This window comes from Cellulophaga sp. Hel_I_12 (genome assembly GCF_000799565.1).
In the GTDB taxonomy this organism is placed as follows: domain Bacteria; phylum Bacteroidota; class Bacteroidia; order Flavobacteriales; family Flavobacteriaceae; genus Cellulophaga.
On the sequence record NZ_JUHB01000001.1, the window covers coordinates 1,908,186 to 1,965,856 of the forward strand.

The 57,671-nt window shown below is 35.0% G+C and carries 40 protein-coding genes (1 of these 40 only partly in view); 23 read left to right on the forward strand and 17 right to left on the reverse strand.

From position 1 onward, the window contains the following. The first annotated feature begins 144 nt into the window (after positions 1-144). The 10 genes from GQ45_RS08500 (at position 145) to argH (ending at position 10,381) form a co-directional block, all read left to right on the forward strand. Positions 145-777: a GNAT family N-acetyltransferase gene (locus GQ45_RS08500; protein WP_047416718.1), complete on the forward strand. Its 633-nt coding sequence runs from the start codon at positions 145-147 to the stop codon at positions 775-777. Continuing rightward, a complete protein-coding gene (gene argG / locus GQ45_RS08505; protein WP_047416720.1) occupies positions 774-1,985 on the forward strand; it encodes an argininosuccinate synthase in 1,212 nt (403 codons plus the stop codon). Before GQ45_RS08500 ends, argG begins: the two co-directional genes overlap by 4 nt. 95 nt (positions 1,986-2,080) lie before the next feature. Continuing rightward, a complete protein-coding gene (gene argC, locus GQ45_RS08510; protein WP_047416722.1) occupies positions 2,081-3,055 on the forward strand; it encodes an N-acetyl-gamma-glutamyl-phosphate reductase in 975 nt (324 codons plus the stop codon). Between the two features lie 142 nt (positions 3,056-3,197). Then, positions 3,198-3,998 (forward strand): pyrroline-5-carboxylate reductase, encoded by an 801-nt coding sequence (gene proC, locus GQ45_RS08515; RefSeq protein ID WP_047416723.1) that lies wholly within the window; start codon positions 3,198-3,200, stop codon positions 3,996-3,998. A gap of 20 nt (positions 3,999-4,018) precedes the next feature. Further along, the gene (locus GQ45_RS08520) at positions 4,019-5,149 is read left to right on the forward strand and encodes an aspartate aminotransferase family protein (protein ID WP_047416724.1); all 1,131 of its coding nucleotides are present in this window, start codon (positions 4,019-4,021) and stop codon (positions 5,147-5,149) included. A 102-nt stretch (positions 5,150-5,251) separates the two neighbouring features. Beyond that, a complete protein-coding gene (proB, locus tag GQ45_RS08525; RefSeq protein ID WP_047416726.1) occupies positions 5,252-6,013 on the forward strand; it encodes a glutamate 5-kinase in 762 nt (253 codons plus the stop codon). A gap of 1 nt (position 6,014) precedes the next feature. Next, positions 6,015-6,959: an acetylornithine carbamoyltransferase gene (locus GQ45_RS08530; RefSeq protein ID WP_197056934.1), complete on the forward strand. Its 945-nt coding sequence runs from the start codon at positions 6,015-6,017 to the stop codon at positions 6,957-6,959. A gap of 102 nt (positions 6,960-7,061) precedes the next feature. Further along, on the forward strand, positions 7,062-7,856 hold the full coding sequence (gene argB, locus GQ45_RS08535) for an acetylglutamate kinase (protein ID WP_047416728.1): 795 nt from the start codon (positions 7,062-7,064) through the stop codon (positions 7,854-7,856). Position 7,857: 1 nt separating this feature from the next. Continuing rightward, positions 7,858-8,925 (forward strand): M20 family metallo-hydrolase, encoded by a 1,068-nt coding sequence (locus GQ45_RS08540; RefSeq protein WP_047420215.1) that lies wholly within the window; start codon positions 7,858-7,860, stop codon positions 8,923-8,925. A gap of 175 nt (positions 8,926-9,100) precedes the next feature. After that, on the forward strand, positions 9,101-10,381 hold the full coding sequence (argH, locus tag GQ45_RS08545) for an argininosuccinate lyase (RefSeq protein ID WP_047416730.1): 1,281 nt from the start codon (positions 9,101-9,103) through the stop codon (positions 10,379-10,381). A 132-nt stretch (positions 10,382-10,513) separates the two neighbouring features. Here the strand turns inward: argH and GQ45_RS08550 are convergent, their stop codons facing one another. The 6 genes from GQ45_RS08550 to mvaD all read right to left on the reverse strand — a co-directional run bounded on the left by GQ45_RS08550 (position 10,514) and on the right by mvaD (position 16,053). Then, entirely contained in the window at positions 10,514-10,936 is a 423-nt protein-coding gene (locus GQ45_RS08550; RefSeq protein WP_047416732.1) for a hypothetical protein, read from the reverse strand. 5 nt (positions 10,937-10,941) lie between these two features. Continuing rightward, positions 10,942-11,784, reverse strand: coding sequence for a pseudouridine synthase (locus GQ45_RS08555; RefSeq protein WP_047416734.1), 843 nt, complete (start codon positions 11,782-11,784; stop codon positions 10,942-10,944). Between the two features lie 207 nt (positions 11,785-11,991). Beyond that, complete coding sequence (locus GQ45_RS08560) at positions 11,992-12,942, reverse strand: carbon-nitrogen hydrolase family protein (RefSeq protein WP_047416736.1); 951 nt, start codon at positions 12,940-12,942, stop codon at positions 11,992-11,994. Continuing rightward, positions 12,943-13,848, reverse strand: a complete 906-nt coding sequence (locus tag GQ45_RS08565) for a geranylgeranylglycerol-phosphate geranylgeranyltransferase (protein WP_047416738.1) — start codon at positions 13,846-13,848, stop codon at positions 12,943-12,945. A 10-nt stretch (positions 13,849-13,858) separates the two neighbouring features. Then, on the reverse strand, positions 13,859-14,797 hold the full coding sequence (locus GQ45_RS08570; protein WP_047416740.1) for a mevalonate kinase: 939 nt from the start codon (positions 14,795-14,797) through the stop codon (positions 13,859-13,861). A gap of 158 nt (positions 14,798-14,955) precedes the next feature. Then, complete coding sequence (gene mvaD, locus GQ45_RS08575; protein WP_047416743.1) at positions 14,956-16,053, reverse strand: diphosphomevalonate decarboxylase; 1,098 nt, start codon at positions 16,051-16,053, stop codon at positions 14,956-14,958. A gap of 99 nt (positions 16,054-16,152) precedes the next feature. On the opposite strand from mvaD, the gene GQ45_RS08580 reads away from it, so the two are divergent. Beyond that, positions 16,153-16,626: a TspO/MBR family protein gene (locus GQ45_RS08580; protein ID WP_047420217.1), complete on the forward strand. Its 474-nt coding sequence runs from the start codon at positions 16,153-16,155 to the stop codon at positions 16,624-16,626. Positions 16,627-16,738: 112 nt separating this feature from the next. Here GQ45_RS08580 and GQ45_RS08585 read toward each other — a convergent pair whose 3' ends face one another. The 7 genes from GQ45_RS08585 to GQ45_RS08615 form a co-directional block, all read right to left on the reverse strand. Continuing rightward, entirely contained in the window at positions 16,739-17,284 is a 546-nt protein-coding gene (locus GQ45_RS08585; protein WP_047416746.1) for a DUF1697 domain-containing protein, read from the reverse strand. Positions 17,285-17,289: 5 nt separating this feature from the next. Continuing rightward, entirely contained in the window at positions 17,290-18,576 is a 1,287-nt protein-coding gene (locus GQ45_RS08590; RefSeq protein WP_047416748.1) for an NAD(P)/FAD-dependent oxidoreductase, read from the reverse strand. After that, entirely contained in the window at positions 18,576-19,325 is a 750-nt protein-coding gene (locus tag GQ45_RS08595) for a glycerophosphodiester phosphodiesterase family protein (RefSeq protein WP_047416750.1), read from the reverse strand. The genes GQ45_RS08590 and GQ45_RS08595 overlap by 1 nt, the downstream gene beginning before the upstream one ends. A gap of 647 nt (positions 19,326-19,972) precedes the next feature. Continuing rightward, the gene (locus GQ45_RS08600) at positions 19,973-21,844 is read right to left on the reverse strand and encodes an alpha-amylase family glycosyl hydrolase (RefSeq protein WP_047416752.1); all 1,872 of its coding nucleotides are present in this window, start codon (positions 21,842-21,844) and stop codon (positions 19,973-19,975) included. 207 nt (positions 21,845-22,051) lie between these two features. Next, on the reverse strand, positions 22,052-24,370 hold the full coding sequence (locus tag GQ45_RS08605) for a glycoside hydrolase family 65 protein (protein WP_047416755.1): 2,319 nt from the start codon (positions 24,368-24,370) through the stop codon (positions 22,052-22,054). Positions 24,371-24,431: 61 nt separating this feature from the next. Then, positions 24,432-25,085: a beta-phosphoglucomutase gene (pgmB, locus tag GQ45_RS08610; RefSeq protein WP_047420218.1), complete on the reverse strand. Its 654-nt coding sequence runs from the start codon at positions 25,083-25,085 to the stop codon at positions 24,432-24,434. A 25-nt stretch (positions 25,086-25,110) separates the two neighbouring features. Then, entirely contained in the window at positions 25,111-26,133 is a 1,023-nt protein-coding gene (locus tag GQ45_RS08615; RefSeq protein WP_047416758.1) for a LacI family DNA-binding transcriptional regulator, read from the reverse strand. 415 nt (positions 26,134-26,548) lie between these two features. On the opposite strand from GQ45_RS08615, the gene GQ45_RS08620 reads away from it, so the two are divergent. The 7 genes from GQ45_RS08620 to GQ45_RS08650 all read left to right on the forward strand — a co-directional run bounded on the left by GQ45_RS08620 (position 26,549) and on the right by GQ45_RS08650 (position 43,035). Then, on the forward strand, positions 26,549-29,542 hold the full coding sequence (locus GQ45_RS08620; protein WP_047416759.1) for a SusC/RagA family TonB-linked outer membrane protein: 2,994 nt from the start codon (positions 26,549-26,551) through the stop codon (positions 29,540-29,542). An 11-nt stretch (positions 29,543-29,553) separates the two neighbouring features. After that, positions 29,554-31,167 carry a RagB/SusD family nutrient uptake outer membrane protein gene (locus GQ45_RS08625; protein WP_047416760.1) on the forward strand — a complete coding sequence of 538 codons (1,614 nt, stop codon included), beginning with the start codon at positions 29,554-29,556 and terminating at the stop codon, positions 31,165-31,167. A 92-nt stretch (positions 31,168-31,259) separates the two neighbouring features. After that, positions 31,260-34,523, forward strand: a complete 3,264-nt coding sequence (locus GQ45_RS08630; protein WP_047416762.1) for a VCBS repeat-containing protein — start codon at positions 31,260-31,262, stop codon at positions 34,521-34,523. Next, a complete protein-coding gene (locus GQ45_RS08635) occupies positions 34,510-35,115 on the forward strand; it encodes a hypothetical protein (protein WP_047416765.1) in 606 nt (201 codons plus the stop codon). Before GQ45_RS08630 ends, GQ45_RS08635 begins: the two co-directional genes overlap by 14 nt. 1 nt (position 35,116) lies before the next feature. Next, positions 35,117-38,419 (forward strand): FG-GAP-like repeat-containing protein, encoded by a 3,303-nt coding sequence (locus GQ45_RS08640; protein WP_047416768.1) that lies wholly within the window; start codon positions 35,117-35,119, stop codon positions 38,417-38,419. Continuing rightward, on the forward strand, positions 38,409-41,687 hold the full coding sequence (locus GQ45_RS08645) for a VCBS repeat-containing protein (protein WP_047416771.1): 3,279 nt from the start codon (positions 38,409-38,411) through the stop codon (positions 41,685-41,687). The genes GQ45_RS08640 and GQ45_RS08645 overlap by 11 nt, the downstream gene beginning before the upstream one ends. A 22-nt stretch (positions 41,688-41,709) precedes the next feature. Then, on the forward strand, positions 41,710-43,035 hold the full coding sequence (locus GQ45_RS08650; RefSeq protein WP_047416774.1) for a vanadium-dependent haloperoxidase: 1,326 nt from the start codon (positions 41,710-41,712) through the stop codon (positions 43,033-43,035). 79 nt (positions 43,036-43,114) lie between these two features. On the opposite strand, the gene GQ45_RS08655 is transcribed toward GQ45_RS08650, so the two are convergent. Continuing rightward, positions 43,115-44,704: a solute:sodium symporter family transporter gene (locus GQ45_RS08655; RefSeq protein ID WP_047416777.1), complete on the reverse strand. Its 1,590-nt coding sequence runs from the start codon at positions 44,702-44,704 to the stop codon at positions 43,115-43,117. Positions 44,705-44,943: 239 nt separating this feature from the next. On the opposite strand from GQ45_RS08655, the gene GQ45_RS08660 reads away from it, so the two are divergent. Further along, positions 44,944-45,795 carry a hypothetical protein gene (locus tag GQ45_RS08660; protein ID WP_047420220.1) on the forward strand — a complete coding sequence of 284 codons (852 nt, stop codon included), beginning with the start codon at positions 44,944-44,946 and terminating at the stop codon, positions 45,793-45,795. A gap of 23 nt (positions 45,796-45,818) precedes the next feature. Here the strand turns inward: GQ45_RS08660 and GQ45_RS08665 are convergent, their stop codons facing one another. Next, on the reverse strand, positions 45,819-49,532 hold the full coding sequence (locus GQ45_RS08665; RefSeq protein WP_047416780.1) for a metallophosphoesterase: 3,714 nt from the start codon (positions 49,530-49,532) through the stop codon (positions 45,819-45,821). Between the two features lie 55 nt (positions 49,533-49,587). On the opposite strand from GQ45_RS08665, the gene GQ45_RS08670 reads away from it, so the two are divergent. After that, complete coding sequence (locus tag GQ45_RS08670) at positions 49,588-50,790, forward strand: Pycsar system effector family protein (RefSeq protein WP_047416783.1); 1,203 nt, start codon at positions 49,588-49,590, stop codon at positions 50,788-50,790. A 15-nt stretch (positions 50,791-50,805) separates the two neighbouring features. Here GQ45_RS08670 and GQ45_RS08675 read toward each other — a convergent pair whose 3' ends face one another. After that, positions 50,806-53,187, reverse strand: coding sequence for a cell surface protein (locus GQ45_RS08675; protein ID WP_047416786.1), 2,382 nt, complete (start codon positions 53,185-53,187; stop codon positions 50,806-50,808). Positions 53,188-53,300: 113 nt separating this feature from the next. Between GQ45_RS08675 and GQ45_RS08680 the strand changes: the two genes are divergently transcribed. After that, positions 53,301-54,206, forward strand: coding sequence for a metallophosphoesterase (locus GQ45_RS08680; protein ID WP_047416788.1), 906 nt, complete (start codon positions 53,301-53,303; stop codon positions 54,204-54,206). Between the two features lie 281 nt (positions 54,207-54,487). Beyond that, positions 54,488-55,144, forward strand: coding sequence for a hypothetical protein (locus GQ45_RS08685; protein ID WP_047416791.1), 657 nt, complete (start codon positions 54,488-54,490; stop codon positions 55,142-55,144). A gap of 125 nt (positions 55,145-55,269) precedes the next feature. Here GQ45_RS08685 and GQ45_RS08690 read toward each other — a convergent pair whose 3' ends face one another. After that, positions 55,270-57,465, reverse strand: coding sequence for an acylase (locus tag GQ45_RS08690; protein ID WP_047420222.1), 2,196 nt, complete (start codon positions 57,463-57,465; stop codon positions 55,270-55,272). 121 nt (positions 57,466-57,586) lie between these two features. On the opposite strand from GQ45_RS08690, the gene GQ45_RS08695 reads away from it, so the two are divergent. Further along, positions 57,587-57,671: the 5' end (the start) of an ABC transporter ATP-binding protein gene (locus GQ45_RS08695; protein WP_047416793.1), read on the forward strand. It continues 1,652 nt past the right edge of the window; 85 of the gene's 1,737 nt are visible here — the first part of the coding sequence; the start codon lies at positions 57,587-57,589; the stop codon falls past the right edge of the window.

The following is a 57,671-nucleotide window of genomic DNA, read 5'->3' on the forward strand; positions in this document are numbered from 1 at the left end:
CAGGTCTTTTGTACCTGCTCGTTCATTTACACCTACACGTCGTCGCCCGTAAGGGTGCGCTATATTTTGGAAATAGGTGAGTCCATTTCCGCTAAAACAAAAATAATTTATAATTAACTTTTACTTTAAAATATAACATTGGCAATGGAAATACTAATTGCTAACGAATCACATTTTAAATACGCTGAAATAATTTGTGATACAATTGCGGAATCTGCAAAAGTCCGAGGTACTGGAATTGCTAAACGAACTCCTGATTATATTTGTAAAAAACTTTCAAACGGTAACGCTGTTATCGCTTTAGATGAAGGCAATTTTGCTGGTTTTTGCTATATAGAAATTTGGGGGCATGAAAAATATGTAGCCAATTCTGGTCTTATCGTACATCCCGATTATAGAGATAGAGGACTAGCAAAACAAATAAAACAACGAATTTTTGAACTTTCTCGAAAAAAATTTCCGGAGGCTAAAATATTCGGAATTACGACAGGTTTAGCCGTAATGAAAATAAATTATGAGTTGGGTTATAAACCCACGACTTTTTCAGAATTAACGGATGATCCTGAGTTTTGGAAAGGATGCCAAACATGCAAAAATTTTGATATTTTAACTAGAACTGAACGCAAAATGTGTTTGTGTACTGCAATGCTCTATGATTCTGAAGCAAAAGAAAAAAATAAAACTAATGTCATTGTAAAAGAAAAATTAAATACAAAGGCTTTTAAAAGACTTAAAAGCATTAAAGAAACCCTTTTCCTAAAAAAGAAAGAGAAATGAATAAACTAGTTTTAGCGTATAGTGGCGGTTTAGACACCTCTTATTGCGCCAAATATTTATCAAAAGACCAAGGTTTTGAAGTGCATGCGGTAAGTGTAAATACAGGTGGATTTTCAAATAAAGAGATCGACAGTATAAAAGAAAAATCCTTACAATTGGGCGCAAGTACCTATACCTCAATCGATGCCGTACAAACATTTTATGAAACAGTGGTAAAATACTTAATATTTGGAAATGTTTTAAAAAACAATACCTATCCTTTATCTGTAAGTGCTGAGCGAATTGTACAGGCTATCGAAATAGTTAAACATGCCAAAAAAATAGGCGCAACTCATATTGCTCACGGAAGTACAGGTGCTGGGAATGACCAAGTACGGTTCGACATGATTTTCCAAATTATAGCTCCAGAAATTAAAATTATTACGCCTATTCGAGATCATAAATTATCTAGAGAAGCAGAAATTGCCTATTTAAAAGAAAACGGAGTGGATTACTCCTGGGAAAAGGCAAAATATTCAATAAACAGAGGTCTTTGGGGAACTTCCGTTGGAGGTGAAGAAACCCTAAGTTCTGACAAAGCATTACCCGATAGCGCCTACCCTAGTCAATTACAAGAAAAGAACCCAACAAACCTAACATTAACCTTCGAAAAAGGCGAATTAGTCGCCATTGATGGAAAAAAAGGTAGCCCAGTGCAGAATATTATGGCGCTTGAAGTCTTGGCGTCAAAGTATGCCATTGGAAGAGATATTCATGTTGGTGATACCATTATTGGCATTAAAGGAAGAGTCGGTTTTGAAGCTCCCGCGGCCTTAATCATTATAAAAGCGCATCATTTATTAGAAAAACATACGCTTAGTAAGTGGCAGCAGTTTCAAAAAGAGCAGCTAGGTAATTTTTATGGAATGTTATTGCATGAAGGAAATTATTTAGATGCAGTCATGCGAAATATCGAGACTTTTTTAACCGATACTCAAAAAAATGTTTCAGGTGATGTTTTCGTGAGCTTATACCCTTTTCAATATCGATTAAACGGGATAAAGTCTAAACACGATTTAATGAATGCGGCTTTCGGAAGCTATGGTGAAATGAATAAAGGTTGGACGGCTGATGAGGCCAAAGGGTTTATTAAAATTCTCTCAAATCCAGGTAAAATTTATAATCATGTTAATAGCCCCCTAGCCCCCAAAGACAGATCTCAAGACTAATCCACTGACGCCTCGGAAGTAGGGCTGTTAGTAGTTTGAAGAGTTGAATTTAAAAAAGCCTAAAGCCTAGAGCTTCTGGCATAAAGCAAGTTATAATGATTACAGCAGGAATTATCGGTGGTTCAGGATATACAGGTGGTGAGCTTATTCGCATATTAGTAGAACACCCGAAAGTTAAAATTGATTTTATTTATAGTACTACTAGAGCTAGTAAAAAAATTAGCACAGCACATCCAGATTTATTAGGCCTAACAGACTTACAATTTACGGATACTGTAAACCTAGCTGTTGACGTTGTTTTTTTATGCTTAGGCCATGGGAACTCTACTTCATTTTTAATGGAACACGCATTTTCATCAAACACAAAAATCATCGATTTAAGTAATGATTTCAGGTTAGCAAAAGATGCTGTTTTAAACAAAAAAAAATTCATTTACGGATTACCTGAATTACATAAAGAAGCTATTAAAAAAGCAAATTATATTGCAAATCCGGGTTGTTTTGCGACCGCTATTCAATTAGCATTATTACCTTTAGCGAAGCACAACCTACTAAATACTGCTATTCATGTCAATGCTGTAACGGGCAGTACAGGAGCAGGTATTAGTCCGTCTGACACGTCTCATTTTAGTTGGAGAAACAATAATGTGTCTTGGTATAAACCTTTTACACATCAACATCTAGATGAAATCAATGAAAGTTTACACGCTTTTAAAAATGATGTGGGCGAACTGTATTTTTTACCCAACCGAGGCAATTTTACTCGTGGTATTTTTGCCACGGCGTATGCCACGTGTGATATACGTCTAGAAGACGCAAATGCCATGTATCACAACTTTTATAAGGATGCCTTATTTACACAAATTTCAGCAACAGAAATTAGTTTAAAACAAGTCGTCAACACCAATCAATGCCACATTCATTTACACAAACACAAGGATACACTTTTAATTACTTCGGCTATAGATAACCTTTTAAAAGGAGCTTCTGGCCAAGCCGTTCAAAATATGAATTTAATGCTTGGGTTTGAGGAAGGAATGGGATTGAATTTGAAGGCTGGGGTTTATTAGCCCAAGCTAACTCCCCAACGAGGGGAGAATATGTAAATGCTTACAGTGAATTATAGCTTATTAGAAAAGCTTGTTCATAACATATATTTTAACTTAAAAAAACGCGCCATGTATTCCCTTTTGGGATTAAGGAGCTTATATTATGAAAATAGCCATCATAGGAACAGGAAATTTGGGAATTGCAATCGCCAAGGGAATTTTAAATTCGAATGGAGCCACCAGCATGTTTTTGACAAAAAGAAATACTAGAAATATCCTAAATTTTGAAAAATTCGGAAACGTTACTGTTACTTCTGACAATAGAGACGCTGTTGAAAAATCTGATATTTTAATATTCGCCGTACAACCTGCACATTTTCTGCCGATTCTTGAAGACATCAAAGATTTATTAACGGAGAAACACGTGGTCATTTCTACCGTGACCGGATTTGGAATAGCTCAAATAGAAAAGAGTATTGGAACAGACCAATATATTATTCGCAGCATGCCAAATACCGCTATTTCTGTAGGTAAATCAATGACTTGCGTTTGTAGTAATGAAAAAGGTAAAAAAAGAATTGATTTGGCAAAAGCTATTTTTAATAGAATGGGTCATTCTATGGAAATTCCAGAAAACCAAATGCAAGCAGCAACTGTAATTTGCGCGAGTGGTGTTGCCTTTTGGATGCGAATGATTCGCGCAACTACCCAAGGTGCAATTCAATTAGGCTTTGATGCCAAGGAAGCACAAGAATTAGCGATGCATACTTGTTTTGGTGCATCGAGTTTATTAATTGAGGCAGGTAGTCATCCTGAAGCTGAAATAGACCGAGTAACCACCCCCAGAGGTTGCACTATTGAAGGCCTTAACGAAATGGAACACCAAGGCTTAAGTTCTTCCTTAATACAAGGGATAATCGCTTCTTATGATAAAATATCAAGAATTAAAGAGGGTAATTTATAGACATTAAAAGATTTAAACATATGAAACTTTTTGACGTATATCCTTTATACAATGTAACACCGGTTTCCGCAAAAGGTATTGTTGTTACCGATGATAAAGGCCTGGAATATTTAGATTTTTATGGAGGTCATGCCGTAATTTCTATAGGACATACGCACCCGCATTATGTAAAAAGAATAGAAGAACAGTTGCATAAAATTGGTTTTTACAGTAACGCTATCCAAAATCCCTTACAAGAAGAATTAGCTCATAAATTAGGAAAACAATCCGCTTGTGAAAATTATAATCTGTTTATGTGCAGCTCTGGTGCCGAAGCCAATGAAAATGCCTTAAAAATGGCATCCTTTGTTACTGGAAAATCTAGAGTTATTGCGTTCCACAACAGTTTTCATGGCAGAACCTCAGCAGCCGTCGCCGCTACCGATAACGAGAAAATAAACGCACCCATTAATAAACAACAAAAGGTAACTTTTTTAGCCTTTGAAGATGTAGAAAACTTAAAAAAAGAAATTGAAAAAGGTGATGTTTGTGGCGTTATTTTAGAAGCTATTCAAGGTGTGGGTGGCTTAGATGAACCTACGACAGAATTCTACCAAAAAGTTGCAAAAATCTGTAAAAAAAATGGCGTAGTTTTAATTGCCGATGAAGTGCAATCAGGCTTTGGCAGGAGCGGAAAATTCTTTGGTTTTCAGCATCATACTATTCAACCAGATATCATCAGTATTGCTAAAGGCATGGGCAATGGTTTTCCTGTAGGCGGAATTTTAATTCATGAAAGCATCAAAGCCACCTACGGAATGTTAGGGACAACTTTTGGTGGTAATCATTTAGCTTGCGCGGCAACTTTAGCCGTTCTGGAGGTGTTAGAAAATGAGAATTTAATGGAGAATGCACATCGATTGGAACACTATTTTAGAGCTTGTGCCGCTGAAATTCCGCAGGTAAAAAAAGTAAAAGGCAGAGGCCTCATGCTAGGTTTGGAGTTCGATTTTGAAGTTGGTGATCTTCGAAAAAAACTAATTTATAATCAGCATATTTTTACGGGTGGTGCTAGTAATAAAAATTTATTAAGAATTTTACCTGCTTTAACTATAACCGAGAAAGAACTTGATCTGTTTTTTGATGCACTAAAAAAGGAGCTTGCCCTCTAAGCGTCCAAAAGGAGACCTTTATACCTTGTGGAAAAGTTCAAGTTTGGTACTATAAAATGAAAAGGACTCCCGTCATCGAGGGAAGGATAGAAATAATTTGTAATGAGGAAAAAAAGAATTTTACTTAAAATTGGCTCCACTACTTTAACCAAGGAAACTGATCATATTTCCAGAGGTAAAATTGAGGATATTGGTCGACAAATTGCGCTTTTAAAAAACGAGTACGAGTTTATCATCGTAAGTTCTGGTGCCATTGTAGCTGCCAAACAATTTGTAAAATTAGAGCACAATGGAGAAGAAATAACCATAAAACAAGCTTTAGCCTCCATAGGACAACCCCACTTAATGCGAATTTTTCAAGAGAATTTTAGAGAATTGGGTTTATTTACTTCGCAATGTTTACTATCCTATTCTGATTTTGAAAATCCGAAAGCCAAATTGAACATAAAAAATACGATTGATGTTTTAGTAGCCAATAATTTTATTCCTATAATCAATGAAAATGATACTGTAGCCACGGATGAAATACAGTTTGGTGATAATGACAAACTGGCGGCATTAACTGCTGCTTTGTTAGAGGTTGACTTACTATTAATCGCTACCAATACCGATGGTGTTTATACCAAGCATTCTTTTTTAAACGAAATACCAGAAACCATTCAAGAAGTGATTGATTTGAATGATTTAATTCAAGAAGTTGATGTTCAAAAATCAACACATGGTACCGGGGGAATGCAATCAAAAATAGAAGCTGCCACCATTGCTAAAAGTGCCAATATTGAAACTTGGATCCTCAATGGTTTAAAAGATAATTTTATAACTGATGCCTTCAACGGACGAAGCAATTTTACAAAAATTAAATAAAATGATGCATTACCTAAGCATACAAGACATAGATTCATTAGCACAATGGGTAAAAGAAGCAAAAGCTTTAAAAGAAAGTCCAAAAGCGTTTAAAAAATTAGGAAAAGGAAAAACTATCTGTTTGTTATTTTTTAATAACAGCCTTAGAACGCGTTTAAGTACTCAAAAAGCAGCTAGTAATTTGGGCTTAGAAGTTATGGTGATGAACTTCGGAAGCGAAGGTTGGGCTCTAGAATATGAGGATGGGAGCATCATGGACCAAGGCACATCAGAACATATAAAAGAAGCTGCGCAAGTGGTGGCGCAGTTTTGTGATATTGTTGCGATTCGTGCTTTTGCCTCGTTAAGTGATAAAGAGAAAGATGAAGCCGAATTAGTGATCAACGGATTTAAAAAATATGCCACTATTCCCGTCGTAAATATGGAAAGTTCTGTTGGGCATCCTTTACAAGCCTTGGCAGATGCCATCACGATGGCAGAAAACAAAACAAAAGAACGACCAAAAGTAGTACTGTCGTGGGCACCACATCCGAAGGCTTTACCCCATGCGGTAGCCAATTCTTTTACTGAAATGATGCTGAAACAAGAGGCTGATTTTGTCATTACCCACCCAAAAGGGTACGAATTAAATCCTGAAATTACAAAAGAGGCTAAAATTGAATACGATCAAAATAAAGCCCTAGAAAATGCAGACTTTGTTTATGTGAAAAATTGGAGTAGTTATGCAGACTATGGCAAGGTAGTGAACCAAGATAAAAATTGGATGATGACGAAAGAAAAACTTAGGAATGCTAAGTTTATGCACTGTCTACCGGTCCGTAGAAATGTGATCGTAGAAGATGCAGTTTTAGACAGCGACCAATCTTTAGTGATTGAACAGGCCAATAATAGAACCTATGCGGCACAGATTGTCTTAAAGAAGATACTGAACTCCCTAGGTTCCTAAGGAGAAACTCATGTTGGGACTAAAAAAACGAGCTTATTCTTTATAAAGGAAAGAGCCTAAAGAAGTGAATTAAAACAAGTAATACCTCATAAAGTAGAACTCATGCCGACTAAGAAGACTAAAAAGAGCTTATCCATTGTAAAAATTGGCGGTAATGTCATTGAAAATACGGCGGAATTAAATAGGTTTTTAACCTTGTTTTCCGCCTTAGAGGGTCCAAAAATATTAGTTCATGGTGGGGGCAAATTAGCGACTACCTTAGCTTCAAAACTAGGCATAGCATCTAAATTGGTGCATGGAAGACGTATTACTGATGCCGATAGTATTGATGTCATTACCATGGTTTATGGTGGTTTAGCCAATAAAACTATAGTGGCAAAATTACAGGCAAATACTTGTAACGCGATTGGTTTAAGCGGGGCCGACGCGAACAGCATTCAAGCACATAAACGCCCTGTAAAAGATATAGATTACGGTTTCGTGGGCGATATAGATCGTGTAAATACCAACTTCATTGATACCCTATTAAAAGCAAAACTCAGCCCTGTTTTTTGTGCTTTATCACATGACGGTAAAGGTCAAATTTTAAATACCAATGCTGATACGATTGCCTCGGAAATTGCGATTGGCCTGAGTAAAATTTACAAAACTACCTTGTATTATTGTTTTGAAAAAAAGGGTGTTTTGCTCGATATCAAAGATGAAAATTCGGTGATAAAACACATCAATACAGAACAATATCAAGACCTATTAACACAAAAAATAATAGTAGCAGGTATGCTTCCTAAATTAGAGAATTGTTTTCATGCTTTACGGCATAACGTAGATAAAGTATGTTTAGGAGATTTGGAAATGATGAAAACCGATGCTACTTTATTTACCACAATTACCTTATAAAATGACTCAAAAACAACTCACCGAAAAAGCCATTGACCTTTTAAAAGAGCTCATCAGCATTCCGTCTTTTTCTAAAGAAGAAGATAAAACAGCAGAAGCAATTCAAAACTGGTTCACTTTTTTTAGTATTCCTTTTACTAGAGAAAACAACAATGTATATGCTAAAAATAAATTTTGGAATGATGGCAAACCTACATTGCTTTTAAACTCTCATCATGATACCGTCAAACCAAATCAAGGGTATACCAAAGACCCATTTGATCCGCATATAGAGGATGGTAAATTATATGGTTTGGGGAGTAATGATGCGGGTGGCTGTTTAGTATCACTACTCGCGACGTTTACCCATTTTTATGCGAACGAAAATTTAAGTCATAATATTTTAATGGTGGCCTCAGCAGAAGAAGAAAATGCAGGAAAAAATAGTTTAAGAGGCTTATTACCCAATTTACCTAAAATTGATGTGGCTCTCGTAGGTGAACCTACTTTAATGAATTTAGCGATCGCAGAAAAAGGTTTACTAGTTTTTGATGCTGTGGTAAAAGGAACACCATCGCATGCGGCCCATCCTAATGAGGACAATGCTATCTACAATACGATTAAAGTATTAGAATGGTTTAAAAATTATACCTTTAATAAAACATCCGAAGTCCTTGGAGAGGTAAAATTAACCGTCACGCAAATCAACGCTGGAAATCAACATAATGTAGTGCCTTCACAAGTTGATTTGGTGCTAGATGTTCGCGTAAATGATAAGTATACCAATCAAGAAATTGCGACGATACTAAAATCTGAGGCACCATGTGAACTTAAAGAACGTTCCCTTAGGCTTAACTCTTCTTCGATCGATAAAAACCATGCTTTAGTGCAATCAGGAATTGCATTAGGCAGAACTACCTACGGCTCACCTACCCTTTCGGATCAGGCAGCATTAACATGCCAATCTTTGAAATTAGGGCCTGGGGATAGTACACGTTCTCATTCAGCAAATGAGTATATTTATATTCATGAAATTGAAGAAGGAATAGATTTGTATATTGAGATATTGGAAGGCTTTTTAGCCCCCTAACCCCAAAGGAGGAATTAAAATTCAAGCTCAATTTCAATTTCAATTTCAATTTTAAAAAATGGTTTAAGTTTTAAATAAAACTATCAATCAAAGGAAAGAATAAACAGTTTTTTTCATCAACAGACAACCATCAACCAACAACTAAATGAATACGAACCACTAACAACCGATTAAAATGAAACTTTGGGACAAAGGATTTAGTACAGATAAAAAAATAGATCATTTTACCGTTGGTAATGATCGAGAGTTAGACTTGCATTTGGCGAAATACGACGTAATGGCTTCAAAAGCACATGCAAAAATGTTGGGCAAAATTGGCTTATTAACGCCAGAAGAAACGCATAGGTTGGTTCAAGAATTATCGGATATTGGGGAAACAATCGACAAGGGAACCTTTACCATTGAAGATTCTTTTGAAGATATGCACTCCAAAATAGAATACCTCCTCATTCAAAAATTAGGGGATACAGGGAAAAAAATTCATACGGCGCGCTCCAGAAATGATCAAGTTTTAGTGGCGATGCATTTATATCTAAAAAATGAACTTGCAGCGATTAAATCCGAAACCAAAATATTGTTTGACTTGCTATTAGATCTCGCCGATAAACATAAAAGCATTTTATTACCCGGGTATACGCATTTACAAATTGCCATGCCTTCCTCTTTTGGTTTATGGTTTTCAGCGTATGCAGAAAGCTTAATTGATGATTTGTATTTCATTGATGCAGCGCAGAAAATAGCAGACCAAAACCCATTAGGAAGTGCGGCGGGATACGGAAGTTCGTTCCCAATCGATAGAGCTTTTACGACCCAAGAGTTGAACTTTGCTACACAAAAATTCAATGTCGTAGCGGCACAAATGAGCCGTGGAAAAGTAGAGAAAGCAGCGGCTTTTGGCATCAGTAGTATTGCAGCAACACTCTCTAAAATGGCCATGGATATTTGTTTATATATGAGTCAGAATTTTAATTTTATCTCTTTCCCTGACGAATTAACTACGGGTTCGAGTATTATGCCACACAAAAAAAATCCGGATGTTTTTGAGTTAATTCGTGGAAAATGTAATAAACTGCAAGCAGTACCTACCCAACTAAGCCTGCTACTCACCAATTTACCCAGTGGGTACCACCGAGATTTACAATTGGTAAAAGAAGTAATTGTTCCAGCTATTCAAGATCTTAGAGCTTGTATAGAAATCTTGACTTTTAGTTTAAAAGAAGTTCGCGTTAATGAAGCCATTTTAGAAGACCCGAAGTACGACTATTTGTTTAGTGTGGACACACTGAATGAATTGGTATTATCTGGAACTCCTTTTCGTGATGCCTATAAACAAATGGGCATTGAAATTTATGAAGGTAGGTTTACCCCAAAACGCGATATTAAACATACGCATCAAGGTAGTTTAGGGAATTTGTGTTTAGAGGAAATTAGGAAAAAGATGGAGGATATTGATTAAAGCTATAAAAGGTTTTTTCGTTGCTTTAAAATCAATCAGTGGTTGCCATAAGGAGCGAACGCATTCCTAAAGCCTTTTCTTTTACAAGATCTATTTGGGTTAAGTAACCCATTTAGAGGGCTTCCCGATAGCTTAAACGGTATTCTCTTGAAGGTTTAGCACCGTTGCTGCAATGATATTTATAAAATAAATAATTTGTGCTATTGGAAAAAGTAAAATAGCAACCCAAACAAGAACCGTTTCTAAACTATTATGATTTGTAAATTGATCAATTATAATGATAAAAAAGGTTAATAATGTAAAAAGGATATGCAATTTAGTCAAGGAATAAACAGGCGTTATTTTGTATCTGCCCAATACAAAATAACCAAAACCACATAACAATAGCCATAATGCAAATAGTAAAAACAATTGTGAATGGGCAACAACCACATAGACGTCACTAACGGTCAAGGAAAAGTTTGTGTCTATTTGAAAAAGATAAGAAATACCGTAAGCCATACATAAAATAGCAGCTAAAAACCATAAAAATAAATAAGGCCTTTTCCTTAACATGTACTTTACTTAATTGTTTTTAAATTTATAATCTCTTGATCTGTGAGTGGTCTCCAATTGCCACGAGGTAAATCTTTTTTTGTTAATCCTGCGTATACTACTAAATCGAGCTTTACAATTTCGTATTCTAATTGTTCAAACAGTTTACGCACAATATTATTCCTTGTACTGAAAATTTCGATGCCTACTTGATTTTTAGGTGCATTGTCAATATAACTAATATCTTGTACACGAACTAAATGTTCGTCTACCTCTAAACCATCCTTAATTCTTTTTAAATCAGCACTTTTAAATGGTTTTGTGAATTCTACATGATATATTTTTCGAACACCATTCTTGGGAGTATTCAGGGTTGCGATTAATTCTCCGTCATTGGTAAACAACAATAGACCTGTAGCAGATTTATCCATTTTACTTACCGCTAATAATTTTGCCTTGGTAGCATTAGACACCAAACCCATCGCTGTACGCTGTCCCTGACCATCTTTAGCTGATGTTGAAAAATCTTTAGGTTTATTTAATACAATATACTCTTTCTTGATAGGATTTAAAAGTCGTCCATCAAACCTTACTTCATCGGTCAATTGTACTTTATACCCCATTTCAATGACAGCCTTACCATTTACCGTTACGCTTCCAGCAGCAATAAAAATATCGGCTTCTCTCCGTGAACAAACACCAGAATTAGCTACATATCTATTTAAACGCAAAACATTTGGATTGGAAGGATTTTTTGCGACAATTTTTTTCTTGATGGGTGCGTTTCCTCTAGCGAAGCTCTTCTTTCTAAAGTTTCCTCCCTCTCTCCCTGAAGCTTTATTATCATTATTGGAATCTGACCTACTCATAACTGAAATATTTCCGCAAAGGTAGTGAGAGTCTCATTAAAAATCTATCAATTATTTTTTTATGCCTCTTTTTTTGCATTATTTCGCCAAAATCCCAAACCATAGCGATAACACGACTTAAAAAATGGAACTACAAAACAGCTCATGATCAAGTCTCAGAACAATCCTAAGGGAATTAGAATATTGTAAATGATCCTTCTGGAACTATTAATCTTTATAATCAACACTCGATTGGCGCGCTCTATTCACAGTGAGCTTGGTCACATCAGGTCTTGAATAATGCCCTACAACATCAAAATTTTGCCGCTCTTCGTAAACGCGATTAAAATCTAAAGTACAGTAAATTAATCCCTCTTTATGTAACACTGGCGGTATAATCCATTCGCCATCAGGCCCAGCAATACAAGAGCCACCATTGGCCAATATATCGGGTGATTTTTCCAGAATTTTATGGAGATGTGGTGTAGCACTCGGGAAGTCTGTTTTTGTCATTAATGAGGAGACCGAGATTACGTAACTACGGGACTCTCTTGCTATAAAACGCGTGATGTCTTTAGTATTATACTCACTACCTGGCCAAACCGCAATATGTAAATTTTCTCCTAGCCCGTAAAGTGCTGTTCTAGGTAAAGGCATCCAATTTTCCCAACAGTTTAATCCTCCAAGGGTAAAGTGTTTTAGTGGATGTACCTGTAGGCCGTTCCCATCACCTGGTGCCCAAGTGAGTCGTTCATCATAGGTGGGTTGCAGTTTGCGATGTACCGATTTTATGGCTCCAAATTCATTAATATAGACTAATGAACAATAAATACTATGTGCTCCTCTGTCTTTAGCACGTTCAATAATTCCTAAATAAATGGCAATAGTATTAGCTTTTGCAAGATCACAAATCGCATCTAATTCTCCCGATTCTATTTGAATGGCATTATGCATATAATGCGCATGCAGTTCTTTGTTTACTTTTGAATTCCAGGTGGCACCCTCTGTTAGTGCCAACCAAAATGGATAACCCGGCAATAGCGCCTCTCCAAAAACGACAAGCTCTGCTTTTTCGCTGGCTGCTTCAATTATGGAAGCCTCGATTTTTTTTATCGTTGCCCTTTTATCTAACCAAACGGGCGCTATTTGTGCTAAGGCAACTTTTAGAAAAGTATCCATCTATAAAATTCTATTTAAAACTAAATCTATGTCAATTAACAGAATACTAAAAACTCCTGAAATAATAATGAACTTCAAGATATTGTGTAACCATACATAATGCATTTTTGACTCCGACTTGAATAAAAGAATTAAAAAGAGCAATAAAAATACAACACATCCAATAAAATAAATGACCATATTTCCAACATCAAATTTAAAAATTAATAATAAAGAGGGAATTAAGGTAAACAAAATTAAAACAGCTATTAAATACTTTGAAAATTTAACGCCCAAAATAACTGGGATTGTCTTATAATTTTGAGCGATATCACCTTTTATATTTTCTAAATCTTTAATCATTTCCCGAGCTAAAATCAATAAAAACAAAAATAAGGCATGTACAAAAATGACAGCCTCGAAATTTCGATAATAGACAAAGACCACAAAAAATGGAGAAATAGCAAGCGTTGCAGAAACAAAATTACCAATAAAAGGCATTTTTTTTAATTTGTGAGAATACAGCCATATTCCAAAGATATAAGCGGAAAAAAATACAACGGCTTTAAAAGAAACATAACTGGCTACAAATACGGCCAAAAAGTTAAGCACAAAATAGGTGCTTAATTTAAACCGTTGACTCACCAGCCTATCTAACATTGTTTTATGAGGCTTGTTGATTAAGTCTTTCTCTGCGTCATAAAAATTATTAATAATATATCCTGAGGCAATCACCAAAGCAGAGGCGATGATAATAGCCAGAAGGTTTGTATCAAAAACTACTTTTCTTAAGGGTAAGTTGGGTGATAAAATATAGATAGAAGCTAAGTATTGGGCTAGAATAATAAGTAAAATATTATACCCCCGAACTACAGAAAACAAACTCAATAACTTTAAAAGTAGGAGTTTATTTTTTCTATTAAGCATGTTGAACCATTTAGAAGTTATAGACCACTTCTAATTTATGATCTTTTAAGGCTGCTTTAGCTTTTTCAAAATCTTCAGTAAAACCTAAGATATAACCACCACCCCCAGAACCACAAAGTTTTAAATAGTAATCGTTACTATCAATTCCTTGTTTCCAGAGCTTTTGAAATTCTACAGGTATCATCGGTTTAAAATTATCTAAAACCACATTTGATAATTGCTTTAAATTTCCAAAAAGAGAGGTTACATTACCACTCACAAAATCTTCAACACAAGCATCAGTATGTTTTATAAATTGTTCTTTTAACATTTTACGGAAGCCGGTATTTTTCATTTGCTCCATAAAAATCTGAACCATCGGCGCTGTTTCGCCAACGATACCGCTATCTAGTAAAAACACAGCGCCTTTACCTGCTGTATTTTGAGAAGGAATACTTGTAGATTCTATATTGTTCTTAGAATTTATTAAAATAGGCAGACTTAGGTAACTATTTAAAGGGTCTAAACCTGAAGATTTTCCGTGAAAAAAAGATTCCATTTTCCCAAAAATTAATTTTAGGCGCAATAGTTTTTCTCTCGTGAGGTTTTCTAACACCGTGATTTTATCAAAAGCGTATTTTTGATATATGGCAGCCACCAAAGCACCACTACTTCCCACGCCATAGCCTTGAGGAATAGAACTATCGAAATACATACCCTCGGCAATATCGCTTTTTAATCCCTCCATATCAAAAGTAACCAGATTCGGTTCTTTTTCCGATAAGCTTTCAAGGTAAAAACTAAACTTTTCTAGGCTCTTATTACTTTTAAGTGCCTCTTGTGAGGGATTACTATCTTTTTTTAAAGCTCCATTAAAAAAATTATAAGGTATTGAAAGTCCTTTAGAATCCTTAATAATTCCGTATTCACCGAACAATAAAATTTTTGAATAAAATAATGGTCCTTTCACGTTCTTTTAATTAAAATATATACATAAAACTAAAAAATTACTCCTTGCAATTTTATAGTTACTTATTTTTTTGCTGGTTTAAATATACTCATTTAAAATTTTGCAGCACTTATTACTGCCATTAATCACTATATATTGACAAAATTAAGTTTAATTATTTAGGGATGGTTTCCTGCTAACTGTTTCGCCCCCAACGCTATTTGATCGCAAATATACTGTTGGTTTTCGCAATATACTAGTAACTCATCCTTAATAAATTGATAAACTTTTTGTTTTTCGTTTTCTGGATATAAAACGTGCACATTAGCCCCTGCATCTAAAGTAAAGCAAACATGACTGCCTGTTTGTTCTCTAAAAGCCCAAATTTTGTTGATGATTTCTAAAGTGTTGGGTTTCATTAAAATAAAATAAGGCAGACTAGTCATCATCATGGCATGCAAGGTTAAAGCCTCACTTTCTACTATTTTTATAAATTCAACTAGATCTCCTGTTTTAAAAACTGCCATTAGTTTATCTAAGTTATCATGAGCTTGTTTAAAACGTTCCGAAGCATAAGGATGATCGTGCATTAAATTATGACCCACAGTACTGCTCACCTGCTTTTGCCCTTTATCGACCAATAAAATCGTGTCTTGAAAATTATTAAAATTAGCGTGTACTTCGTAAGGATATTTTATACCGTACAAATCAGAACTCCCTTGTGTATTTTTATGGGCTCCCCATTGCACAATAGTGCCTTCAATACTCCGGCAAGCACTGCCAGAGCCTAAACGTGCTAAAAAAGAGGCTTTTTTTATAAAAAAAGCTGCTGACATATGGCCAACTAGCTTTTTTTCAATGTCCATCAAGCATAAAGCTAAAGCAGACATACCGCTTGCTGAAGATGCAATTCCACTACTATGAGGAAATGAATTCGAGGTTTCAATTTTAAAATGATACTCCTTTAAAAAAGGCAAATATTGCTCAATTCTTGAAAAAAAAGTATTTATTTTTGGTTTAAAATCTTCTTTCTGCTGGCCTTCAAACCATAAATCAAAGGAAAAACCGACCCCTTTATGTTCTAATTTTTTAAATGAAACTTGTGTAGTTGTTGCACAAGCATCTAGCGTAAAGCTGATGGAAGGATTCTGTGGAATTTGATTTTCTTTTTTACCCCAATATTTAACTAGTGCTATATTACTTGGCGATTTATAGCTCACAGTTCCTGTTTCAACAGTCTGTAGGTAAGGCGTAGGAAGAAAGTCAATTTCGGTCATGAAATGTCAATTTTTTATGCAAAGATAGTTTTTAAGTACATTTTAGATTAAATCAATGCTATAAAATCACTATTTTAGTTGTTTACACCAATCCCTATTTTGAAAAAACGACTTTATTATAGCGCTATAGCAGTTGCCATTTGTTTGCTCATTGGCTTTTTATCCAGTACTGTTACCCAATCTTCTATAGCTACCTGGTATCCTAGCTTAAACAAACCGAGCTTTAATCCTCCAAATTGGATTTTTGCACCAGTTTGGTCTGTTTTATATATCCTAATGGGTATTGCAGCGGGTTTGGTTTGGGCGCGAGGTTTTCATCATATTTGGGTAAAAACTGCCTTATACCATTTTATTTTTCAATTGCTCTTTAATGCTTTGTGGAGTATTGTTTTTTTTGGACTACAAGAGCCCTTTTGGGCCTTACTCGTTATTTTTACTTTGTTGATATTAATTATCCTAACGATCAAATGGTTCAAAGTAGTGCATAGAACCGCGGCTTTATTAATGATACCCTATTTGCTTTGGGTTTGTTTTGCAACGGTCCTGAATTATAAAATATGGGCGTTAAATTGATGGGGGTTAATTTGGTAATTTTTTAATGTACCCATGTAACAATTGATTTGAAGATTATTGAATGTTGCCATTTACTTAGGTGAAAAATCTACTTATTTACTCAACTAAATTTCTAGTACTCTGTAGTCATTGCTACTAGTTTTGACATTGTTTTATAATTACGGGTGGTAGCTTGCACCTTTAGTTTTCTTTCAAAAAAATTAGTATTACATTTTGCATTACCATAGCCATTTTTGCAGGTCAAATAAATACAATTTTGAGTGATTTTAAATGTTTCATTTGGGTATTTTTCTTCTTCCAAGGCTTGTATCAATTGAGTTTCAGGTTTATTTTTTAACAACACAAAATACGCGTGCTTTTTCTCTAAATCATTGTACTCGCTAAAAGGTGATTGATGTACAATCTCATTAAAATTTGATAATTCTAAAACTAATACTGGAACTTCAAAACCATAATTTCTAGTAATTACCTCACTTACTTTTTTTTCTAAAATCTGCACATTTTCATCTGTGACTTTTAAAACAATATTACCACTTTGAATATAGGTTTGAACATTTTGCATGCCTATGCGCTCTAACATGTGTTTTAAATCGGTCATTTTAATTTTCTTATGACCAGAAACATTAATCCCTCTTAAAAATAGTAGGTAAGTTTTCATATCAATTATTCGTTAGCGGCAATTGCCTGCGCAGCAATAAAACCACTGGTCCACGCATTTTGAAAATTGAACCCGCCGGTAATGGCATCAATATTAACTATTTCTCCGGCGAAAAATAGGTTTTTTTGTACTTTACTCTCGAAGGTTTTAAAGTTGATTTCTTTTAAATCGATGCCACCAGCGGTCACAAATTCTTCTTTAAACGTGCTTTTACCCTCCACTTGAAATTCTCCAGCCGTAATTTGCTGTGCTAAAGATTGCAATTGACTTTTCGTTACTTCCGCCCATTTGGTAGTCTCCGAAATATCAGAAGCCTTCACCAAATTTAGCCATAATCGTTTTGGAATGTCTACTGCATTTGTTCGTAATACGGTCTTTTTAGCTTCTACCTCTTTTATTTGTAGCAATAACTGTAATAAGCCTTCTTCTTGATACTCCGGCAACCAGTTTACGCGTATTTTAAATGTATAATCCCAGTTGTTTAGCTCACGCGCGCCCCAAGCTGACAGTTTTAAAATAGCTGGTCCGCTCATACCCCAATGCGTAATTAACAATGGCCCTTCCGATGCCAAAACAGCTTTAGGGCTTACCTTGCTTTTTAATGGTATAGTTACTTTATGAGGCACACTTTTTTCAAGAACCTCAACATTAACAAACGTACTTACTCCAGGAATACCATCAATTCTAGCATCTTTTATATTAAACGTAAATAAGGAAGGAACTGGATTCACTATGCTGTGCCCTAATTTTTCGATCATCTTCCAAATTTTAGGATTGCTCCCTGTGGCCACTAAAATTTTTTTAGCATAGTATTTTTTTTGAATCGATGCAACCATCCACCCATCGCTAGGCTTGTCTTTAGACTTTTTTATGGCTTCTATGGCGATGACAGAACTGTTGCGCAATAATTGAACGCCCAGGCGTTCTGCTTCGTTTACAAAACAATCGATTATAGTTTTAGAGCTATTGCTTTCTGGGAACATTCTGCCATCTTCCTCTATTTTTAAAGGAATCCCTCTTTTCTCAAAAAAAGCGATCGTATCTCCGCTGCAATAGGTATGGAACGGGCCTTTTAGTTCTTTTTCTCCTCTTGGGTAATTTAATACCAATTCGTTAGGATCAAATTCTGCGTGCGTCACATTACAGCGACCCCCGCCTGAAACTTTAACTTTAGTGAGCACTTCTTTACCGCGTTCTAAAATAAGGATTTTTAGCTTCGGGTTTGCTTCAGCAATGTGTATGGCTGCGTAATACCCCGCAGCACCACCACCAATTATGATAACATCCTCCATTATTCTACGCGTTCTGGATAGTTTGTAAAGACACCATCAACTCCTAAGGTTTTCATTTTTAATATAGCCTGCGGTTCATTGACCGTCCATGGATATATTTTAAATCCTGCCTCTCGGATTTTTTGGGCGATTTCAGCATCTAATTTTTCGTAGTCAGGGTTGATCGCCACTGCCCCAAGCTCATGTGCAATAGCTAAAGCCTCTAGCGGGTTTGCCTCTTCGATTAAAATAGCAATAGCGACTTTATTGTTAATTTGACGCATCATTTTCAACTCATCCCAATTAAAGCTAGAGATTAAAAAATCATCAAGTGTCCAGTTCTTTTCCTTTATATATTTTTCAAGAATGACATTAACATCTTTCGCTGTTCCTGCGCCTTTTAACTCAATGTTTAGTGCAACTGTTGCATCAATATGGTCTAAAACCTCAGTTAATAAAGGGATTTTATGATTGCCTGTAATTACTAACTTTTGTAACTCAAGCCATGTGTAGTCTTCAATATTTCCTGTGCCATTCGTCAATCTTTCTAAGGTATCATCATGAAAGACAACAATTTCACCACTGGCTATTTTAAAGACATCAATCTCGATCATATCAACTTTTAGCTCCAAGGCTTTTTGTATAGATGCGATGGTGTTTTCCGTTTCATGACCCATGGCGCCTCGATGGCCAATAACTTGTAATTTATGTTGGTCCATACAGGAGGTACTGGTGGTTAGCACAATTAAAAAAAGCATGAATTTTCGCATGTTTTTTGTTTTGATGCAAGTTAGGGTTTTCTAGTTTAAATACATACTGCAATAAAGGCTGAAAGACATTTTTACCAGTCATCGTCAGGAGTTAAATTTTAAAAATACTACCAAGGTGAAATTTTTTAATTAACCAATCGAAAAATCCAATGCTAGTCTCAGCATGTCGAAGACCAAACGATAATGCTTCGACAGGCTTGTCCTGAGCTAAGTCGAAGGGCTCAGCAAGACGGTATTCCTGATAAGTGGCATTATAAATATATAAACACTAAAAGGTGAAGTTTTTTAAGTAACCAATCGAAAAAACGAATGCTAGTCTCAGCATGTCGAAGACCAAACGATAATACTTCGACAGGCTCAGCAGGACAATCTGACTTACTAATTGGCATTTCAAGATATTTAAAAATACTACTAAGATGAAATTAATTAATTAGCCAATCGAAAAAACCAATGTCAGTCTGAGCTTGTCGAAGACCCAAACGATAATGCTTCGACAGGCTTGTCCTGAGCTAAGTCGAAGGGCTCAGCAAAACAGTATTACTTGTAAGTGGCATTATCAATGTTTTAAAACACTGAAAAGATGAAATTTTTTAATTAAACAATCGAAAAAACCAATGTCAGTCTGAGCTTGTCGAAGACCCAATAGGCTATTTCAATTTAAAAATTAACGACTGCAAAGGCGCTAATGAAATTGAAAAATGCCCTACGCCATTTTCATCGAGCTTCATTTGTACTTTAATCGCCTCGTATAATTGGTCTTCTAAAGTATATGTACCTTGTTCTAATTGCCATTTTGAAGTAATTTCCTGAGGAACTTTAACCTCTAAGGTATAGTCTTTTTCACTGTCAAAATTACTCAAGATGATCAATTTTTCATTCTCTGACCATCTTACATAGGAAAAAACGCGATGATCGTAGGTTGCTGTATGTTCTTTATTGTAATAATGAATTTCTTGGTAATCGCCCATTAGGGCTTCACTCTGAATGGTAAAATTTAATAAGCGCTTATAAAAATCGCGTAGCGCTTTTTCTTCATTGGTGGATTGTCCGCCATCAAATTTTTTATGATTTACCCATCGTTGTAAAGTGGGCACCCCTATATAATCAAAAATAGATGTTCTACTAGGACTTCCAAATCCTGCTTTTTCAGCGCCAGGCTCCCCTAATTCTTGTCCGAAATAAATCATGGTTGGCGAGGTGCTGATTGTAGCAGAAATAACCATCGCTGGCATCGCTTTTTTAGGGTCTCCAGCAAACTCAGGACTTGCAATACGTTGTTCGTCGTGGTTTTCTAAAAAATGAAGCATGTGATGCTCAATATCTTTCAGGCCACGTTGCACGGTTTCAATATGATCTGTCCAACCGTGACCCGCCATGATATGTTTTATACTATCATACAATTCTACTTTATCATATAAATAGTCCATTTTCCCTTTGTGGATATACTCTCGATATAAGGCCGGATTATACACTTCCGCCAATAAAAAGGCTTCTGGATTTTTCATTTTAATGCTAGAATTCATATAACTCCAAAACTCTACAGGTACCATTTCTGCCATATCAAAACGAAAACCATCCACACCCATTGCTAACCAATACAAGGCAATATCTTTAAACTTTTTCCAAGAACTAGGTACATCTTTATCTCGCCAAAAAGTGTAATGCTCCTTATAATCTTTGGTGTCAAAATTTACGGGTAGGGTGTCAAAATCGTAAGACCCATCTGGTTTTACACCATAATTAATTTTCACGGTTTCATACCAATCATTGGCATCAGGTTGTGCCAATCGGGAACCATTACCCGTCCATCGCGCAGGAATTTCTTTATATTTTCCATCCACCAAACTGGGAGAAGTTCCACCTAAAGGCTGATACCCGTCACGCCATTCAGGCACTTTAAATTCACTATTCGGTACGTAATAAAAATTATTATCACGTTTGTAAGCTACACTGGGATCGTCTGATACCCCGAAAGGTGCTAAGCCTTCGGGAGTTGATTTTCCTTCATAATTTCTGGCTACATGATTGGGAACAATATCGATAAGGACATTCATTCCGGCATCGTGAGTTCTCTTTATTAAATTTTTGAACTCTGCTAACCGATCTTGAGGATTATCCGCCAAATCAGGATTTACGTTATAATAATCTTTTACCGCATAAGGTGATCCTGCTCTGCCTTTGACAATATCCGGATCGTCATTTGAAATTCCGAAGGCGGTATAATCTCGAATTACATCATGATGTGGAATTCCAGTATACCAAATATAGGTAACTCCTAAACTTTTAATTTCTTGAAGTGCCTTTGGGGTAAAATCAGAAAATTTACCCACACCATTTTCTTCTATGGTGCCCCAAGCTTTATTCGTGGTATTTGTATTTCCGAAAAGTCTTGTAAATACCTGATAAACAACTTCTTTCTTCTTTTTGGGTATGGTTTTATTCATTTTCGATTCCTCTTTAGTCTCTTGTTTACAAGCAACTAAGCTTAGTATTAGAATAAGTACGATTTTTATTTTCATTTTTAAAATGTCTTACTGTCAAGTGTCAAATGTTGAAAGTCGAAAGTCGAAAGTCAAATGTCGAAAGTTCACATTTGAAATCCTTAGTTCGGACTAGCTTAGGGACAGCAGTAAAAACATAACACATAGTACTTAGAACTTTCCTTTATTTTGCACTCCGTACTACTAACTTTCGTGTTTTTTACTTACACCTTTTGGTATTCAACTTTAGCTATTCGACTTAATTTTAGTGGGTTGATTAGGGGAAATCACCACTCTTTTTCCGTTTACTCTAATCGACGTATCTTCATTAGACTCTAACTCAAAAATAGTTTCTTGGTGGGTAATGGTAATTTTAAAAATCCGTTTTCTGAAATTTATTTTAAAAGAATAGGCCTTCCATTGTTTTGGAATTCGAGGTATAAAAGACAATTTATCCTCCACAATGCGCATACCGCCGAAACCCTCTACAATACTCATCCAAGTACCTGCCATGGAAGTGATGTGCAAACCCTCTTCCACTTCTTTATTGTAATCGTCCAAATCTAAGCGAGACGTACGTAAATAGAAGGTATACGCCTGTTCCATTCTATTTAATTTAGAAGCCTGAATGCTGTGCACACATGGCGACAATGAGGATTCGTGCACCGTAAAGGGTTCGTAAAAATCAAAATGCTTTTCTAGTTGCTCTAAGGTAAAATGATCTTCAAAGAGGTAAAACCCTTGTAAAGTATCTGCTTGTTTTATATAAGGTGATCTCAAAATACGATCCCAACTCCATTTTTGATTAATAGGCCGTTGTGATTTTGGTAAATCGGCAACCGAAATTAGTTCTTTATCTAAAAAACCATCTTGTTGTAAAAATATATCATGCTCTTTAGAGAACGGAAAATACATTTGAGAAGCTACCTTTTCCCATAGCTCTGTTTCATTTTTTGTCAGCTTCGTAACACCTATTATTCTATGGTAGTCCTCTGAATAGCCTTCTTTTACTTTCTGAATTTGTGCTAACGTATAATTAATGCACCATTTTGCTAAGTAATTTGTATACCAGTTATTATTTACATTATTTTCATATTCGTTGGGTCCTGTTACGCCAAGAATTACGTATTTGTTTTTTTGGCTTGAAAACGTAGCACGTTGTTGCCAAAAACGAGCTATTCCGATTAATACCTCCAAGCCCATTTCTGGAATATAGGTATAATCGCCCGTGTAGCGGTAATAGTTGTAAATAGCAAAGGCAATAGCCCCGTTTCTATGAATTTCTTCAAAGGTAATTTCCCATTCATTATGGCATTCCTCACCATTCATAGTCACCATTGGATATAAGGCTGCTCCGTTCGAAAAACCTAATTTTTGAGCATTTTCAATCGCTTTTTCTAGATGGTTATAGCGATATTCTAATAGATTGCGAGCCACTTTTTGTTCCTTAGTCGCCATGTAAAATGGAATGCAATAGGCCTCGGTATCCCAATAGGTACTACCCCCATATTTTTCTCCCGTAAAACCTTTAGGACCAATATTCAAGGTAGAATCTGTTCCTAAATAGGTCTGATTTAGTTGAAAGATATTAAAACGGATTCCTTGTTGCGCTTTTATATCACCCTCGATGGTGATATCACTCATCTCCCAAATTTGGGCCCAAGCTTCTTTTTGCTTTTCTAATAAACCCTCAAAATTAAGCTCACTCGCTTTTTTTAACACCTTTTTTGCGGCAGTGATTAAGTCTGATGGCTTGTGGTTGCGATCTACAGTATACCCGCCAAATTTATGTAGGGCAGCCGTTTCTCCTTTTTTTAATTTTTGCGTATACGCATGTTTTACCTTAAAATCTGTCTTGGATACCTTGGGCTTTTGTAGTATTTGTTTTTGGTTCAAAAACAATTGCGATTGCATAAAAGTGCAGGTAGCAAAATTTGTTTTCATTGTATGGGCCTCGATAAACGCTTGGGCTTCGTCCGAGGTAATTGCCGTGGTATTCCAAAATTTATCATCCCAATTACTATCCTCATTCGTAATTCCACTATCTAAATAAGGTTCAAAAATGATTTCAATATCCGATTCAACAGCCTTTATTTCATACTGTATAGCCCCAACTTCATTTACATCTAAACTCAAAAAACGCGTTGCTTTCACCGCTATTTTTACAGCATTAGGCAAAACAGCTATAAAAGAACGCTGGTACCAGCCCTCTTTCATGTTTAATTCTCGCTTATACTTTGAAACTGATATACATGTGTTTAAATCAAGTACTTCCCCGTTGATAACAACATGAATCCCTATCCAATTGGGGGCATTTAATACTTTTGCAAAATATTCAGGATAGCCATTTTTCCACCAGCCTACACGCGTTTTATCAGGGTAATAAACGCCTGCAATATAACTTCCTTGAAAGGTTTCACCAGTATAGGCTTCTTCGAAATTAGCACGTTGCCCCATAGCCCCGTTACCCATACTAAATAAACTCTCAGAAGATTTTACGAGTTCTTTGTTAAAATCTTCTTCTATGATTGACCATTCAGTGGCCTTTATGTACTCTTGATTCATTTGTAAAAAATAAAATATTATGTTCGATGATTTTTTTTAGCTTCCTAAAGAGGAACTAAAATTAAGAAATAAGGGTTTCTAAAAACGATAATTCTATGTGAGTAAAATCTAAAAAATTATACTTTGCCTCTGACAATATTTTGGCGTCTCCGATACCGATGCTTATCATTTTTGCCGCGTTAGCTGCTTGGATTCCAGCAACGGCATCTTCGAAAACAATGCAATTTTCTGGATTTATTCCTAACTGTTCGGCTGCCATCAGAAAAACTTCTGGATTTGGCTTTGCTTTTGTTACATGATTACCATCTACAATAACATCAAAATAAGAAAGTAAATTTACTTTTTCTAATATTGGTCTCGCATTTTTACTCGCAGAACCTAAAGCAATAGGAATCTTATTAGACTTTAGATAGTTCAATACTTTAGGCACATCAGGTAAAATTTCAGATGAATCCATAGCTTCGATATACCTCAGATAATCTTCATTTTTTTCAATCATCCAAGTATCAAATTGTTTTTGTGTGGCAATGACTCCTCCAATATCTAATAAAATTTCTAAACATCGTTTTCTGCTAACCCCCTTAAAAAGTTCATTTTGGTCGATGGTAAACTCAAATCCCAATTGATTGGCTAATTTTTTCCAAGCCAAATAATGATACTTTGCCGTGTCAACGACAACACCATCTAAATCAAAAATAAATCCTGTATGCTTCATTACTACACCTATAATCTTAACTTCATTAGTTTTCTGTTGATTCTCTTTCCACAATGGTGGCTTCTAATATTTCTGTTCTAAAGGTTTCTACATCATTTTCACTCTCTACCTTTTCGATGAGCATTTCCGCTGCTATCTCCCCCATTTTTTCTCCATGCTGCGCTACAGATGTTAATGTAGGGTTTGAAAATTTTGATAAGATACCATCCGTAAATCCTATAAAAGAAATATCTTCTGGTATTTTATAGCCCATTTTTTGAGCGATACGCATGCCATGAATAGCATAAATTTCATTCACACATAAAACAGCATCTACTTGCTGATTTTTAAAAAAGGTTTCCATTTTATCTCCTTCAACACTGCTCATAGATGGTAATTTTAGAATTAAATTTTCATCTATTTCTATGTCAGACTCTTTTAAGGCTTGTAAATATCCCATTGTTCTATCTTTACTCACACTCAGATAGTCTTCAGTGGCAATTAAAGCTATTTTTTTTCTTCCATTTGAAAGTAGTTTTTTAACCGCTCTATACGCACCATCTTTATCATTGATTAATACCTTATCACAGGCTACTGAATCGGTCACTCGATCAAACAGCACCAATGGTATACCTTGTTCAATTAATTCATTTAAATGGTTGTAGTCGTTATTTAGTTGCGTTTCTGCAGATAAAGACATGATAAAGCCATCGACGCTGCCATTCGCGAGAATTTCCATGTTAATTACTTCCTTATCAAAAGATTCGTCCGAGACACAAACAATAACATTGTAGCCTTTTGCATTCGCGTATTTTTCGATTCCTCTAAAAACTGTGGTGAAAAAATGGTGTACGATATCTGGAATAATTACGCCAATATTTTTAGTTCTTTTATTTTTTAAACTAATCGCTATATTATTGGGTTTGTAGTTGTATAATTTAGCGAAAGCTTGTATTTTTTCCTTGGTGTCTCGACTAATTTCCTCACTATTTTTTAAAGCTTTAGATACCGTTGAAATCGAAACTTCTAATTCTCTTGCGATATGCTTTAAAGTTATTTTTTGTTTCATTTGCTATTTTTATAATGTAACTTTTAGAGTATCTATGGAATAACCTAATGCCTATTTATACCTTTAACATCTTTACTGTTGCTCTTTTAAAAAATCAAAATGTTAAATTAGTATTTAATTAGCCAAACTATATGAATTGTTGATTTTTTAACAATTGACCAAATAAAATACAGTGCTACCTAATTAAATAAAAATTGTATATTTGGTAAAAAAGGCAAAATTACAATTATAACATCAAAAAATTGAGAATATCGTATTCTTCTATAACTTTTATTACAAGGATAACAATTTAAAAAAGTTATCAACACGAAACCGTTTTCGTAAATTTTGAAACACAAAGGAATGAGATTTTAACAAAAAATTTGTATATTTTTAACTTTCGATTATAAATTAACTCAACTTAAATTAATTATTTATGAAGATTAAGCTATTTAAAAGCTTGTTAATGGCAGGGGCATTTTTATGTTTTGGCTTTATGCAAGCGCAAGAGGTATCCGGAACAGTTTCCGATGCCAATGGGCCTTTACCTGGCGCTAGCGTTCTTGTAAAAGGAACTACAAACGGTACACAAACCGATTTTGATGGGAACTACACATTAAACAATGTAGGCAGCAATGCTATTCTAGTATTTAGTTACATTGGCTTTAGTAGCCAAGAGATTGCTGTTGGCGGAAGGTCAACAATTAATGTTACACTTGCGGAAGATGCTCAGGCATTGGAGGAAATTGTAGTAGTTGGTTATGGTAGTTCTACTAAAAAAGAAATTACTTCTGCTGTTACAAAGGTAGATGAAGAATCTTTTAACAAAGGTACAATCAACTCGGCCTCAGAATTATTACAAGGTAAAGTTGCAGGTTTAAGTATTTACAATAAAGGGGGTAACCCAAATGAAGACGCCGTTATTCGTTTAAGAGGTATTTCTTCTGTGGGCGCAAACTCTCAACCTTTAATTGTTATCGATGGTGTAATTGGAGCGTCTTTAAATAACGTAGATCCAAGCGATATTAAAGAATTAACTGTACTTAAAGATGGTTCCGCTGCTGCTATTTATGGTTCTCGTGGATCTGCAGGGGTTATTATTGTAACTACTAAAAGCGGTAAATCTGGCGCTAGTGAAGTTACCTATAATGGTTCTGTTGCCGCCTCTTCTATAGCTAGAACTATTGATATTTTATCGGGTGAAGATTTTGCTGCTGCCGGAGGTACTGATTTAGGAAGTAGAACTGACTGGTTAGATTTAGTAACAAGAGATGCAATCACAAACATTCACAACATTGCTATTTCTGGAGGTCAAGACAACACTAATTTTAGAGTATCTACAAACTTTAGAGATGCACAAGGTATTTTAGAAAACTCTGGTTTTGATCAATTCAATACTAGATTTAATGCTACTACGACTGTTTTAAATGATAAATTAAAAATAGATTTTAATGCATCGTATACGAAGAGAGATTCTGATTTTGGATTTAATGAAGCCCTTCGTTATGCCATTCTTTATAACCCAACAGCACCTGTATTCGGTGTAGATTCACCTTTTCCATTTAATGCCGATCCTTATGGTGGCTATTTTGAGACTTTAGGTTTGTTTGATAGCTTTAACCCAGTTTCAATCATTAATCAAAACACCAATAAAGGAAGTCGTAATGAATTTACTTACAGTGCTAACTTTAAGTATTTAGTTACTAACGATTTTACCGTTAATGCCATGTATTCAGAGCAAAACTCAAAATACACAAATAGTGAATACTATAGAACCACCTCTTTATTTAGAGGGGCTGCTACTAGCCCAACACGAAAAGGACTAGCTAGACTTTCTTCTGGAGAAAATAGATTTAAATTATTTGAAATGTATGGGGATTATAACTTAGACCCTACAGAAAAATTAAATTTAAAAATTACTGGTGGTTATTCTTGGCAACAAGAAAATTTTAATAACTACTTTTTAGCTGCAGGTGATTTTCCAAATGACAACTTATCCTATATAGACGCATTAGAGTGGTCTCAAGATAGAATTAACGCAGGTTTTATTGATATCAACAGCGACCGTTCTCCAGACCAAAAAATTATCGCAATGTTCGGAAGAATCAGCGGTACTTTTGATGATGCTATCTACTTTAACGCATCGGTACGTAGAGAAGGTTCTACTAAATTAGGAGATAACAACAAATGGGGTGTTTTCCCTGCTTTTGGTTTAGGAGCTGATTTAAACAAATACCTAAACTTAGACCAAGTAGACTTATTTAAAGTACGTTTAGGATACGGGGTTACAGGTTCTTTACCTGGACAATATGGTCTGGCTAGGGATCAATACAACCCAACGGGTAATTTATTATCTAGTGTTTTGGTACGTAACGCGAACCCAGATTTAAAATGGGAGCAAAAGGCAGAAACCAATTTAGGTTTTGAATTTAACAGAGGTCGTTTATCTACTACATTAGATTTATATACCCGTAAAGTATCTGATTTCATTCTAGAAAGAGCCGTTGATGTTGCTCTTTACCCATCAGGAAGTAGAGTTGAAAATGGCGGAGACTTATCTACCAATGGTCTTGAATTGGCTGTAAATTATGACATCGTTAAACAAGATGACTTTACGTATAATGCTGGTTTAATTTTTTCTACCTACAAAACTACTTTAGATTCTTTTGACCAAACGGCTTTAAGAGGTAATTTAGGAGCTCCAGGTCAGAATGATACGAATGTAATTTTAGTTCAAGAAGGTCAAGAGATTGGACAAATTTACGGCGCATTGTGGACAGGTGATATTGTAGACGGTAGACAAACCTTTGTAGATGTAAATGGTGATGGTAATACAGATGCTGCTCAAACTTCACAGGTAATTGGAAATCTTATTGATGCAGACGAGGACGGTGTTCAAGACGGAGATTTGACGAGATTAGGAAAAGGTATTCCTGATTTTGAATTAAGCTGGTCTAACGTTTTCAGATACAAAAACTGGGATGCTCAAGTATTTTTTAGAGGTGCTTTTGGTCACAGTTTAGTAAATAACTTTAGAGTTTTTTATGAGCCTAGAGTAGGAAGCCAAAGTTCTTATAACTTTGTGAATACAGAATTAGCAGAACCAACCATTACAAATGCTCAATTTAGTTCTTTGTATGTTGAAAAAGCTGATTTTATTAAATTAGACAACATGTCGGTTGGCTATACCTTTAACATGGCAGATAATAAGTATATTAAAGGGCTAAGATTATCGTTAGCAGGTCAAAATCTATTCGTGATTACAGGCTACACAGGAGCAGATCCAGAGCCATCACTACAAGATAGGGGTGCTGTCGATAATGGCAATTTCCTAGGTTTAGGTTCTGATCCATTAGTACCAGGTATCGATAGAAGGTATAATTATTTTGCAGCTAGAACTTTTACTTTAGGTGTAAATGTTAATTTTTAAAAAAAAAAGCAATGAAAAATATATATAAATCAATTTTAATGTGTTCTGCACTCGTTAGTTTTAGTGCGTGTACAGACTTAGAAGAGAATTTGGTAGGTGAAATACAAACCGAATTTAATGGATCAGAGCCTAGTTTTGGAAATTTTGATGGTGGCGGGGGAGGCCCTAGTGATGCTGTAAGTTCGGCATATGCCCAATTAAGAGAATCTGGAACAGCAAACCATGGTGGTTATTGGTCCGTACAATCCGTTTCATCGGATGAAATGGCCGTAACTCAAAAAGGGGGTGACTGGTTTGACGGTGGTATCTGGATTGATATGCACAGGCATACGTATCCGCCATCAAACGGACCTATTAATGGTGCTTGGACGGGACAATATGCTGCTATTGGAGCTTGTAATACTGCTCTGGCTTCTGGTGATTTAGATGAAAATCAAACAGCACAAGTAAGAGCCTTACGTGCATTTTTCTACTATCGTTTAGTAGATTTATTTGGACGTGTGAAAATAGTTACTACTCCTGGGGTTGATGCTCCGCAAGCTACAAGAGTTCAGGTGTACAATTTTATTGAAGCTGAATTATTAGCTACTTTAGGAATAACTGCTGTATCTCCTACTATGGACTTATCAAACAGCCCATTAACAACTGAAGTTAATCCGTATAGAATTAACCAATATGCTGCTTTAGGCTTATTAGCTAAATTGTATTTAAATGCAGAAGTTTTTGCTGGTACTCCCAAATATTCAGAGGCAGCAATTGCGGCAAGTTATGTTATTGACAATGGTAGTTATATTCTTTGTGATACTGGATGTTCAGTGCCAAATCCTGCTCAAAGACCGAGTGTAGAATCTGATCCAGATGAATTAGAAGGATATGCTGCTGTATTTGCACCCAACAACCAAGATAATCCAGAAATCATCTGGTCAGTTGCTTATGATAATGTTACAGGTGCCAACATGAATTTTGCACAGATGACATTACATTATTCTAGCCAATTTACTTGGAATATTCAAAACCAACCTTGGAATGGCTATTCTGCTTTAGAAGAATTTTATAATTCTTATGATGATACCGATAAGCGTAAAGAGAATAACTTTTTAGTAGGTCCTCAATTAGATTATGAAGGTTCTGTTATTTTAGATTATGCTGCTCCTATTGATGAATTAGAATTAAATTACTCAACAGACATAAATGAATTAGAGCCAGATGCTTCTAGAAAAGGTGGGGCTCGTATGAGTAAATTTAGCTTTAGACAAGGGCAAAGAGATAACATGGATAATGATTACCCTATTATTCGTCTAGGTGATTTATACCTAATTAGAGCTGAAGGTTTAGCTCGCGCTGCTGGGAATTGGTCATTAGCTTTGCCAGATGTAAACACCATCAGAGCAAGAGCAGGTTTAACAACAGCATTAGGTTCTTTAACTGCAGATGAATTTTTAGCAGAAAGAGGAAGAGAAATGTTTATGGAAGTGACAAGACGTCAAGATTTAATACGTTTTGGCAAGTTCAATGATGCATGGTGGGAAAAGCCAGCTTCTGCCCCTTTCAGAAATTTATTTCCAATACCACAAGAGCAAATTTCAGCTCCAGGAAGTGGCTTAACGCAAAACCCTGGTTACTAGTTTATAATTAGTAACGTTTGAATAAATAAACAAAAAGGGATACTTTTATAAAGTATCCCTTTTTTATTAATGTATTTAATTTCTGCCTGTAAATGAAATACGTACTACTGATTGTTATATTAAGTACCCTATTCTTTTCCTGTGATTCAAAAAAAAGTGAATCTACCTTATACCTCTTAAAAGATAACTCAACTGGCATTGAGTTTGAAAATACACTAGTGTATACCGAGCAATTAAACCCCTATACCTATAGAAATTTCTATAACGGAGGTGGTGTAGCTCTAGGTGATATTAACAACGATGGACTATTAGATATTTATTTTACCGGAAATTTAGTCAACAATAAATTATACCTCAACAAAGGAAATTTTAAGTTTGAAGATATCACGAGTAAGGCAGGTGTTGCCTGTGATAACGTGTGGTCTTCAGGAGCAACTTTTGTCGATATTAATAATGATGGTTTACTTGATATCTATGTATGCAAGGCCGGGCCACCTAGCGATAGCCCAAATAGGTCAAACGAATTATTTATAAATAATGGTGACTTAACCTTTACTGAACAATCTAAAAAGTATGGCTTAAATATTACAGGTTTATCTGTACAAGCTGCATTTTTTGATTTTGACAAAGACGGAGATTTAGATTGCTATTTATTAAATAATTCTATTCGCTCCGTTGGCGGTTACGATTTAATAAAAGATCAAAGAGATAAAGCAACAGCATCAGGAAATAAACTATTCAAGAATGAAAATGGATTTTTTATAGATGCATCTAAAGAAAATAATATCTACACAAGTGCTATAGGCTTCGGTTTAGGCATAACTTTAAGTGACTTTAATCAAGATAATTGGACAGACATTTATATTTCTAATGATTTTTTTGAAAAAGATTATTTATACCTGAATAACAACGGATTAAATTTTGAAGAAAGTGTTGAAGAAAAATTTAATGCTATTCCCATGGGTTCCATGGGGGCTGATGCCGCAGACTTAGATAACGATTTACTACCAGATATGATGGTCACAGAAATGTTGCCTCAAACCTTAGAACGCCAAAAATCAAAAGCAACCTACGAATCTTGGGATAAATATTCATTAGCTGTAAAAAACGGTTATTTTTACCAATTTCCCAGAAATGCATTACAGCGTAATTTAGGAGCATCAGGTTTTATGGAAATTAGCCGATTTTCTGGGGTTGATGCCACAGAATGGAGCTGGGGAACCTTATTATTTGATATGAATAACGATGGTTTAAAAGATATTTTTGTGAGCAACGGTATTTATAAAGACCTTCTCGATAGAGACTATCTTAACTATATGGCCAACGAAGCTCAAATTAGAAATATGATGAGTAATGACAAAAACATCATTACAAAATTAATAGATTTGATGCCTTCTAAAGCCATCCCCAACGCTGCCTATTTAAATTTAGGCGACTTTTCCTTTAAAGAAGCAAATGAAGAATTGGGCTTAAATACACCAAGCTTTAGTAACGGCAGCGCTTACGGGGATTTAGACAATGATGGAGATTTAGACCTGGTGGTGAATAACGTAAACATGGCTTCTTTTGTCTATGAAAACACCACAGATACCACTAAAAACAAATTTATAAAAATTCGTTTTAAAGGAAAAGGAAATAATACAAGTGCTATTGGTACTAAAATTATTGCTTACTTTGACAAGGGAAAGAATAGCATGTTTGAAAATTACCCTTCCAAAGGATTTCAAAGTTCCGTGGCACCCGAAATTTTAATGGGATTTGGAAATATTTCTACCGTAGATAGTTTAGTGGTAATTTGGCCAGACCAGGCTATAAGGGTTTTGAAAAACCTTACAGTCAATAAAACCATTACTATTGAACAACAAAACAGCTCAACTAAAAAATATAGTCCTCCAAAGAAAATAGCAGCCTTTGGTATCGAAAAAATAGCACCCTTTTTTAGCTTTAAACACGAAGAAAATAATTACATCGACTTTAAAAGAGAACAACTACTGGATAGGATGACTAATAATGAAGGTCCAGCCATGGCGACAGCTGACTTGAATGGTGATGGATTTGTAGACTTTTATTTAGGTGGGGCTAAAAACCAAAAGAGTCAATTATTTATGTCGAACAAAGATGGCTCTTACGCCACTATCGACAAGCCTTTTGAATTCGATAAAAATGCAGAAGACACAGATGCAATCTTTTTCGACAGTGATTTAGATGGTGATTTAGACCTTTATGTTTGTAGCGGTGGCAAAGCCTTTTCTAAATACGACTCTAATTTAGAAGACCGGCTCTATATTAATACGAACAATACCTTTATAAAAAGCACCTCACCCCTTCCCTTTCCTAAAAGAATTAGCAGCGCAAGCGTTGAGGCTTTCGATTATGATTTAGATGGTGATTTAGACTTATTCGTAGGAGAAAGGTATAACCCACAAGTTTATGGAGAGCCTAGTTCAGGATTCCTTTTAAAAAATGAAGGCAATAATAAATTTAGCCTAGACCAACAGGGTACATTTGAAAGTATTGGTATGATTACTAAAGTAGTTAGCGCTGACTTAAATAATGATAATTGGCCTGATTTAGTCATTGGCGGTGAATGGATGCCGATTTCGATATTTATCAACAAAAATGGACAGTTTATTAATGAGACGAATTCATTTCAACTAAACAAAAGTGTTGGTATATGGTCTACATTAGCGATAAACGATATCGATGATGATGGTGATTTTGATATTATTGCTGGCAATATAGGCCAAAATAACTTTTACAAAAAAGGAACAACGATTTTCGTATATGATTTTGATAACAATGGTACTACAGAACAAATTATTTGTCAAAAAACAAATGGAAAATATTATCCTATCGCGGATCGAGACGAGTTAATTTCACAAATACCTTCCTTGAAAAAGAAATTATTATATTATAAAGATTATGCCATAGCTGATATGGAGACTATGTTTACTGCAGAAACGCTAAAAGCTTCCGTAAAATTAACACTCGATACCAGTGCATCTGCACTTTTTATAAATCATAACAATACATTTGAAAGCCTAATTTTACCCCCAGAGATTCAGTATTCACAGAACTATGCCATACAAGTTTATGATATTACTAAAGATGGTGTTAAAGATATTTTTTTTGGTGGCAATCAAGACTTAATAAAGCCAAGATTTGGTAAATTAGATGCCTCAAAAGGTTGGCTTTTAACGGGAACAAAAATTAACGGGCAGTATCGTTTTAATGAAGTAAGCCCTCTAAATATATCAGGACAAATTAGGGGCTTTAAAATTATTCAATACAATCAAAGAACAATACTCACCACCAGTATAAATAATGATATTTTAAATTTTTATGAAATCAAATAATCTAAAACAGCTTTTGCTATTCTTATTCGTATTTTTAACAGTTTTAACGGCTTGCCAGTCTGATTACACTAAGTTGGTGACCAAAGAAATGAACAGTGGAATTGTCCATGATTCAATCCTATTTGGCTTAAAATTCGGAGATTCAAGGAATAAATTTTTTGAGCGCTGTATGGAGTTAAACAAAAAAAAATTAGTTTCTCAAGGACCTAATAATAATTATGTTCAGTACAGACTTCCTATTCATAAAAACGCCGATGTAAATGGCAATATTGACATGATGTTTTATGCGAAATTTACTGAACTTGATAAAATTAAAGCTATGGATTTAAAGTTCAATTATGCGAGCTGGTCCCCTTGGAACGAAAACCAACATGCAAAAAAACTTACTCCCGTTGTCATTGATACGATTCTAAAATGGTATCCAGGAAATAAATTCATTGAGGTAGTGAAAAAAGACGAAACAAAAGTTTTAGTAAAAGTTGATGGCAATAGACAAATAACCTTATTTCCTGAAGAAAACACAAAAGATGTTTCAGTACTTATCGAAGATTTAAGAATTAAAATGAAAATGAAAATGAAAAATAGCAAATAACATGTATAAAGCTAAATACTTTGTTGTCTTCTTAATGTATATTTTACTCTTTTCTTGTACAAATGAAGAAGTGAAAAAAGAAACGCTTTTTGAATTGGTAAGTGCTAATGAATCGGGTATCTCATTTACAAACCAACTCAGCTTTTCACAAGACTTTAATGTCTATAAATATCGCAATTTTTATAATGGAGGTGGTGTTGCCATAGGTGATATCAATAATGACGGTTTAGTTGATATCTACTTAACTGCAAACCAAGCCACAAATAAACTATTTTTAAATAAGGGAAATTTCAAGTTTGAAGATATTACCGATAAAGCTAAAGTTGGGGGAACCAAGGCCTGGTCCACAGGAGTCACCATGGTCGATATCAATGGCGACGGATTTTTAGATATTTATGTGTGTAATTCGGGTGATGTTGTTGGAGATAACAAACAAAACGAATTATTTATAAATAATGGCGATAGTACTTTTACCGATCAAGCAGAAGTCTATGGCCTTGACGACAAAGGTTTTTCCACACATGCCTCATTTTTTGATTTTGATAAAGATGGTGATTTAGATGTGTACCTCTTAAACAATTCGTATCAAGCAATAGGTAGTTTTAACTTACAACGAAATGAGCGTCCTAAACGCGATATTCTAGGTGGTGATAAGTTATTAGAAAATGTAGATGGCAAGTTTGTTGACATCAGTGAAAAAGCAGGAATTTATGGCAGTGTTATAGGCTTTGGTTTAGGAGTTACTATTGGTGATACCAACAATGATGGATGGGAAGATATTTTTGTTTCAAATGATTTTTTTGAGCGCGACTATTTATATATCAATCAAAAAAATGGCACTTTTAAAGAAGCCCTGACAAATCAAATGAAATCGATAAGTGGTGCATCTATGGGTGCAGATATGGCTGATATTAATAACGATGGCTTTAATGACATCTTTGTAACCGAAATGTTACCCTCTGAATATAAGAGACTAAAAACAGTAACTACTTTTGAAGATTGGAATAAATACCAATACAATGTAAAAAATGGGTACTATCATCAATTTACCAGAAACACCCTTCAATTGAATAATGGAAATGAAACCTTCAGCGAAATTGGCCGTTTAGGAGGCGTTCAAGCATCTGATTGGAGTTGGGGAGCCTTACTTTTTGACATGGACAATGATGGTTTAAAAGATTTATTTATAGCCAACGGTATTTATAAAGATTTAACAAATCAAGATTATTTGCAGTATATTTCTAATGAAGAAGTTATTAAAGGTATTGTTAAAAATCAAGAAATAGACTTTAATAAATTAATTGAAATTATTCCATCTAATGAAATTGAAAATCAGTCTTATAAAAACTTAGGTAAGCTTGAATTTAAATTGTTTGAAGATTCTGGATTGCAACAAAAAAGCTTTTCAAATGGTTCCGCTTATGGGGATTTTGATAATGATGGCGATTTAGACCTTGTGGTCAATAATGTAAACATGCCGTTTTTTTTATACAGAAACACCTCAGATACCAAAAAAAATAATAATTATTTAAAACTAATTTTAAAGGGCGAGGGTAAAAACACGAACGCTATCGGAGCCCAAATACGCATAGAAACTGCCACAGATAGCTTTTATATGGAACAACAGCCTATTAGAGGGTTTCAATCGAGTATGGATTTAAGACCAAACGTGGGTATTGGCAAAGCGGTTAAAGCCACTGTAAAAATTACTTGGCCAAATGGTAAAGTTTCTATTTTAAAAGATCAAGATGCAAACCAAAGTATTATTTTATATCAGAAGGATGCCTTAAACCCAGTGCCAGTTGATCCGAGTGATGCTTCTTCCCTTTTTGCGAAAAGTGATACTCCCTTAAACTATTTACATATTGAAAGTAGGTTTATAGATTTCAACAGAGATCGACTTCTTAATCACATGCTCAGCACAGAGGGCCCTAAATTAGCTTTAGGCGATGTAAATAATGACGGGATTACCGATGTTTTTATTGGAGGCGCAAAAGGACAAGCCTCTAGTTTATATTTAGGAACAAAAACAGGATTCACTTTAAGCAAAAACTTAGACTTCGATAAAAATGCTATCAGCGAAGATACTGCAAGTGTGTTTTTTGATGCCGATAATGATGGTGATTTAGATTTATATGTTTGTAGTGGTGGTGTTGAATTTTCTCCTTTTTCTCCTAATTATTACGATCATTTATACCTAAACAACGGTACAGGTAAATTTATCGATTCTAATCAAAAACTACCGCTAATTGATGTTTATAAAAGCACAAGTACAGTACAACCTATAGATTTTGATGCCGATGGCGATCTAGACTTATTTGTTGGCGAGAGAAGCGTTCCAGGTAGATATGGTGTTAAAGGTTCTGGCTTTCTCCTAGAAAATGACGGAAAAGGTAATTTTAAAGATGTTACTAGTAGAGTAGCACCACAACTTTTAAATATTGGTATGATTACCGATGCATTAGTTGCCGATCTAAACAATGATAAACTCCCTGATCTTGTTGTTATTGGGGAGTTTATGGATATTCAGATTTTTGCATCTAAAAATGGAACATTAGAAAAATCAACTGCAAATAATGCTGAAGTAATCTCTGGTTGGTGGAATACAGTAAAAGCAGCGGATTTAGATAATGACGGAGACCTTGATTTAATTATAGGAAACCACGGTTTAAACAGTCAATTTAAAGCTTCAAAAGAACATCCAATACGCTTATACGCTAAAGATTTTGATAAAAATGGTTATATAGATCCCATTCTAACTTTTAATGCCCCGAACGGAAAGGATTATCCGTATGCTTTGCGGCATGATTTAATAGACCAAATTAAAAGTCTGAAAAAGAAATTTCCAAATTATGCTTCTTTTGAAGATGCCACGATTCAAGATATGTTTGATGCTGAAGATTTAAAAGATGTTATTCCATTAGAGGCTAACACCATGGAAACCATACTATTAATTAATGAAGGTAACTTTAAGTTCAAAAAACAAAAATTACCTGTGGCCGCGCAATTAGCACCAATTTATGCTATTGAAACCTATGATTTTGATGGTGATAATGATATTGATATTCTCATGGGTGGCAACCTCTTTAATGTAAAACCACAAGTAGGTAGGTATGACGCCAGCTACGGTGTTTATCTTGAGAATAAAGGAAATTTAAATTTTGAGACCTCCAATAAAAATAACGGATTCACACTATTTGGGGAAATAAGAGATATAAAAATAGATGCTAAAAAAGAGCAATTCTATGTAACGAGAAATAATGATTCAATCGCAACCTTTACGTTTAAAAATAATGATAAATAAGCACTATGTTTTTTTACTAGTTGCTACACTATGCTTAGGGTACTCATGTAAGGATAAAAATATTAAAAATGAAGCGACTGAGGGCACTCCCCTTTTTAAGGCCGTGCCTAAGGATAGTAGTGGACTTTCATTTGTAAATCAACTAACGTATAAAGAAGATTTAAATATTATAGATTATTTGTATTACTATAACGGCGGCGGTGTTGCTATTGGTGATATAAATAATGATGGTTTAGAAGATATCTACTTCACCGCAAATCAAAGTTCTGATAAGTTATTTTTGAACTTAGGCAACTTAAAATTTAAAGACATTACTAAAAGTGCGGGAATTTTAATGGATAGCACATGGTCTACTGGTGTTACCATGGAAGATTTAAATAACGATGGACTCTTAGATATTTATGTTTCTAAAGTTGGTGTTTTTAAAAATTTAGAAACCCATAATAAGGCCTATATTAATCAAGGAAATTTAACTTTTAAAGAAGAAGCTACTACATTGGGTATCGACTTCGCTGGCTATAGTACGCAAGCAGCATTTTTTGATTATGATAATGATGGTGATATGGACATGTACTTATTAAATCACTCCATTCATACACCAAGAAGTTATGGAACTGCACAAAAAAGAAATGAAAATGATAGCCTTTCAGGGGACCGTTTCTATGAAAATAAACTGAACGAAGGCATTTTTAAATTTGATGATGTTACCCAAGATAGCGGTATTTTCTCTAGCGCCCTAGGGTATGGTCTTGGAATCGTTGCTAGTGATATTAATAAGGACGGATTTATAGATGTTTATGTCACTAATGACTTTCATGAAAATGATTATCTATACCTCAACCAAGGAAATAAGACCTTTAAAGAAGCTTCAAATGAACTATTACAACACACCAGTAGATTTTCTATGGGTGTTGATATTGCCGATATTAATAATGATTTACTTCCCGATATTTTCACCTTAGATATGATGCCTTATGATCATCAAATATTCTTAAAATCTGGTGGTGAAGATTCTGATAAGGTCACTGAGATTAAGAAAAAATTCGGTTTTAATCCACAATCGACAAGAAATAGTTTTCAATTAAATAACGGTGACAACTCGTTTACAGACATAGCCTTACTAACAAACACCTATGCTACCGACTGGAGTTGGTCGACGTTGATCCAAGATTTCGATAATGATGGGCTAAATGACATTTTCATCACAAATGGTATTTTCAAAAGACCGAACGATTTAGATTATATTAATTATTTGAGTTCTGTAAATTTTGCGGACTATTCACAAAATGAACAAACGGATTTAGAAAAAAAATTAATCGAACAAATGCCATCGCTTAAAATTCCGAATGTACTTTTTAAAAATGAAGGGGATTTAAAGTTCAAAAAACTATCTAAAGAAGTAGGTTTATCCGATTCCTACTCCAACGGGGCGGCTTATGCCGATTTAGATAATGATGGTGATTTAGATATCGTTATTAATAATATTAACGAAAACATTACTTTATTAGAAAATAGTACTGCTAAAAATGAACGTCACAATTACGTAGAAATCCGTTTAAAAAACAACGATTTAAACAAAAACTCAAATGGAGTTAAAGTTATCTTGTATGCCGATCATCAATCTTTTGAAAAACAAGTGAGCCCCACTCGAGGTTTTCAGTCATCTTCTACAAGAAATCTTCATTTTGGAATTGGTGCAATTTCTAAAATTGATTCGGCTCAGATAATTTGGAAAGATAATTTAATACAATCTGAAACTGCTATAAAAATAAATGGCAGTACTAGTATTGCAAAAAAGAATAATCTCAAAAGCGTATCCTTACCTTATCAAAATAACAATGTTGATTACACGTATTTTCCATACCAACATATTGAAAACCCTTATCAAGATTATTCAAGAGAACCTTTAATTCCAGAAAAATTATCTCATGAAGGGCCAGCTGTGATTTATGAGGATTTTAATGGTGATGGTTTAAAGGACTTATATCTAGGTGGCGCAAGAAATCAAAAACCTAGCTTTTTTGTGCAAACACAAAACAAGGACTTTAAATTAATGCAGATTTTAGCTTTTAACAAAGATGAAGCCTACGAGGATGTGGCTATTGGTGCCTTTGATTTAGAAAAAGATGGGGATTTGGACTTATACGTAGTTAGCGGCGGAAATGATTTGGATCAAGGCGATCCCAATTTGCAAGATCGAATATATGTCAATGATGGGAAAGGCAATTTTGAACGCTTAGAAGCTCAACTACCAGCAACGAATGGAGGTAGTATTGCCGTCGGAGATTTCAATTCTGATGGGTATGATGATATATTTGTAGGAGGCAGGTCTGTACCTGGCGTTTATGGGCTATCACCAGTAAGCTTAATTTTAAAAAATACCACTAAGGGTAATTTTGAAGTAGTTGCTCAAGATAAATTAGGCATGATAACCGATAGTCGATGGATTGATATTAATAACGACACCCATCAAGACCTGATCCTAGTGGGCGATTGGATGCCGATAACCATTTTAATGAATAACGGCCAAGGAAAGTTCACCGATGAAACTAAAAACCTTGGTTTAAATGAAACCCAGGGTATGTGGAACACCCTAGCATTTTCGGATTTAGATGAAAATGGGAAGGTAGATATTATTGCCGGCAATGTGGGTACAAACTTTAAATGGAAAGCGAGTTCATCAAATCCTGTTCGCTTATATCTAGACGATTTTGATAAAAACGAACAACCAGATCCCATTATTTTTTACGATTTTTTTGGGCATCATGTTCCCTTTGCCTCAAAAGATAAATTAGTAGCACAACTTCCTTATCTCAAAAAGAAATTTACGAACTATGCTTTATTTTCAAAAATTAAAAATATTGAAGATTTGACAGGAAAAGCTGAAAAAGATATCGCTATTAAAAAAGAGATAAAAGAGCTAAAATCAATGATGTTTTTAAATGAAGGAGATTCATTTAAAGCAGTCGCTTTGCCTAAAGAAGCTCAATTTAGTGCTATTCAACATATTATCGTTGACACGTTTAATACTCAAAAAGCTATTTATTATATAGGAAATAATTTAAGCTATGTTACAGAACTTGGTCAGAGTGATGGCAATGCAGGTGGTGTTTTAACAGCGTATAAAGATGGCGTTTTTGAAAAAATACTATCTTTGAAACTTCCAAATAAAATCGCTTACAAAAAAATAATTAAATTAAATAAAGATCAATTTCTCGTAATAAGCAACAACGAAAAAGCTTACATTATAAGTCCTCAACAAAAATAAAGATCAAAACCTCAAGTATATTATGACACTCAAGAACGTTTTTTTTGCTGCCATTCTAGTTTTTTTTGTAAGCTGCAAAGAAAATACAGCATATAAAGAAAAATTGCAAGATCCCGAACTTTTTCAAAGTTCCATGAAAAAGCTTACAGATGTAATTGTGTATGACATTTTTTCGCCGCCAGTGGCATCTAGAGTTTATATGTACCCGACAATAGCCTCTTACGCTATTATGCAAAAAGCACATCCAGGAAAGTACAATACACTAGAAGGCCAAATCAACGATTACACGAATATTCCAGACCCAACAGACGAGAATACCGACATGAATCTGGCGGCCATTCATGCTTTTTTAACCATAGGAAGGCAGCTTATTTTCTCGGAAGAAAAAATTAATGAATTTCAAGATAAAACCTATGCTGATTTACAAGAAGCTGGTTTAACAGATGAGGTCTTAGAAGCTTCAAAAAAATATGGAGAGGTAGTAGCACAACATATTTCAAAATGGGCAGATACTGATATGTATAAACAAACAAGGACGTATCCAAAATATACGATTCTTGATGAACCACAATACTGGAAGCCTACCCCACCCGATTATATGGATGGTATAGAGCCGTCATGGAATAAAATAAGGACATTGGTGTTAGATTCTGCCGGACAATTTCCTCCGATACCGCCTTTACCTTATGATTTAACAGAAGGGAGTCCGTTTCAAACACAATTAATGCAAGTGTATCACGAAGGCTCTGGAACCGATCAAAATAAAAGAGATATTGCAAGTTTTTGGGATTGTAACCCCTATGTGTCTCACCACCGCGGACACGCCATGTTTGCTACAAAAAAAATAACACCAGGAGGCCACTGGATGGGTATTACCGCAATTGCCAGTAGAAAATCGAAGAGTACTTTTGACGAAACGGTAAATGCCTACACTAATGTAACTACCGCACTTTTTGATGGTTTTATAAGTTGTTGGGACGAAAAGTGGCGAAGCTTGTTGGTTCGACCAGAAACTGTCATTAATGCAAACATCGATGAAGAATGGGTACCCCTTCTACAAACACCTCCATTTCCTGAATATACAAGTGGCCATTCTGTAATCTCAAGAGCTGCTGCTGTTACCTTAACCAATTTATACGGCCCTAACTTTGCTTTTGATGATACCACTGAAGTAGAATACGGACTACCCGTACGCAGTTTTACCTCTTTTATACATGCGTCTGAAGAAGCTGCCATATCAAGATTATACGGCGGAATTCATTATATGATGGCTATCGAGGAAGGTGTAAAACAAGGTGAAAAAGTGGGTCAGCACATTACTAAAAACCTAGTCACCTTAAAAAGGTAACTCGAACAATAGGGTACTGCAAGAAACAAAAAGGAGCTAGTGTAACTAGCTCCTTTTTGTTTCTTGCATTCTTGTAAAACTACCGTGCAAAATAAACATAAATTGCAATCACCACAATGCATATCCCTATGCCTACTTGGTGTACATACTTATAAGGCGTAATAGATACTTGATTTGTATATTCTAAAACATACGGTTCTTTTCTGGGATAATACTTACCAATAAGCAACATAATTATACTATTCGTAACAAACAAAATAGCCATAATATGCAAGAAGTGCGGATAATTTTCTTCTCCAAACACATATGGTTTTAATACAAATTGACTTAAAATATATAAAATAGATCCAGAAATAATTCCGATTTTTGCCGCAATGGCTGGAACTCTTTTCGTTAAATACCCTACCACTATAATACTAAAAATGGGAATACTGTAAATTCCGTTTATTTCTTGTAAATAGTCGAATAAACTCCCGGCATTTGCTATTAATGGCGCAATGAACATGGCCGCTAAAGCCAAACATACACCAAATATTTTACCATACTTTACGACCATATTTTCAGGAGCTTCTTTATTAATGTGTTGCTTGTAAATATCAATCCCAAATAAGGTCACCGAACTATTTAAAACACTATTAAAAGAACTTAAAATAGCTCCAAATAAAACAGCTGCAAAAAAACCAACTAAAGGTTTGGGCAATACAGCTCGTACCAATTCTGGATATGCCATATCACTTGATGCTAAACCATTATCAAAATAATGGTAGGCTATCATTCCGGGTAATACCAAAATTAAGGGTCCTAAAATCTTTAAAAAAGCAGCCAACATTAAACCCTTTTGACCTTCTGCCAAGTTCTTAGCTCCTAAAGCTCTTTGAATGATCTGTTGATTGGTGCCCCAATAAAACAATTGCACCAACATCATACCTGTAAAAATAGTAGCAAATGGCACTTCTTGACCAGGGTTTCCAGTAGAATCAAAGCGCTCTGGATTAGCAGAAACTAAAATATCTATTCCCGATAGTACACTTCCATCACCAATGGCCATTAAACCAAATACTGGAATAAGTAAACCTCCTATAAGTAACCCGATAGCATTTATAGAATCAGAAACCGCAACAGCTTTAAGCCCCCCAAAAACGGCATAAATAGAACCTATAAGCCCAATACCCCAAATACAAATCACTAAAGCTGTGTCATCAGAAACTCCTAAAAGTGTAGGCACATCAAACATACCGCTAATAGCAACAGAACCTGAATACAAAATAACAGGTAACAAAACCACGACATAGCCTGTTAAAAATAACGCTGAAGTAATCGTTTTTGTAGTGGTATCAAAGCGTTTTTCTAAAAATCCTGGGATGGTAGTTAATCCTCCTTTTAAATATCTAGGCAATAAAAAAATTGCCGTTACTACAATGGCAATCGCTGCTAAGGTTTCCCAGGCCATCACCGATAATCCATCTTTATACGCGCTACCATTTAAACCCACAATTTGCTCTGTAGATAAATTGGTTAATAACAAAGAGCCTGCAATTACGCCAGCTGTTAAACTTCTGCCTCCTAAAAAATAGCCATCAGATGATTTTTCATCGGTTTTTCTTGTGGCCAAATAGGCGATAATAGCCACTAAAGCCGTAAAGCCTATAAAAGATAGTATTCCTAGCATGTTCTTATCCTTAATTTGATTATATGGGTTAAATATATATGAATATTTAGAAAGAACTCAATTTAGGCGGCAATAAAACCAACTATTCTTTTTTTTTACTTCAATAAGGGTACTACAACGTTTTCATAAACCATTAAATTATTTTTAACAGGGTTTTAATTGTTTTAAAAAAGGTATTTTGTTGCTTTGTACCCTAAAGCATGTCTTTTAGTGTTATTTATTTTTACTCCATTCTAAAAATGAAATATCTTAGCCTTGTATTGTTTTTATTTTTACTTTCAGCCTGTGCAAATTATGGGCAGTTGACTGTTATCACCAAATTACCTAAAAGTTTAAAGGAGAATTCCGGTATCGCTTATTACAAAGATGACAAGGTTTGGACCATTGAAGACCACGGCAACAAGGATGTCATTTATCAGGTAGATTTTAAAGGAAATATTACACGTGAATTTAAAGTTAAAAATGCTAAAAACGAAGATTGGGAAGATCTTACTACAGATAAAAGGGGTAATTTATATGTAGCCGATATAGGCAATAACGATAACGACCGAAAAGATTTAGTAATTTACAAACTTCCCAACCCTGAAAGGGAATCAGACGATAAAATTAGCGCTGTAAAAATTGAATTTAGCTATCCAGAACAGGCTGAATATCCACCCAAAAATGCCGATTTATTATTCGATGCTGAAGCCATATTTCATCTTGGGAACCATTTGTTTATTATTACAAAAAATAGAGCTACCCCTTTTAATGGAAAAACCTTAATTTATAAAATACCTGATACGGAAGGAAATCACTCTGCTCAATTTATAGATCAGTTCGTAACCTGTGAAAATGAAGCGGTTTGTAAAATAACTTCCGCAGCTGTTTCTCCAAGCGGAAAAAAAGTTGTGCTACTCAGCTATGGATTTTTATGGGTATATTCTGATTTCAGCGGTGATAAATTTTTAGAAGGAAATTTAAAAAAAATTGATCTTGGGGTAAGAACACAATTGGAGGCGGTTTGCTTTAAAGACGAAAATACCCTATTGTTATCTGATGAAGAACGCGCTCAAACAGGACAAAACTTGTATTCGTTTAAACTAGAGTAAGCAGCCATCCACCAATTTTCAACTTAAAATCTAAATCCTAAACCAAAAGTAAATCTTGCGCCATCTTCACTATTGAAAATCGCTAAATTTACAGACAATAAATCGGCTGCGTTAAGAAAAAATCCACCACCGTAAGACGTATGCCAAGTGTTTGAGTCTATGTTGGGGAACCATACTCTACCATAATCAAATCCTGTAAAAAAACCTGTGGCTATGGGTAAAATACTTGTTCTTTTTTTTCCCAAACTAAAACGTAGATCTGTATTTTGATAATAGGCTGATTTTCCAATAAACCGCTGGTTCCTATACCCCCTAAGGCCATCGTCACCCCCTATGCTTGCTGCTTGATAAAATTCAAAATCTTCTCCTGTATTAAAATGTGCTTTCCATTTTGTGGCCAAAACAAGGTTTCCACTTGGTATTAATTTATAGTCAAATGACACGCTGGGAATTACATAGGCAAAACCATTTTGATCTTCCCCTATTTGTTTTTTATAACCTACTTGAAGCGATGTAGCCATACCCATGGTGGGGAATGCATTATTATCTTTATTTTCATAGGAATAAGATAGCTCAGATCCTAGGAAACTTTTTCTTGTTTCTTCATTGTTTCTTTGGTAAAAATCATTGATAAACCTATCTGTTGTTTCTTCCACCTCAATAGATTCTATGAATAAGCCAGCACTGAATTTAGCACCCATTCTACCCCTCCAAACCATGGAAGGAGTGAAATTTATAGTTTCTAGTCGCACCCTATTAAAATCAAAACCTAGTTCGTCATCAAAATTATCTGTATCATTCCCAAATCCAAAAAAATTGGTAGCGAAATTTGGACTAGTAAAACGCATGGCTAACTCTAGATTCCAGTTTTCAAGGATGTGCGCAAACTCACCAACGTATGAAAAATTATAGCCACTTGTTGCAAAATAATAAGAAGCACTAACCACATGCTGCGCTTTAAAAGGGTTTTGCCTAAACCCATTTTGGGTATAGGTATTTATAAATCCAACTCGGATTCCGTCATCAGGATTAAAACCTATCGTAGGTAAAATTTGGTTAAGATTTCTTCGCATCTTAAAAGGATGATAGGTGTTTACATCATAATCATCAACTAATTTAACTTTTACACCTTTTACATTTTTTAGTGTATTTTTTTTACTCTTGTAATCGTAAATACTAATTTTTTTGGAGGCACTAATATCATATCTATCGTTGTTTTGGCCTCCAATCAATCTTACTTTTATACCGTTATTTTGATGTCCTTTTACTTCAAATACATCATCATCATCTAAACCATAAACCCATATTTCTTTCGTCGTATTTTTATGAAATGTTTTATCGAAAAAAAGCTTCTTTTTTTTGTCTTTCAGATTTCGATAAGCTTTTATATTAATTTCATTATTATTTAAAGGCTCGATCACAAACCAATCATCTTTATCCGTTCCTGTAACCACGGCAAACTTGTTCAAAATAAAATAATATTCTTTGGCAGTATTCACTATACCAGCTAAACGCGCTAGTAGGTTTTTTTTAATAAGCGCCATGGTTTCATCCCTCACCTCTTCAGGAAAAGCCAAAAGTGCTTTGTCAATTATTTCTGGTGTGATATTCTCTTGGAGATATTCAGCCTGGCGTATCCATTCTTTCTCGGTTGATTCTGGAAGTAGCGCCATATCTAAAACATAGGTTTTTGGCGAAGAATTTAAGCCCTTTACGCTTCTAATCTTTGGATTAAAACCTTCCATAAGCTTTAAACCAGGAACCGTTCTCGTAGCCATTCCCATCAACAGACCATCTCCCATGTTAGAAAACACCTGATCTCTGTCTCTAGGCACCGGCCTGTAGCTTACTTTATCGGAGCTTTTATCTTTAAATTCGGCCCAGCGCCATTGGTCGGTATGCCTATCCCAATCGCCAATGATCATATCAAAAAGTCGTGCTCTTATATACAGCTTGGTATCTACACTGTATTTTTCATCATCACGTAAATCCTCGAGCATGGAATCTGTACTTTTTAATTCGTTCGCATAACCAAAACTTTTTAAGTCCCCATGATTATCCCCGGCATGTTCTTCAATCATATATAATTCATCTCCGAAGCTTTCATTATATTGCATTAAAGCTGTTTGTTTGGGTATATAATATAATACGGGATTGGTGTGATAAATACCAACAGCATCTGACAATACCCCTACGGTAAATGGTGCGTAAGGATGTGCCCCTGTATAAAAATCTTCTAATAAACGTTCCGCATAAGTGTCTTTTAAGTCGTCAATAACATACTGATCTGGAAAAACCATCGATTGGAGGTACAGTTCTGCACTTTTTCTCAAAGCACGCATAACGTATTCTTTACCACTTTTATCTTGTAGTCTTAAGGATTTTGATTGATGACCTCCTCCCATTTTCACGGGTATTAAACCTCCAAAAAGGGTATCCAAATCTACTGTAGGAGCACTTACTTGGGTGGCGTAATATTTACGGTATTTCTCTCCCCATACTATTTTATGAAACTTAGATTTATCTACCTCTTCTTTAGTGTATATGGATGCCGTAACAGTGGCAGGAAATGTATCACTATACTTTTCTGGATCTAAAACGCTAAGAGCGGGTAAAACTTCCGAGCCAAACAAAAATAAATCTTCCTCTTTATCATCTAAACCAAAATATCGAACTTTTGAGGAACCATCCGTATAAATTTCTAAGGTAGCATACCCCATTTGTCCTGTTGAAAACTGGCTACCGTTGATGAGTCTGGTAACCCCTTTTTTTGCTCCAGAACCACTGACAATTTGCGGGGTATTTTTTTCTACAATATATTGTAGGGTATGTTCATGACCTGAAACAAAAATTACCTTGTCTGAAAATTGGGCTAAGGTGGTCATACGGTCGCTTAACTCTCGGTAAAGCTTATTCTGCGTATCTGCTATTGAAGGCCCCGCAGTTTTACGCAAGATATTGGCAATACTACCAAACACAGGTAATGGCACAGTTTTATTACTAGGAAATAATTGTTGTTTTAAAGAAAATTGGCCTCCATGTGGACCATAGGTAAACATAGGATGATGCAACGCAATTAGTGTTGTACGCTCTCTATTTTCTTTGATAATATCTTCTATTTCCACCAAAAAATTTTCTCTACTTTTTATATCACAATCATCATTTATTCCTGGACGTTTGTCCCAATTTGTTAAATACCACTCTGAATCCACAAGGACAAGTACAATATCTTCTTCTATTTTTATCGTTTCAATAGGACAGCCATTTTTGGGAAAAAAAACTTGATCACTACTTAATTTTTCTTCAATATACTCTTGCTCTCTTTTGAGACCAACAAGACCCTCGGTATACCAGTCATGATTTCCTGGAATAAAGAATTTATTGCCTTTAAAATTTTCCAAAGTAGCTATTTGAGCGTCTAAATGACTTGAAGCCATTCTAAATGCTTTCGTTGAGTCTACTGGATCTGGTAAACCTGCAGGATAAATGTTATCGCCTAGAAAAATTGCAGTACTATTGCTATTCGCTCTATTTAATTTTTCTTTAAATATTTTTAGCGCAGGGTTCATTGCTCCGTAAGGAGATAGCCCTGCATCTCCAATCAAATAAAAGGTATGCAGAATTTCTTTATCGGTCATTTCATCTATTTTTAGCGCTGGATTTTTGTATTTAGCTTTGTAGGTAGCACACCCAGAAAAAAATAGAAGAATTAATAGAAGCGTTAAATGTTTGCGCATAGTGGCAATTAAAGTGTTTTAAAATTTGTAATTTGGACCATGTAACTTTATTCTCATGACGGACATTATATCCAAAACTGAAGCTTATGTAAATGAGCTACTTAGCGAAAAACTCGACAAGGCATACCTATATCACAATCTGAGACATACACAAAGAGTCGTTAAAAGTACTAAAGAATTACTAAACTTTTACGCCTTAGCAAAAGAAGAAAATATTGCTATTCTTACAGCTGCATGGCTTCACGATGTGGGTTATACCTTAAGTAAAACAGATCATGAAACACATAGTGCTGTCATTGCTCAAGAATTTTTAGCAAAAATAGGATGTGATGATGATTTTATAGCGCAGGTAAGTGCTTTAATTTTAGCTACAAAAATGGGTCATGACCCGAAAAGTTTGGCTGAGGAAATCATCAAGGATGCAGACTGCTCTCATTTTGCACAAAACAGTTATCTGCAAACTACAGAGCTATTACGTTTAGAACTCGATTATTTAGATATTGCAAAATTTACAACAAAAGAATGGCGCCTTAAAAATATTGAGCTATTCCGGACGGAGCATCGATTTTTTACAGATTATGCCTTAAAAAACTGGCAAACTATTAAGGATGAAAATTTAGCAGTTCTTCTCAAAAAAGAAGAAAAAAATAGCAAGCTTATTAAAAAAGAAAAGTTAAAAGTAAGTCTTAAAAATAAAAGTCCTGAAAGAGGTATACAAACCATGTTTAGGGTCACCATGCGCAATCACTTAAAATTAAGTGATATTGCAGACACAAAGGCTAATATTCTACTGTCTGTAAACGCGATAATCATATCCTTAATTTTAGCCAATTTAATTCCTAAATTAGACAATCCTAGCAATGATTATCTCATAGTACCCGCAGCCATTTTTGTGGTTTTTAGTGTTATTTCGATGATCATGTCTATCCTGGCTACACGACCAAATGTAACCAGCGGAGAATTTACCAAAGAAGATGTAAAAAATAAGAAGGTAAATCTTTTATTTTTTGGAAATTTTCATAAAATGAAATTACAAGATTACGAGTGGGCTATTCAAGAACTTATTAAAGATCAAGAATATGTATATACTTCATTAACAAAAGATCTATACTTTCTAGGCTTAGTGCTTAATAAAAAATACAAATTACTACGCTGGACCTATACCATTTTTATGATCGGAATGATATTATCTGTTATTGCCTTTTTTGTGGCCTTAAAATTTTATGGCCCAGAACGTATTATCCAATTACCAAACTAATAGGTATGTGAGATTTTAATTATTAATCTCAGCCATAAGATCTTCATAGGTATATTTCTTTTCGGGCGAAAGGCTATTTGCGTATTTTATATCAACACGTATCGCTTTTAGACCAGTAACGCCTTGAAGACCTTCTAGTTCTAAAATTTCTATTTTACCTCCAAAACATCCTTTGGATTTTAAAAATTTTATCGCTCTTAAATATTCTAATTCATCACTTTTTTGAGCGTAGACTACCACCATTTTACCTAGTATCGTTAAACGAAGATTAGTGCCTTTAATAAATGACTTATCAATCCTTTTTTTAATAATTTCATACCTCGCATTATAGGTTCCGTCCACGTCAAAACGCTTTTCATCCATTCTGAATCTAATGGATAAAGAGGTATTATACACCAGAATAAGTGATGCCACGTCTAATGGAACTGTAAGTTCTGGCTTTAAGTGGTAGTGCTCGTTTTCCATTTCGCACATCACCTGTAACTGCCATAACCTTAAGTTTCTTAAATACAACATATGGAATGGTTGGTCTTCCGCTATAGTAGCACCAATATACATGTTATGCTCTACGCCGTCTGTTTTATACCGTTCAAAATAATGAGGAAACATTTCTTGAGCCTCTTTTTGTCTTCCGTCAATAATTGATGAAAGTTTTTTGTTGATTAACATGACGCTCTGATCATAATTTCTACGATGATCGTAATATGATTTTGTTTGGGGGTCTATTTTAGATTCGTAGGCGGTAATCAAATCAAATAATCCTTGATCTGCATATTGGCCTTTTAAGAAGCTAAAGATGGGTACTATTTCTTTTTGAATAAATTTAAAAATAGCCTGTTCACTATTGGTATGCAAAACATCTTTGACCTCTTGAATATACTCTTGAACTCTAAATAGTAATTCTTCTAAAATCGGTAATTTTTTAACTTTTAGCGCAAAATTTATAACTCCCTTAATTTCAGAAAGCTGAATCATTAGATCGCGTTGAATCCCAATATTTCGTGCCAAAGAGGAATCTTTAATGTCTGTTTGACCGTATAATGGATAGACATCGTTAAACACAATTTCTTTAAAAGAAACTTGTTTATTTTCCATTCCATCAATCATAAATTGTCTTGCTTCTTCCTTAAACTTCCAGTATACAGCGCTATGTACAGAAGTACATTCGTTTTGAATAATAGCATCGATTCTATTTACCTCTTCGTTCATGGAGCGTAATACGCCACTAACAATAAAAGGCATAATATCTTCTAATTTATTAGCATTTACACTGTTCAGTGCATTTTTTTTCATGGACACAAGTTCTAGAACGCCAAGCAGTTCTCCTTCGTTCGCTATTGGAGCGAATATCGCGCTTTTAATCCCTTGTTCTTTTAAATTCTTAAAGGGCCTAGCGCCTCCTGATCGCTCATATAGCGCAGCCACATCTGAAATCGAAAAATAAGTATTTTCATTGATTAGTTTATGATATGAAGACTTGCAGAGCGCTTCATCACAAGGTTCTAATTCATTATCTTGAAGTAAAAAGCTTTCAATACCAACCCCGAAAACTTTTTCAAATTGACTTTTTTTAGAATTATAGGTCACAAAACCAACTTTAATGTCTGAAACACTAAAGAAAGATCTAAAGGTTTGCATTAAATTCTTCATAAAACCTTCACTACCCCTTTTGCCCTTTGCAATTAAACTCGATTTTATTTCTGAAATGGCATGTTCATTAGTCACATCAAACATCGACGAGATCACAAAACCCTTACAAATAAAACTCTTTGGTGGAATTTTTTCTTTCCATAAGGCTAAATCATCAAAATTCTCTAGAAGTTCGTTGAAATCTTTTTTAGTTAGATTTTTTGACTTATCCGTCGGTAAAATTTCCATAAAATCTGCATTGTACAAAATTCTATAATGCCGCATAACGCCATTTTTATCAGGAATGTCATAAAAAAATGGTCGCTTAAAATCTAACTGATACTTGTAATGTGTACTTAAAACAATAGTACACGCTAGAATGTAAAGGTGATGCTCCGGCAAGTTCCGTAAATGTGGAGAAAATTCGTTATCCACGGCATCAGCATCTTCTAATATTTTTTTGAATCGTTCAGAAACATTAAAAATCACATTATCATAAGGCAAAGAAGCTGCTTTAATTTCGTTGTTAGTCAATACTCCTGAAAAAGTGTCTTGTAAAATTATTTCAATAATATCTTTATGTTTTTCCAGCAAGCTAATATCCGTAAACCCTTCTCTTAATTCGGGATACGGTGCTTGAGCATCAAGAATATACCTTGCTTTTTGTGCGATAAAACTATTTTCGCTTTGCGCTAAAACATCATATTGTTCTAATAATTTATTAAAACTAATAATTTGATCTAGTGGAGATTGTAGTTTGCTATCCATAATAGTATTGGTCGTTTCTTAATATATAAAATTACGCAAGAAAAACAGTATTTTTAATTCGTAATAAACTGCAATAACCAAAGTTTTTTTGGAGTTTTATAAAAATTTATCGGATGTCTTCAAAATACAGATTATCAAGAGCCTATAAAAATGCAAAGATCCTAGCTTTTGACAATACTTCAAAATTTATTCTATTTAGCGATTGCCATAGGGGAGACAACAGCTTTGCCGATGATTTTGCCAACAACAGAAACATTTATTTTCACGCCCTAAAATTCTACTTGAACGAAGGTTTTTCGTACATAGAACTAGGTGATGGTGATGAATTATGGGAGAATACTAGTTTTGAATCCGTTTTTAATGCGCATAAAAATGTATATTTTTTACTCCAAGAATTCTTTAAAAAAGATAGGTTGCACATGATTTGGGGAAATCATGATATGGTGTATAAGGATTCTAAATTAGTAGCGCAGAATTTAGATACTTATTTTGACCCTGTTGAAGGTTGCACTAAAGCCTTACTCCCAAACTTACCTTACCATGAGGCTCTAATTTTAAAACATAAAGATACCCGTCAAGAGCTATTTTTAACACATGGCCATCAAGCAGATTGGTGGAACTACACGTTTTGGAGATGGGGTCGCTTTTTAGTTCGAGTGCTTTGGAAACCTTTACAAGTATGGGGCATTGCAGATCCGACCAGCCCAGCCAAAAACTATAAAGAACTTATAAAAATAGAACGAAGAATTAAAAAATGGATTGTAGAAAACAAGTATTTATTGACTATTGTTGGCCACACGCATAGGCCAAGGTTTCCACAACCAAGTGAAATTCCTTTTTTTAATGACGGTAGCTGTGTACACCCACGGAGCATTACCGGTATAGAAATAGAACACGGAGCTATTAGCTTGATTAAATGGAATATTGAAACCACGGACGACGGCGTCTTAAGAGTTGTAAGAGTATTATTGGAAGGGCCTAAAAAATTAAGTGATTATCAAAAAATGAATACTGTTTAACACAAAAAGTGCCGGTTTTAATTTAATAAAAGTGATGCGCTGCGCACGGGCCGGTATCATTCATAGTACTGAGTAACTTTAGGTAGCCCTTGTGAGGCTAAAAAAATAGAAGAAAAAATTATAGTGCTGGTCAATTAAAAAAAATCTCAACTAATCTTTTGTGGTTTTGTAACGAAAAGAATCGCATAGCGATGCGTACTTTCTTTATTTTAACATCAATTTAAAACACATTGGCAGGGTATTTGTTAAATTTACAGTGACTTAAGTTTATTTAAATACCTATGCGATTTCTTAGTTTGTTATACTTTCTGTTACTTTTTCAAGGTGTTTTTGCGCAAGAAATACCTAAAACTACGGTAATCAAAATCGAAAGCAAAACCAATACTAATGAAAAGATTGACTTAAAGTTACTTCCTGAAAAAAAGAATCAATTATCTTTAAAGATGCCTGATTTATTAGGCAGAACTACGGAAGCGGATATGAAAGGTGATAATAAACCTAAAGTATCCATGCTACCCAATACCGATTTAAAACAAGCAGGGTACGACTTGGTATTAGATCCTAAAATAAGGGAAAAAAGGGATTCCAAATCTGGTGGTTATTTTCCAAATATGTATTTAGGTGACATAAAAAATAACGGTAAATTTATCGGTATCGTTTGTCGTGATCATGAATACGTTGATGGAGATTTAGTTAAGATTACCGTAAATGGTGTTGAAGTTGAACCAAAACTATTTTTAACTGGTGCTTTTAAGGGGGTCAATGTTGATCTACAACAAGGTTTTAATCGCATAGAATTTGAAGCATTAAACGAAGGTTCTTCAAGCCCTAATACGGCACAGGTCAATGTCTATGATGATGTTGGAAAACTCATTTATGCCAACCAATGGAATTTATCAACGGGATCAAAAGCTACTTTTGTTGTCGTGAAAGAATAATGTTGACAATTAGTAATGACCAGACAACAATTAGCAATTAACCGGCATCAGTTAGCAATAAAGAATTATCAGTTAATGCTAATCAGCTAATTAATTGTTGAAGAAATTAGGAGCTTTTTTAATTTTTATTCCGCATAACGTTCCCCAGGTCGATAAGTTTCTTTAGCGCGTTTTAAAACATCTTCTTTATAAAAAGGTACGTCTTTAAACTGCATATCGGCATATTTCTGAATTTGATCATCAAAATGTGGCGATTTTGGATCACCACTTTGTCCTCCGGCTAGGATGCTTTTTGCTTTTACTTTAGCTCCAAATTCTACCACCGCAACAAAGCTATTACCTCTTGTTCCATATATTTTTTTGGTGTTGTTAGTATAATTAACGCCATAGGCTGCTAATGCGCCCCACCTACCCGATGCAAACCCAATAGGAATACTTGGCAAACTATCATTAAAAGCCTGTTCAATTGCTCCATTTAAGCGTTGGTACCTATTGACCTCACCCCAGGGCATTTCCCAAGTGCCAAAATCAGCTGTTAGCCTCTCAATGACAGCCTCAAAAACTTGTAAACGTTCCGTGCTTGGGGATACCGTGCCAAAATAGTTCATACGCTCCATATCACTTAGCCCTCTGGGTGCGCTGCCCATTTGCCCATACATCGTTCCGTAATAGTGGGCTAAAGTCATACCAATTGCTTCCTTTGATGTTTTTAAATCCCATTGTTTTAATACCGCAATCGGCTCAGCAAGCTTCGTATTTTTTACCGCACTAGCTTCATAGGCTTGTACTAAACCTGGAATTAATTTTTCAAAAGCGGGCAAATACGGGTCATGTGCTAGTGCAATTAAACCATCTAATGTAAATCCAGACTTGCCCTTTAATAATTGAATGGCATGAATACCTCTAAAATTTTCCTGGTCTTTCGACATGTAATAAGGATAGTCTTCTTTTTTGGGACTAAATTCTAAAGCCGCTGTAAAAGGTGTAGAATTACAATTTTGAAACCATCCATTTTCAGGATTCAGCAGTAAAATATTTTCATCCACCGTATGTAAACCTTGCCAATCGGTCTTGGGGTTACTACCATCCACAGGCATTGAATAATCAAAACTCACATCGCGTTTAGGAACAAAATTTCCATGAAAATAAGCGATATTTCCTTCTGCGTCGGCGTACACCGTGTTATTTGAAGAATTGGTACGAATATCCATCATCTCCTTAAATCCTTTATAGCCGGTCTGTTTTGTTCGTACAAATGATTGTTCTAAAGCTTTTACTGGTTCCCACATCATGGCAGAAGCTGTCCATTGCCCATCAACGCTATGGGTAATTGGACCGTGGTGGGTGCTATACCTTGGAAATTTTTTCTCTTTAATACTATCGCCTTCTTTGTATTTTAAAACAACTTCGCCCACTGTAACAGGTCGTAATTCTTCTCCGTATTGGTACACAATTTTATCTTCAAGTTGTGTGATGGTTTCTTTAAACTCGTCCATAACATCAGTATAGGTAGACGTATGCATCCATCCTGTTTTTTCATTAAAGCCCTGATAAACAAAAAATTGTCCCCAAGTTACTGCGCCATAGGCATTTAAGCCTTCTTCACTAACCACGTGTACTTCGGGTCTAAAAAAGAACGAGGTGTGTGGGTTAATCAATAAGAGTGGATTACCAGATTCGGTCAATTTTCCAGAAATAGCAATTCCATTAGAGCCTTGTGGCTCTAATGTTGCTGCTTCTTTTTCTATAGCAAGGATCTCGGCTTTTGGTATCTCTATTCCGTTTTCATAAAAAGCCTTGAGTTTATTGGTTGAAATACGTTCAATATCCCCACCAATAGAGCCCTCACTAAAATACATGGGCATCCAAGGCTCAAATTGAGTGAGTAATTTAGGTTGTACTTCAGGGTGCGTTTTTAAGTAATAATTGATGCCATCTGCAAAAGCATCACATAATTTTTTTAACCATTCAGGGCTATTTTCGTAATTCGCTTTAGCTTCTTCCTCGGTCATAAAAAGTTTTGCACGTAAATCACTATATAAAGCTTCTTCACCTTCAACCTCTGCCAACCTGCCTGTTGCCCAGATATAATTCTGTTCTACTCGGTTAAAATCGTCTTCGCATTGTGCGTATAATAATCCAAAAACAGCATCTGCATCCGTTTTTCCATAAATATGGGGAACACCAAAATCATCTCTAATAATTTCAACATGGTCGGTATAGGCTTTGTATTTGTCACTTTCCAAGGCAGACCCTGGTTCTGTTTTACAAGAAGTTAACAAAAGAAAGGTAATCAAGATAGATTTCAGAAGTGTTTGCATCATATTGAATTTATCCATGCAAAGTACAAATAAATTACTACTAAGTAAATTGAAATAAAGCGCTATTATTAAAAATTGATATAGTTTTGCCATAACTTGCGACTAAATTGAAAAAAGTAGCATGTCGGAAAAAAAAGTTACCATTCTTACGGCCTTCAAAACCATCATTTGGCCTCGTAGGAACCTTGTTTTCTTAGGTCTTGTCT

Bases quoted from the DNA above. Each gene is read 5' to 3' on its own strand.
- GQ45_RS08670 (WP_047416783.1), top strand. From the start codon at position 49,588: ATGACGGACATTATATCCAAAACTGAAGCTTATGTAAATGAGCTACTT.
- GQ45_RS08625 (WP_047416760.1), top strand. From the start codon at position 29,554: ATGAAAAATATATATAAATCAATTTTAATGTGTTCTGCACTCGTTAGT.
- GQ45_RS08615 (WP_047416758.1), bottom strand. From the start codon at position 26,133: ATGAAACAAAAAATAACTTTAAAGCATATCGCAAGAGAATTAGAAGTT.
- GQ45_RS08595 (WP_047416750.1), bottom strand. From the start codon at position 19,325: ATGCGAAAATTCATGCTTTTTTTAATTGTGCTAACCACCAGTACCTCC.
- GQ45_RS08565 (WP_047416738.1), bottom strand. From the start codon at position 13,848: ATGCTTAATAGAAAAAATAAACTCCTACTTTTAAAGTTATTGAGTTTG.
- pgmB (WP_047420218.1), bottom strand. From the start codon at position 25,085: ATGAAGCATACAGGATTTATTTTTGATTTAGATGGTGTTGTCGTTGAC.
- GQ45_RS08645 (WP_047416771.1), top strand. From the start codon at position 38,409: ATGATAAATAAGCACTATGTTTTTTTACTAGTTGCTACACTATGCTTA.
- GQ45_RS08680 (WP_047416788.1), top strand. From the start codon at position 53,301: ATGTCTTCAAAATACAGATTATCAAGAGCCTATAAAAATGCAAAGATC.
- GQ45_RS08675 (WP_047416786.1), bottom strand. From the start codon at position 53,187: ATGGATAGCAAACTACAATCTCCACTAGATCAAATTATTAGTTTTAAT.
- GQ45_RS08600 (WP_047416752.1), bottom strand. From the start codon at position 21,844: ATGAAAATAAAAATCGTACTTATTCTAATACTAAGCTTAGTTGCTTGT.
- GQ45_RS08585 (WP_047416746.1), bottom strand. From the start codon at position 17,284: ATGAAAACTTACCTACTATTTTTAAGAGGGATTAATGTTTCTGGTCAT.
- GQ45_RS08560 (WP_047416736.1), bottom strand. From the start codon at position 12,942: ATGGATACTTTTCTAAAAGTTGCCTTAGCACAAATAGCGCCCGTTTGG.
- mvaD (WP_047416743.1), bottom strand. From the start codon at position 16,053: ATGACCGAAATTGACTTTCTTCCTACGCCTTACCTACAGACTGTTGAA.
- GQ45_RS08655 (WP_047416777.1), bottom strand. From the start codon at position 44,704: ATGCTAGGAATACTATCTTTTATAGGCTTTACGGCTTTAGTGGCTATT.
- GQ45_RS08520 (WP_047416724.1), top strand. From the start codon at position 4,019: ATGAAACTTTTTGACGTATATCCTTTATACAATGTAACACCGGTTTCC.
- proB (WP_047416726.1), top strand. From the start codon at position 5,252: ATGAGGAAAAAAAGAATTTTACTTAAAATTGGCTCCACTACTTTAACC.
- GQ45_RS08590 (WP_047416748.1), bottom strand. From the start codon at position 18,576: ATGGAGGATGTTATCATAATTGGTGGTGGTGCTGCGGGGTATTACGCA.
- GQ45_RS08635 (WP_047416765.1), top strand. From the start codon at position 34,510: ATGAAATCAAATAATCTAAAACAGCTTTTGCTATTCTTATTCGTATTT.
- GQ45_RS08605 (WP_047416755.1), bottom strand. From the start codon at position 24,370: ATGAATCAAGAGTACATAAAGGCCACTGAATGGTCAATCATAGAAGAA.
- argC (WP_047416722.1), top strand. From the start codon at position 2,081: ATGATTACAGCAGGAATTATCGGTGGTTCAGGATATACAGGTGGTGAG.
- GQ45_RS08630 (WP_047416762.1), top strand. From the start codon at position 31,260: ATGAAATACGTACTACTGATTGTTATATTAAGTACCCTATTCTTTTCC.
- GQ45_RS08550 (WP_047416732.1), bottom strand. From the start codon at position 10,936: ATGTTAAGGAAAAGGCCTTATTTATTTTTATGGTTTTTAGCTGCTATT.
- GQ45_RS08685 (WP_047416791.1), top strand. From the start codon at position 54,488: ATGCGATTTCTTAGTTTGTTATACTTTCTGTTACTTTTTCAAGGTGTT.
- GQ45_RS08500 (WP_047416718.1), top strand. From the start codon at position 145: ATGGAAATACTAATTGCTAACGAATCACATTTTAAATACGCTGAAATA.
- GQ45_RS08640 (WP_047416768.1), top strand. From the start codon at position 35,117: ATGTATAAAGCTAAATACTTTGTTGTCTTCTTAATGTATATTTTACTC.
- proC (WP_047416723.1), top strand. From the start codon at position 3,198: ATGAAAATAGCCATCATAGGAACAGGAAATTTGGGAATTGCAATCGCC.
- GQ45_RS08555 (WP_047416734.1), bottom strand. From the start codon at position 11,784: ATGAGTAGGTCAGATTCCAATAATGATAATAAAGCTTCAGGGAGAGAG.
- GQ45_RS08650 (WP_047416774.1), top strand. From the start codon at position 41,710: ATGACACTCAAGAACGTTTTTTTTGCTGCCATTCTAGTTTTTTTTGTA.
- argH (WP_047416730.1), top strand. From the start codon at position 9,101: ATGAAACTTTGGGACAAAGGATTTAGTACAGATAAAAAAATAGATCAT.
- GQ45_RS08540 (WP_047420215.1), top strand. From the start codon at position 7,858: ATGACTCAAAAACAACTCACCGAAAAAGCCATTGACCTTTTAAAAGAG.
- GQ45_RS08660 (WP_047420220.1), top strand. From the start codon at position 44,944: ATGAAATATCTTAGCCTTGTATTGTTTTTATTTTTACTTTCAGCCTGT.
- GQ45_RS08665 (WP_047416780.1), bottom strand. From the start codon at position 49,532: ATGCGCAAACATTTAACGCTTCTATTAATTCTTCTATTTTTTTCTGGG.
- argB (WP_047416728.1), top strand. From the start codon at position 7,062: ATGCCGACTAAGAAGACTAAAAAGAGCTTATCCATTGTAAAAATTGGC.
- GQ45_RS08620 (WP_047416759.1), top strand. From the start codon at position 26,549: ATGAAGATTAAGCTATTTAAAAGCTTGTTAATGGCAGGGGCATTTTTA.
- GQ45_RS08530 (WP_197056934.1), top strand. From the start codon at position 6,015: ATGATGCATTACCTAAGCATACAAGACATAGATTCATTAGCACAATGG.
- argG (WP_047416720.1), top strand. From the start codon at position 774: ATGAATAAACTAGTTTTAGCGTATAGTGGCGGTTTAGACACCTCTTAT.
- GQ45_RS08690 (WP_047420222.1), bottom strand. From the start codon at position 57,465: ATGCAAACACTTCTGAAATCTATCTTGATTACCTTTCTTTTGTTAACT.